We start from the raw sequence: 56,282 nt of genomic DNA on the forward strand, positions 1-56,282 counted from the left end.
GGGCCTTTACCCCGCCAACTAGCTAATGGCACGCAACCTCATCCTGAACCAATAAATCTTTACCAATTAAACGATGCCGTTCTGTTGGTTTATGCGGTATTAATCCGCCTTTCGGCGGGCTATCCCCCAGTTCAGGGCAGATTGGTTACGCGTTACGCACCCGTGCGCCACTAGTAGTACGAAGAACACCCGTTCGACTTGCATGTATTAGGCCTGCCGCTAGCGTTCATCCTGAGCCAGGATCAAACTCTCCATTGTAAGATTTCTCTACACTATGCCGAAGCACAGCTGATGTCAAGTGCTGATCCGACCCTTATGTTGCTCCTTCCCGAAAGAAAGAACTGATTCGCGTCACTCATTTTGCCTGTTGCGTTACCGCCGCAGGTCTTACCTATATTGTCTTTTCCAGTCATTCAAAGAACGTATGCATCACTCCCAATCGGAGTCTGCCGTGGGCCTCAGTAAGCGAGGCGGTGTTACTCTCATCCCCTTCCGATCGAAGCGGGCTGCAAAGGTACAACCGTTTCTGGTTGTGGCAAGCAAAAGAAGAAAACTTTTTTTCGAAGCGTTTCTTTTCCCGGTTGCCTTGTCCCCTTCCGGTTGAAGCGGGCTGCAAAGGTAAGCAGCTTTTCGCTTTCTGCAAGACCCAGGCAAGAAAAAGTTTTTCTCTTTTCGGCCTTCCTGCTAGCCTGTGCTGCCTTTTCAGGTGGCTTGGTTAGCAAGAGTGAAAGCGCTTCCGGTTGAAGCGGGGTGCAAAGGTAACTAAACCTTTTCGACTTCCGCAACTGTTCAAGGTAACTTTTTTTTCAAGCGGCTTTCCCGAGGGAGAACCTTACCCCGCCGCGTTCCGGTTGGGGATGCAAAAGTGGGGGTTTGGGGCGGAGGATGCAAACCTAGCGGGTAAAATACCCGTACAAGGCCCGCTTCAGCCCACACAATCAGCTACTTTCTTTTTGCGGGGCAAACGAAAAACGGCCTTCTTCCGCTTCTGTGCAGAACCAGGAAGAAGGCCGGCTAGCTTAGGAACCCGCTTTTCAACGCACCGAATCCACGTATTCCTGCACTTCGCGGATGCTGGAGGGGAATACCAAGGCGTCGTACACTAGGTAGAAGTTGTGTCGGTCGGCAATGTGGCTGTAGAGATACTTGGCGGTTTCGATGCGATTTTCGTCGAAAGATAGGGACTTGATCAGGCGCCGGGCATCCTGCGACTCGATAACCGTTTCGTGCAGGGCATCGCGCATAAGGGCCATCCGTGCATCATCAAAAGGCCGTTGCCTGACTGCCTGGAGCAGACTTTCCACCTCGGCAGGAGCCAACCGATGAAACGGCGCCGGGTAGCCGGGCGCTGGATACCCCGGGTTTTGGTAGCCCGGCGCGGGATAACCGTTATTTGGGTACGGGCCTTGGTTGGGGTACGATACTACCGGCGGGGCCAACGGCACGGTGCTTACCGTGCGCAATGCCGGCGGAAAGCCGTGCCGGGCAACCAGCACGAAGTTGGTTTCGAAGCCTTCGGCCAGAAAAATCTGGGTGCGGTAGGTATAACCCCGGCCCCGACCGGCGGGGATGTAGAAGTCGGCCCAGTGGTAGCCGGGGCGCAACTGCTCGAGGTAGACCTGGGGGCGGGCGCCGTGGGTAACGGGCTGCCCATCCAAAGACAGCCGGAAGGCCAGCCCCCGTTCGCCGGCAATGCTGGCCGTAACGGGGGCGGCTTGCACGGCGCCAATGGCCAGTAACAGGCAACCAAGCAGCAGGGGTAGGATTCGTTTCACGGAACAGAGGCATTAGGAGTACGTTTGGCTCTAAGCCAAGGACTGTGCCAAATGAGTGGCCCCTCTCCTACTGGTATCCACCCTAAGCACAACCGCCCGACCTGCTGAACGCAAGCCGGGCGGCTAACCTATATAGAGGAGCAACTCTACTGAGCGATTTTGGTTACTTTGAACTCGGTGCGGCGGTTGCGCTGGTACTGCTCTTCGGTTTTGGCATTGGGCACTACCGGGCGCGACTCGCCGTAGCCTTTGGCCGTAATGCGGCTGGGGTCTATGCCCTTGGAGATGATGTAATCGACGGCCGACTGGGCCCGGCGCTGCGAGAGGGCCTGGTTGTAAGCGTCTTTACCCCGCGAGTCGGTGTGCGAGCTGAGCTCGATGGTGATGCGCGGGTTGTCGTTGAGCGTCTCGACCAGCTTATCCAACTCCAGCGCCGCATCGGGCCGGATATTGGACTTATCGTAATCGTAGAAGATGTTATCCACCACAATGGCCTTGTTCTTCACGATTTTGGTGAGCGTGAGCGTCACGGGGATGCGCACTTCGTTCACGGGGTCGGGCAACAAATCCTGGGCGGGTTTGCGGCCGATGGTGGTGAGGGAATTGCGGGCCGTGAAGTAGCCGTCGCGGTTGGCCGTGAGGGAATAGGTTGCGGCGGCCGAATCGAGCTTGAACAGGAATTTGCCGTCGGGGCCGCTGGTGGTGCTTTGAAGCTGCTGGCCGTTGGTACCGAACAGGGTTACGGGCTGGTTGGAAACGGGCGTGGTGGTGCCGGTTTGGTTGTTGCGCTCCACTACAGTACCGTCGGCCACGAAGAAGACCAGCTTAATGGTGTTCTCGCGGAAGCGGTAGAGGTCGTCGGAGCCTTTGCCGCCGGCCCGGTTCGAGGAGAAAACGCCGCCCTCCCTGTCGAGGAAAAAGGGTGCGAAGTCGTCGCCGGGGCTGTTGATGGGGCTGCCCAGGTTCTGCACCTGGCCTTTATCGAGCTTGAAGATGTCGAGCTTGCCCAGGCCGGGGTGGCCATCGGAGGAAAAGTACAGCACACCTTCGGGCGAAATGGCCGGGAAGCTCTCGTTGCCCACCGTATTCACCTTATCACCCAGGTTTTCGGGGGCGGCGAAGCGGCCGGGGCCTTCCATGGTGGCCTTGTACAGGTCGCTGCCGCCGAAGCCGCCCTTGCGGGTGGAAGCGAAGTAGAGCGTCTGGCCATCGGCCGAGAAAACGGGCGAGAACTCGTCAGCGGTGCTACTGTTTACGCCCCGGATGATTTCGGGCTCGGTCCAGGCGTTTTCGCGGAAGTAGGAAATCCATAAATCCACGCTCAGCAGGCCTTTCTTGGAGCCGTCGTTGGAGCGGGCGAACACCAGCATCTTGCCATCGGGCGAGTACGTGGCACTGGCCTCGTGGCGGTTGGCCGAGTTGATGGCGGGTTCCAGCTTGCGCACGGTGCCGCCGGTCAGCTGCCGGTCGTCGGCAAAGCGCACGGCGTAGAGGTCATTGAAGCCTTCACCGTTGCCCGGGAACGGCTTGCCCTCGCGCCCAGAGGCAAACACCAGCTCTTTGGTATCGGGAATGCGGGTGGTGCCGAATTCCGAAGCGGGCGTGTTCAGCTCATCGAGCGGCATTACCGTGCTGTTGGTACGCATGGCCAGCAGGTCTTTTGAGGCCCGGGCGTTTTTGGCCTCGGCTTCGGCCTGGGCCGTGAGCGTGCGGTTGCTGCCCACATCGGCGTACTTGCTGAACTGCTCGGCGGCCTCCTCAAACTTGCCATTGGCCCGTAGCGCCAGGCCGTAGTAGTAGCCGGCATCGGCCTTGCGGGCGCCGCCGTCGATGGCCGCCTTATAATAGGGTTCCGCCTGCTCGACGCGGTTGGACAGGCGGTACGACTCGGCGATGCGGTAGTTGCCCTGGGCCACGTTTTTGCCCTTGGCTACCTCGGCCTTATATAAGGTGAGGGCCGACTCATATTCGCCGCGCTCGAACCGCTTATCGGCCTTGCTCAGCCCCCCGGTGGTAGCGCAGCCCGCCAGCAGGGTGGCCGAACCCACGGCAGTCCACATCAGAATAGCATTTCTCATAATAGCAGGCGAGGAAGAGAAGTCAGGTAGCAGGCGGCGGGGTTGGGCCCGCGCACGAATAATGCGGCTAAGATGCAAGTTTTCCGGCGGAAAAGTCGGTTTCAGCGCCCTAGCCGTTTGCTAAACGAAGTAGCGGGTCAGCCAGGTATCAGCGGCCGGCGCGGGCCAGCGCTCCAGCAGCTGCTGGCGCTGGCCGATGGTGTTGTCGAAATAGGGCGTTTCGGCCGAAAGCGTGCCCGCGGCAATGGCCGGGCCGAGCTGCTTGCGGTCGAGCAGCGTTACGTGGCCATCCACCCAAAAGGCCAGCTTGGCCTTTTCGAGCAGCTCCACACCAAGCTGCTGCTCCACGCGCTGCACGAAGCGCACCGAGGCATCAATGGAGCAGCCGCTGGCATCGGCCACGCCCTCATCGAGCCCGATTACCAGAAACTGGTTGTGCAGAATGACGGCCGAAGCGGCCAGCGTGCGGCCGTGACTGGTCCACTCGTCGGCAAATCGGTGCAGGGTGGGCTGCACTTCGGTTTGCTCCTCGGCGGTAAGCGGGCGGTTGGCCTGGTAAATCCAGATGCGGGCGTTGGGCGGCAGTTGCTCGAAGGGAACGTACATAATGCGGGATGTAACGCGAAGCTCCCGCTTCGCGGCCGTTGCTGATGTTGCGACGATATTGTTCAACGATACGCGAAGCAAAGGCTTCGCGCTACTTACAAAGAAACAGCCCCGGCCGGAAGTTCCGGGCGGGGCTGTTTTTGGGGCCAGCTTCCTGCATCAAAAGCTTGCGGCTTGAAGCTGGCAGCTTACGGCTCAGATTACGCGTTCAGGCCTTCGGCGGAGGCAATCAGCTCGGCTAGGTCGAACACCTGCACGTCCTGCTCGCGCTCCTTGTTTTTCACGCCGTCAGCCATCATGGTCATGCAGAACGGGCAGGCCACGGCAATAACGCTGCCGCCGGCGGCTTTGGCCGGCGCGGGGTCGGCGGGGGCATTGCTTTGCACGCCGCGCAGGTTGTCGAGCACGGCGGCATTACCATCGAGGGTGGCCAGGGCTTCCTCAGTGCGCTCGATGTTGACTTCTTTGTTGCCGGGCTCGGCGTCTTTCCACATCTGGGCTCCGCCGGCACCGCAGCACAGGCCGTTGGTTTTGCAGCGCTTCATCTCCACCAAATCGGCGTCGAGCACCTCCAGCACGGCCCGCGGAGCCTCGTAGATGTTGTTGGCGCGGCCCAGGTAGCAGGAGTCGTGAAACGTGATGCGGCGGCCCTTGAACGACTCGCCGCCCTCGGCCTTCACCTTGCCCTCGTTGATGAGCTGCTGCAAGAAGCTGCTGTGGTGCATCACCTCATACTCGCCGCCCAAAGCCGGGTACTCGTTCTTGATGGTGTTGAAGCAGTGCGGGCAGGCCGTCACCACTTTCTTGATGCCGTAGCCGTTGAGCGTGGCAATGTTGGTCATGGCCTGCATCTGAAACAGGAACTCGTTGCCGGCGCGTTTGGCCGGGTCGCCGGTGCAGCTTTCCTCCATGCCCAGCACGGCGTAATTCACGCCCACGTGGTCGAGGATGCGCACGAAGGCGCGGGTCACGCGCTTGTACCGGTCGTCGAAGGCGCCGGCGCAGCCCACCCAGAACAGGATTTCAGGACTTTCGCCCCGGGCCGCCAAATCGGCCATTACGGGTACAGAAACAGGACGTTTGGCAGTCAGTTCGGCCATTATGTTGGAGGTGCTAGAAGCTAATAGTTAGGAGAATTCTTGTCATCCTGAGCATGTTGCGCTTAGAGCAAGGACGAAGGACCTATACAGAAGCTAACATCTGAGATTAGTATTGCTGTCCAGGTCCTTCGTCCTTGCTCTAAGCGCAACATGCTAAGGATGACAGGGTTTAGGCTTGCACCGTACCCTTTTCAGCCACGAACAGGTCGTCGGCCCAGTTGAAGCGGTCGGAGGGCGAGAAGGCCCACGGCGCGCCGTTGTTTTCGATGTTGCTGAACATGGCGTTCAGCGCGTTCGGCGCGGCCGACTCTTCGAGCACCAGGAAGCGGCGCATCTCTACAATGCTTTCCAGCGGGTTGATGTTCACGGGGCAGGCCTCGACGCAGGCGTTGCAGGTGGTGCAGGCCCACAGCTCCTCGGGCGTTACGTAGCCGCGCAGCAGCGTATGGTTTTCCTTGTCGAGCTGCTCCTGGGGGTCGTGCTTGGCGGCGGCGCCGTATAGGGCCGGGCTGAAAATGAGCGGCGCGTTGTACTTCTCCTCCATCCGGTCGCGCGTGTCCATGATGATTTTGCGGGGCGACAGGAGCTTGCCGGTGATGTTGGCCGGGCACACCGAGGTGCAGCGGCCGCACTCGGTGCAGGAGTAAGCGTTGAGCAGGTTGGTCCAGGCCAAATCGTTCACGTCTTTGGCGCCGAAGGGGGCGGGCGCTACCGCCGAGCCGTCGGGGTTGGTGGCCGGGGCCGGCACCGGGTAGCTCGGGTCCATCATCGACTTCACCTCGTGCATGATGCTCTCCACGTTCGAAAACTGCCCCTGCGGAATCAGCCGCGAGAAGAATACGTTCGGGAAAGCCAGGATGATGTGGAAGTGCTTGCTGCTGGGCAAATAGTTCAGAAACAGCAGAATACCCACAATGTGTGCCCACCAGCCCACGCGCTCCAGCATGTGCAGCGCCGGCACGCTGTCGGGCAGCAGGCCGGTCAGGAACTGGCTGACGGGAAAGGCGCCCGGCATGGTCAGGTTCTGGAGTTGGTGTGCCTTCAGGTCGGCGGTGTTCATCAGGAACAGCGCCACCATCAGCACCACCTCCACATACAGAATGATGTTGCCATCCATTTTGGGCCAGGCCCGCATTTCGGGCCCCGTGAAGCGCTTTACCACGTTCACGTTGCGGCGCCACCAGAAGGCCGTAACGGCCACAATCACCAGCGCGCCCAGAATTTCGTTGATGCCGGTGAGGGCCGAGTAGGCCGGGCCGGCGAACTGCAGGAAGCGGTGGGTACCGAACAGGCCGTCCACCATAATCTCAATCACCTCAATGTTGATGACGATGAAGCCCACGTACACAATCAGGTGCAGGAAGGCCGGCGTCAGGCGCTTGAACATTTTCTGCTGACCGAAGGCCACGAGCAGCGTTTTCCAGAGCCGCTCCTGCACGTGGCCGCTCATGTCCCGGTCGCGTCCCTGCAGCACGTTGGCCCGGATGCGGCTGGCCTGCCAGGCAAACAGGCCGAAACCTGCCAGCGCCACCAGCAGAAAGATGATGTTTTGAATGGAGAAATGCACAGGAAAGGGTAAGTTTGGTGGTTGGAGCCGAAATATACTCGGTATGCATAACAAGTTACCTATTTCAGACCGGATAGTTTAGGCGGAACAACATTTTTTTCGCCTTGGGCTTGCAGGTTGAAAATGCTTTACTACTTTTGTGCTCCCCAACGGCCAGAACGGCCTACCGGGAACCACGAGCTGGTAATGTAGCTCAGTTGGTAGAGCACAGCACTGAAAATGCTGGTGTCGTTGGTTCGATTCCAATCATTACCACAAAAAAGCCCGATTCTGCCTCAGAATCGGGCTTTTTTATTTAACGGCCGCGGTACTGGTGACCCCGCCCCCGCTATTACCGGCCGGAGAAGCAACCCGGGCCGCGCCTACGCAGGTTGTATCGCGGGCGGCGCGGGCAAAGCTGTAGCCTTGCAACACGGCGCGTTGCAGCAGGTCGCAGGCGCGGGGCGCGTCGTGCTGCTGCTGGGCCACGCGCGCCAGCAGGAAGTATAGCTGCCCGCTGCGGGGCGTGATGTCGAGCACGGCCCAGTAGTCGTTCTGGGCCTGCTCGTAGCGCTTCAGCTTGTAGTAGGCCAGCCCCCGGAACGTGAGCAGCTGCCCCCGCAGCCGCGAGGCCGCCGGGGCATGGCGCAGGCCGGCCGACAGCGTGCGGGCTGCCTGCCCGAACTCTTCCCGCTGAAACAGCTCCACCTCGCCCTGCCGCAGCCAGGCCCGCGCCAGGGTGCTGTCGAGGGCCAGGGCCTGCTGGTAGGCCTGCGCGGCGGGTACCGGGCGGCCAAGCGCGGCTTCGCACTGGCCCAGGCGCTGCCACAGTTGGCCCCGCAGCGCGGCGGGGGCGTCGGGCAGGGCGGCGCGCAGGTCGGCGCGGGCGGCGGCGTAGTCGTGCAGGCCGAGCTGGGCCGCCTCGGCACGGCGCCGCAGGGCCGGGTTGTAATCGGGCCGGAAGTGCAGCGCATCGGTGAAGTAGCTGTGCGCCCCGGCCCAGTTACCGGCCACGTAGGCCTGCAGCCCCCGCGTGTAGTTGCGCGTGCCCGACACATAATCCATCGTAATCTTCACCGAAGCCAGAAACAGCGCCAGCCCCAGCCCCAGCAGGGCCGTAAGCCAGTAGTCGCGCCGCGTGAACCTGGCCTTGCGGCGCGGAATGGAGCGGTAGTGCCGCTCGTGGGCGCCGGCGGGCCGGCGGGTGCGCAGCGGCGGGGCCGGCGCGGGCATGGGCGCCCCATAAATGTGCTGGCCCTGCTGCCGGAAGTGCTGCTGCCGCCGGGCTTCATCGAGGCGGCGGGCTTCGGTGCGCAGCTGCTGGTCGTAGTGGGCGCGGCGGGCCGTGTGGCCCAGCACCCGGTAGGCGGCAGCCACGGCCTTGAACAGCTCTTCGTAGAGCGTGTTACCGCCGTGCTTATCGGGGTGATAGAGCACCGCCAAACGCCTGTAGGCCAGCCGGATGTCGCGCGGCGTGGCCGTTGCCGGAACGCCCAGTACTTGGTAATGATTCTGGCTCAAAGCAGGACAGTGGAGCGTAAAAATAAACCAATTTCAGACACGCCGCCGCCTTTTCCGTATGCAACGACTACCCTATAACCGGTAGCGGCGCCAACTGCCGCCGTCGGACTCTGTAACATTGTTCCCCCGCAAAAGTCTCCCCTATGGGCCTGTTCTCCACTGAAGAAGACGCTTCCAAAACGCCCCAGAACGATAGTCTGGTGGGTAATCTGAAGGGCTACCTCGATACCCGCCTCGATTTGGTGCGGCTGGAGGTGCAGGAAAAAGCCAAGCATATTTTTGTGAGTGCCGCCCACGGCATTACGCTGGCCTTTATCGGTCTGTTCTTTTTCCTGTTTCTGAACCTGTTTATAGCCTTCCTGCTGAATGATGCGCTCGACAGCCCGTTCTGGGGGTTTGGCATCGTGGCCGGCTTCTACCTAGTTTTGCTGATTATTTTCATCGTGGGGGTCGATAAAAAGGCCTTCCAGGCGCTGGCGGATAAGACGCTGGACAACACGATTTATAATTCCGACAAACGCCAAGCCTAATCCGACCGATGACTGAATTGCATAACCCCCTGTTTGAGGACGAAAAAGAGTTTCTGGAGCGCCAGAAGCTGGAATACGAGCGGGCCCTGATGGGCGACGTGCAGGAAATCAAGGAGAAAACCCTGCAGGTTGGCAAGTACGCCGCCATCGGGGCCGGTGTATTGGGCGGTATCTGGCTGGTATCGAAAGCTTTTGGCGGTTCGAAATCGGGCAAGAAAGAACAGAAGCAGCTCAAGGCCGCCGATAAGAAAGGCACGCGCCAGCTGAAAGCCGATTCGCGCCGCCCGCTGGCTTCCACTACCGTCGATACGGCTGTGGCCGACGATTTGGGCTTCGGGGGCCGGCGGCTGCGGCCCAGCATGCCAGCCAGCCAGGGCGCTACTGCAGAGGCCGACCCCTTCCAGCCCGCCACCGACTACAACGCCATGGGCAGCGCCAACAGCCTCGTGCCCCGGCAGCAGCCGCCGCACCGCGATGAGCCGCAGACTGACCACGCTACGCATCAGCCAAACGCCTCGTCGATAGTGGCCGCCACGTTCCATGCCTTTATGCAGTCGGATACGGGCAAGATGCTGGTAGCCCAGGCTACGGCCGTGGCCCTGGCCTTCGTGGCCAAGAAGGCCGGCGACTACTTGCCAATCCTTAAAAATGCCGATCTTGCGCATTCGGATGAGCCGCGCCGCGAGCCGGAAACCCGGGATATCGAGTTTACCCTTCACCACGACGACGCGGATGCGCCCAGCCAGCCTGCATGATACGCTTAGCCAATACCGCCAATTAGGGCGCAAGTCGCTGGCCGTTCTGCTGGACCCCGACAACATTGATGAGCCCGGCTGTCAGCGCCTGCTGGAACTGGGTCAGCAACACCGAATAGATTACTTTTTTGTGGGTGGCAGTCTGGTGCTGAGTTCGCACCAGGCTGCCCTCATTCGCTTTATCAAGAGCCGCACCAGCACGCCGGTGCTGCTTTTCCCCAGCCACAGCCTGCACCTCGACCCGCAGGCCGACGGCATTCTGCTTTTGTCGCTGATTTCGGGTCGTAACCCCGAGTTTCTGATTGGCCAGCACGTAATTGCGGCCCCACGGCTGCGCGAAAGCGGCCTCCAGATTCTGCCCACCGGCTATCTGCTGGTGGATAGCGGCCGCCAGACCACGGCCAGCTACATGAGCGGCACCACGCCCCTGCCCCACGATAAGCCCGGTATTGCCGCCTGCACCGCCATGGCCGGCGAGCAGTTGGGCCTGCGCCTTATTTACCTTGATGGCGGCAGCGGCGCCCTGTACCCCGTCAGCCCGGCCATGATCCGGGCCGTGCGCGCGGCCGTCGACCTGCCCATCATCGTAGGTGGCGGCCTCAACAGCGCCGAAAAAGCCCGCGCTGCCCTGCAGGCCGGTGCCGATGTTATTGTAGTGGGCAACCACATCGAGCAGAACCCGGAGTTTCTGGCGGAGGTAGCCGCCGTCATCACAGACCACGGATTAGCCCGGATTTAAACGGATTGCACGGATTTTGTGGACGGGCCCTTTACGCGTTCTTCAGGCACTTACTTCGTCATTGGACCTTTTGTAAAAGCAAAAAGCCACCTCGTTGGAGGTGGCTTTTTTAATCGGCTACAAAATCCGTGCAATCTGTTTAAATCCCTGCTAATCCGTGGTCAGATGTTCATGGCCGACTCGCGGCGGCGCATTTTGCCGGCTGGGATGCCGAACATCATCTTGAAGCGGCGGCAGAAATAGGCGGTGTCCTTGTAGCCAACCTCCTTACCGATGTCGCGGATGCTCTTTTTGGTGGTGCGGAGCAGGAACACGGCGCGCTCCATACGCTGATACTCGATATAGTCCTGGGGGTTGATGCCGGTGAGCATCTTGAAGTACTGGCCCACATAGTCCTCGCTCACGTTGGCCACGCCCGAGAGCACCTTGTTCGACAGGTCGCCGCCGATGTTCTCCTTGATGTAGTTGAACAGGTCGATGAGGCGCGGGTCCTTGAAATAGGTGCTGTTGGTGGCCAGCTGCTCCACAAACATCTTGTTCTTGAGGATGTATCGCACGATTTCCACCACAATGTTCTCGGTGTAAATCGTGATGAGCCGCTCGCGACCGGGCAGCTCCTGCAGGCTTTCTTCCACCACCTTAATGATGAGGTTGGCCAGCTTGGAGTTGCCGGTGATGAGGAAGGCCGGCACATCGAGCGAGGCGAAGAAGTTCACCGAGTCGAACACCTTGGCCTCGAAGCTCACGAACGAGTGGCTTTCCTCGGCGTCGCCAATCAGGTCGAGGTCGGAGTTGGAGTGGAAAAACTTATCCTTATTGGTGATAAGGTCGTCGTTGGTGATGCTCTTGCTGGATTCGGGGCCGTAGGTGACTTTGGTGGCGCGGCCGCCGGGGATAAAGAGCATTTCGCCTTCTTCCACCGCATGGCTCTCGTCGCCGAAGGAAATGTGGCCTTTATGGAGCAGAATCAGGTTGTTGCCAACGTCGTAGGAGTTGCGCACCGTAAAGGGCTGCTGCAGCACCAGATTCTTTGCTTTGATGTACCGGACACCCAAAGACTCTATTACTTTATTATAATCTTCCATCGGTAAGCAGGACAGGAAAGTGGGTAGAGGTCAACCGGGAAATGGTACCCGATGTTTAGCTAATGCAAAATAACATATAAAAATTCACAAAAACACAAAACCCAGTCAATTACTGACTGGGTTTTGTGCAATCGTTCTGAATAATAGGCAATTCTGAGCCTATTTGAGAATTTCCCTAGAGATTACAATTTTCTGAATCTCGGAAGTACCCTCATAAATCTGGGTGATTTTGGCGTCGCGCATCATGCGCTCCACGTGGTATTCCTTCACGAAACCATAGCCGCCGTGAATTTGCACAGCCTCCACGGCCGTGTCCATGGCCACCTTCGAGGCGAAGAGCTTGGCCATTGCGCCAGACTTGGCGTAGTCCTGGTGGGCATCCTTATCGTGGGCCGACTGCAGGCACAGCAGACGGGCCGCGTCGATGTTGGTAGCCATGTCGGCCAGCTTGAACTGAATGGCTTGGTGCTGGGAAATCGGCACGCCGAAAGCCTTGCGCTCCTGGGCGTACTTGAGCGACAATTCGTAGGCGCCCGAGGCAATGCCCAAGGCCTGCGAGGCAATACCGATACGGCCGCCGGCCAGCACCTGCATGGCGAACTTGAAGCCGAAGCCGTCGTCGCCGATGCGGTTTTCCTTGGGCACTTTCACATCGGTGAACATCAGCGAGCAGGTGTCGGAGCCACGGATGCCGAGCTTGTTTTCCTTGGGGCCGGTTACGAAACCGTCCATGCCCTTCTCCACGATGAGCACGTTGATGCCGCGGTGCTTGGCCTCAGGGTTGGTTTGGGCTACCACAAGGTACACCGAGGCAGTGGTGCCGTTGGTAATCCAGTTTTTGGTGCCGTTGAGCAGGTAATGGTCGCCTTTGTCCTCGGCAGTGGTGCGCTGCATGGTGGCATCGGAGCCGGCTTCGGGCTCAGAAAGGGCAAAGGCGCCGATGATTTCGCCGGAGGTGAGGCCGGGCAGGTACTTGCGCTTCTGCTCCTCGGTGCCGTACTTCTCCAAGCCCCAGCACACCAGCGAGTTGTTCACGCTCATGATAACCGAGCACGAGGCATCCACCTTGCTGATTTCCTCCATGGCCAGCACGTAGCTCACGGTGTCCATGCCACCGCCGCCGTACTCAGGGCTCACCATCATGCCCATGAAGCCCAGCTCGCCCATCTTCTTGATTTGCTCAGTCGGGAATTTTTGGTGCTCGTCGCGCTCAATTACGCCGGCCCACAGCTCGTTCTGGGCAAATTCGCGGGCGGCAGCCTGTACGGCCAGTTGTTCTTCAGTAAGCTGGAAATCCATGCAATAAGTGGGTGGGGTGGGAAAAATCAGATAACTAAGCCGGCGCGAACAGGCCGCGGGCGGACAAAATTACGCAATCGGGCGTTGGGCAGTGGCGTACTAACACAAAACCGGGCTAAAGAGTTGGCCGCGACCCAAAAGCGCCCGGAATTTGCACTAAAAAAGCCGCTTCCGGCAAGGCAGAAGCGGCTTTCTTTGGTGATGAGCTGCGCCGGATTAGTTGTTGCGGCGGCCGCCCAGAAACAGACTCACATAGTAGAGCAGCGTAGCCAGCGAGCTGAGCGCCGCAACCACGTAGGTCATAGCGGCCCACCACAGCGCGTCTTTGGCCATAGCGTGCTCCTGCGGGGTTACAATACCCCGGCGGTCAATCCAGGCCAGCGCCCGCTTCGAGGCGTCGAACTCGACGGGCAGCGTTACGAAGGAGAAGAGCGTGGTGAGCGAAAACAGCACGATACCGATGCCCAGCGGCACCTTGGTCGTCTGCATCATCAGAATACCGGCCAGCAGAATCCAGGGCATAAAGCGCGACACCGAGCCTAGCGCCGGCACCATGGCCGAGCGGAATTTGAGCATACTATAGGCCGTGGCGTGCTGCACGGCGTGGCCGCACTCGTGGGCGGCTACGGCGGCGGCAGCGGCGCTCCGCTCCGAGTACACGGCCTCGCTCAGGTTCACGGTTTTGTCGGCCGGGTTGTAGTGGTCGGTCAGGCGGCCTTCGGTGCTGATGACACGCACATCGGTAATGCCGTTGTCGGCCAGCATCAACTCGGCAATCTGCTTGCCCGAAAGGCCATTCTGGAGGCCGACCTGGGAATACTTTTCGAATTTGCTTTTGAGGCGGTGCTGAATGATCCAGCTAGCCACCATGGCCAGCAACACAATGATGTAGGCGGGAGAGAGAATCATAAGGCAGGGAAATCGGGTATGCTGGTTGAACAAGGCGCGGCCGGATTTCGTGCCGGCCGGCGCTAAGGTGTCTGGCTGATGCGCTCGACGATGCGGGTGGTGCTGTAGCCCGGCACCAGCGGCACCGTGAGCACCCGGCCGCCGCGGGCCAGCACCGTTTCGTGGCCCACAATCTGACTGATGGCGTAATCGTCGCCTTTCACCAGAATATCGGGCTGCACGGCTTCAATGAGGGCCAGCGGGGTTTGCTCGTCGAAGAGCGTCACGGCATCCACAAACAAAAGGGAGGCCAGAATGCGGGCACGTGACACTTCGTCCTGCAAGGGCCGGCCGGGCTTGAGGCGGCTGACGGAGGCGTCGGTGTTCAGGCCCACCACCAGCCGCTGGCCCAGGTGCCGGGCCTTTTCGAGGTAATCGACGTGGCCCAGGTGCAGCAAATCGAAGCAGCCGTTAGTGAACACCACCTGCTCGCCGGCCGCCTGCCAGCCCGCCACGGCAGCCACTAAGGCTTCGCGGCTCAGGATTTTATCTTTCGACCACATGAGTTCGTACATCTTATAATTGGAAGAGCCCTTAGGCTCCCACAGCCTGAGGTCCTGCTTTAAGCTTACCGCCGCTATACGGCTTCGGCTTCCACAGCGGCCTCGGCCAAGCCCCGCCGCTTGGCGCTCCGGCCCGATTTCACCATGCTGGCCGCAAAGCTAATGCCGCCCATGAGCACCACCAGCAGCGTCTGGGAGCCGTGCACCACCAGCGCGTAGGCAATGCCGGCTTCCTTGCTGATGCCGTAAGCCAGCAGCACGCTCTGCACCATAATATGGAAAGGCCCGATGCCGCCGGCCACCGGCGCGGCCATGCCCAGCGCCCCGAATGTGAGGACCGCTAGGCCGGCGCGCATGCCTAGATCGTAGGTTTCGGGGAAGGCGAAGAAGGCCAAGTAATCCATCAGGTAGTACACGGCCCAGGTGAAAAACGTGTGAAACAGGAACAGCCCCTTGTTTTCCAGCTTCAGCACGCTAAATGCGCCGGCCAGTACCCCTTTTACAAAGGCTACGGCTTTACTGAACAGCGCATTGCGGCGCAGGCGCTCCAGGTTGCGAAACAGGGCGTAGCCCAGGCCCAGCAGCAGCAGCAGGGCAATGCCCAGGGCAATTAGCAACGGGGTGCGGTTGCGGGCCAACGCATCGTAGCGGCCGCCAAGCACCTTGTCGGTTACGAAACTCCAAAAGGTGTTGAAATCGAGCAGCAGTGTGGTGCCCAGCAGCCCCAGCAGCACCAGCACATCAATCACTCGCTCGGTAACCACCGTGCCCAGCGCCACCTGCACCGGCACACCACTGGTACGTCGCAGCACCGAGCAACGGATAACCTCACCCATGCGCGGCAGCACCAGGTTGGCCAGATAGCCCACCATCATGGCGTGGTACACATCCCAGTAACGGGGGCGGTAGCCGGTGGGGTCAATCTGCATTTTCCAGCGGTACGCCCGGCTGAAGTAGCCCAGCGTTGACAATCCCAGCGTCAGCACAAGCCACCAGTAGTTGGCCTCACGCACGTACTGCCCGATGCGGCTCAGGTCCTGCCCCTGCAGCGCGTACCACATTAGCAGGCCCGATACGGCCAGTAGTAAGGTGTATTTTACAACGTTGAGAACTTGCTTCATTCAGTTAGCCATTGGCTGTTAGCTGACAGCTTTTCCGTTTAAATTTAAGAGAAGCTAACGGCTAATAGCTATCAGCTAACAGCTCAAAAGAAATCAGGCCACGCGGTTGTGCTGGTCGGGGAAAATGACGGTGGGCTGGTGGGCCTTGGCCTCAGCAAAGTCAATCAGGGCGTACGAGATTATGATGACAATGTCGCCCACGGCCACGCGGCGGGCCGCCGGGCCGTTGAGGCAAATCATGCCCGAACCCCGCTCGCCCTTGATGGTGTAGGTTTCGAACCGCTCGCCGTTGTTGATATTGACGATGGTTACCTTTTCGTTTTCCACCATGTTGGCCGCGTCGAGCAGGTCCTCATCAATGGTGATGCTGCCCACGTAGTGCAGCTCGGCCTGGGTGACCTTAACGCGGTGAATCTTTGACTTCAGAACCTCGATATGCATGTGCGAAAGCAACAGTAGCTATGTAGGCCCCAAAGATACGGAAGGTGATTTGGTGATTGGGTGGTTTGGTGAGGAGGTAGAGTAACTGTCATCCTGAGCGCAGCGAAGGACCTATATAGAGGCTAACACAAATAATAGCTTCTGGCTAGGTCCTTCGCTGCGCTCAGGATGACAGTTACTCTACCTCCTCACCAAACCACCCAATCACCACGTTGTCAATCAGCCGGACGCCGCCGAGGTGGGCGGCCAGGCACAGCACCACGGCGCGGCCGGAATGCCACTCCGTGAGGGGCTGCAGGGTGTCGGCGTCGGCTACGGCTATGTATTCCAGTTCCAGGCCGGGCACGGCGGCCAGCTGCGCGCGCGCGGCGGCCTGCACGGCGGCCGGCGCCGCCTGCCCGGCCCGGACGAGTTCGGCGGCGGCCTGCAGGCTCTGATAAAGGCGCGGAGCCAGCGCCCGGGCCTCGGCGCTCAGCCGCCGGTTACGCGACGACATGGCCAGCCCATCGGCCTCGCGCACCGTTGGGAAGGCCACCAGCTCCAGGTCGAAGGCCAGGTCGCTGACGAGCTGGCGCACGATGGCTACCTGCTGAAAATCTTTCTGGCCGAAATACGCGCGATGGGGCCGGCTTAGGTGAAACAGCTTGCTGACCACCGTGGCCACGCCGTTGAAATGGCCGGGCCGGTGCTCGCCCTCCATCACCCGTTCCAGCGGCCCGAAATCGAACTGCACGATGGCTGGATGGGGGTACATTTCGGCTACTGAGGGCAGAAACAAGGCCGTGCAGCCGGCCGGGGCCAGCAGGGCCGCATCGGCGTCGGGCAGGCGCGGGTAGAGGCGGAAATCGTCGGGGTTGTTGAACTGGGTTGGGTTGACGAACACACTCGCTACCACTGCGTCGCACTCGGCGGCGGCGGCCCGCACCAGCTGCAGATGGCCTTCGTGGAGCGCACCCATAGTGGGCACCAAGCCAATGCGTTGGCCGGCCCGGCGCCAGTTTTCGGTGTGGGCTTGCAACGCGGCAGCGGTCGTGAGTATCTGCATAAAGTAAAGGCGGCCAGGCAAGGGGCCGGAAGGCGGACTAGAATGAAATTTCCCTCAAAAATGCTTAATTTTGTGCATCCCAAAGTGTTGCCCTCCTTCAATAACCCCAACTGACCATTTATGTCGAAGTTGAAAATACTCTATGCTGCCACGGAAATTGACCCGTTTTTGCAGACCACCAAGGTAGCGGAGTTTTTGCGGCGCCTGCCGCAGGGAATGCAGGAAATGGGGATGGAAATCCGCATTTTTGTGCCCCGTTTTGGCATTATCAACGAGCGCAAAAACCGGCTGCACGAGGTGGTGCGCCTCTCGGGCATCAACATTGCCGTGGGCGAAGACGAAAAGCCGCTCATCATTAAGGTAGCCTCTATTCCCAACGCCAAGCTGCAGGTGTACTTCATTGATAATGAAGATTATTTCCACCGCAAATCGGTATTGGTTGACAAGAACGATAAGTTTCACTCGGATAACGACGAGCGGGCCATCTTTTTCTGCAAAGGCGTGCTCGAAACCGTAAAAAAACTCGGTTGGGCTCCCGATATCGTGCATTGCAACGACTGGATGACGGGCCTGATTCCGATGTACCTGAAAACGACTTACAAGAAGGACCCGATTTTCAAGGACGCCAAATCGGTATTCACGATTTACAGCAACGAGTTTGACTTCAAATTTGACGCTGACATCGTGGAAAAAGCCAAGATGCTCGACATCAACGATGACATGCTGGCCTCGCTGAAAACGGCCGATTTCGGCGGCTTCATCAAGATGGGCATGGAGTACGCCGATACCGTAGTTAAATCCGATGAGGGTTTCAGCGAGAAGATGGAAGCGTTGTTCTCCGAGTACTCGACCAAAAAGCAAATCGAACAGGTAGCCGCCGACGACGACCTGCTGACCTCTTACTACGCGCTCTATAATGAACTGGCCAACTAGCGCCGGCCGACTTGCGTCGGTTTCTCTGCTCGGTATTTCGTTGCTGGGCCTGACCAGCGGCTGCGAAAAAGCCAATGACCTGGGCCTGGATCTGCCCGGCACCTCGCCTATTTCGGCCGAATACCTCGATTTGCCCTTGAAGGCTTCCACGGTGCGCCAGCCGGTGGTACAAACCGTGAAATCCAACAGTGCGCTGGTGGGCCGCGTGCGCGACTCGTTCGTGGGTACCACTACGGCCGCTGCCGCGCTGAACCTGCTGGTAGTCCCGTCTCTTTCGCCGCTCAAGGATCTGCCAGCCAAGTATGAGAACCCCCGCCTCGATTCGGCGGTGTTCACGCTGGCCTTCGATCAGGTGTACGGTTCGGCCGTGCTGCCGCTGGCGCTTGATGTACTGCCGCTACAGCAGCCGCTTGATGAGCGGACAGTGTACAACTCGACTACTACGGTGGCCACGGGTGAGCCGCTGGTGAGCAACTTCAAGGCTGTGCTGAATAGGGACAACGCTGTGCGGCTGCCAACCAACTCTCCCTCCGATAGCGTCAGCGCATCTTCGCCGCAACGCACTATCCGGATTCCGCTGCTCAAGTCGAGCGGGGCCGCACCGCTGGTGAAATCGGTCTTTGCGGCCATGACGGCTAACCCCGGCTTCAACCAAAGCACCCTCGACGGGCTCTGGAAGGGCGTGTTACTGCGGCCTTCTGAGAACCACACGGGCAACATCATCAGCATTCCGCGGGCGGCCACCAAAACGATTAACGTCGTTACGTTCTACTTCCGGGCGGGCACCAACGATACGGTGCGTACCTATTCGCTGTATCTGGCCAACATTTCGCCGCCTTCCCAGGCTGGCTCGTTCACCGATGGGCGCTACTTCACCCAACTCACCACCGACCTAGCCGGCGGTGCGCTGGCCGGCCTGACGCCCCAAAACCCGCTGTCCTCCACCGCCACCAACGGCCTGACCTACGTGCAGGAAGGCGTGGGGCTGAACACCCGGCTGGAATTTGAAGGCTTGGAGGCGCTACGCGACAAGCCTACCCAGGCCATCAACCGGGCCGAGTTGCTTATTCCCGTTCGGCAGCTCAGCAACGGACTGTTTCCGTATCCGTCGGCGCTTTACCTGTATGAAGTAGACGACGCCAACCGGATTCTGACCCGCCAGAATGGTGCCTCCACCGTCGACCGGCTGGTGCAGCAGGAAGAAGCGGTCCAGACGGCCAATGGTGGGGGGTTTCTGCCTTCTTCTGTTGGTGTAGGCTATCCGGCCTCGGCGCTCGTACCATTTGGACAAAATCCAACGCAGTATTACAGAGTTGGTATCACCCAATACCTCGAGAATTACCTGCAGAACCGTTTTAACGCGGGTGAGGAGCGGCCTTCGGGGTTGCTACTCTCGCCAACTCTGCGCAACGAACAAGGTCTGCCACTTGGGTCACCGCTGAAAACTGTGGTGACTAGCCTTAACCTGAACCGTGCCCAGTTGGATGCCAACAACATCCGGCTGCGCGTATACTACTCCAAGCTCCAGTAGGAGCGCTGGTTGCTAACCGGCCTCAGGGCGGCACGGCCTTTGCCTGTGTCGCCCTACTTTTGTCTTATACTTTTTTCTTTGAGCTCCGGCTCTGAACCCCGTCGACTACTATGTGCGGAATTGTTGCTTACATCGGGCACCGTGAGGCCTGCCCCATCATTCTCAAAGGCTTGCACCGGCTCGAATACCGGGGCTATGATTCGGCCGGCGTGGCGCTGCTCGATGGCGAAACGCTCAGTGTATACAAAAAGAAGGGCAAGGTAGCCGAGCTGGAAAACTTCATTGCCGAGAAGAATACGCACGCCAACATCGGGATGGGCCACACCCGCTGGGCCACCCACGGCGAGCCGAACGATGTGAATGCCCACCCGCACTACTCGACCTCGGAGCGCATTGCCATCATCCACAACGGCATCATCGAAAACTACGCGGCCCTTAAGGAGCACTTGCAACTGCAGGGCCACGTATTCCACTCCGATACTGATACGGAGGTATTCGTGAACCTGATTGAGGAGATTCAGAAGCAGAACAGCTGCTCGCTGGAGCAGGCCGTGCGCCTGGCCCTGCACGAGGTGGTGGGTGCCTACGCCATCGTGGTGCTGAGCAAGGACAACCCCGGCCAGTTGATTGCGGCCCGCAAAGGCTCGCCGCTGGTAGTGGGCATCGGTGAGAACGAGTTCTTCCTGGCCTCCGACGCCACGCCCATCATCGAGTATACGAGCGACGTGGTGTATGTGAACGACTACGAGTTGGTGGTTATCAAGGATGGCGAGATGGACCTGCGCAGCCGCGAGGATGTGAAGCAGACGCCTTACATCCAGAAGCTGGCGCTGGAGCTGGACCGCATTGAGAAAGGCGGCTACGAGCACTTCATGCTGAAGGAGATTTTCGAGCAGCCCCGTTCCATCCTCGACTCGATGCGCGGCCGCTTGGAATTGGAAGCCGGCCACCTGAACATGGGCGGCGTGCGGGCCTACGAGCGCAAGTTTGTGAATGCCGAACGCATCCTGATTGTAGCCTGCGGTACTTCCTGGCACGCCGGCCTGGTGGCCGAGTACCTGCTCGAGGACCTGGCGCGGGTGCCGGTGGAAGTGGAGTACGCCTCCGAATTCCGTTACCGTAACCCCGTTATCACCGAGCGTGATATCGTAATTGCTATTTCGCAGAGCGGCGAAACGGCCGATACGCTGGCCGCCCTGGAACTGGCCAAGAGCCGCGGCGCCACCATTTTCGGTATCTGCAACGTGGTGGGCTCCAGCATCGCCCGTGCCACCGACGCCGGTGCCTACACCCACGCCGGCCCCGAAATCGGGGTGGCTTCGACCAAAGCCTTTACGGCCCAGGTAACGGTGCTCACGCTGCTGGCCATGATTGTGGGTCACAAGCGCGGCACGCTCACCGATACCCGTCTGCGCGAGCTGATGGTGGAGCTGGAAACCATTCCGGCCAAAGTGGAGAAGGCACTGGAGCTGAACACCGAAATCATGCAGATTTCGGAAATCTTCAAGGATGCCAGCAACTTCCTGTACCTGGGGCGGGGCTACAACTTCCCCGTAGCCCTCGAAGGCGCGCTTAAGCTCAAGGAAATCAGCTACATCCATGCCGAGGGCTACCCTGCGGCCGAGATGAAGCACGGCCCCATTGCCCTCATCGACGAGAACATGCCGGTGGTGGTTATTGCCACCAAAGACAGCTCGTACGAGAAAGTGGTCAGCAATATCCAGGAAGTGAAGGCCCGCAAAGGCCGCATCATTGCCGTGGTAACCGAGGGCGACACCGTAATTCCGGCCATGGCCGAGTTCACGATTGAGGTGCCCGCTACCAGTGAAGTGCTGATGCCGCTCGTGTCGGTAATTCCGCTGCAGCTGCTGAGCTACCACATTGCCGTAATGCGCGGCTGCAACGTTGACCAGCCCCGCAACTTGGCTAAGTCGGTAACGGTGGAGTAGCCTTTTGAGCCGTTAGCTTTTGTTCTGAATACAAACTGCCGCCCCGGAAGCCTCCGGGGCGGCAGTTTGCGTTTGGGGCGGAGCGTTGCGTGGGCTTACAGTTCGAAAGATTCGCCGCGCAGATACATGGTTTTCAGCAGCGGACAGACTTTGTAGCGTTCCTCGTGGGTGTCATGATAGAGGCACTCCAGCGTTTCGTACACCCGCGCCACCCCGATGGCATTGGCCCACTCGAAGGGCCCGCGGGGGTAGTTGGTGCCCAGCTTCATGCCCAGGTCAATATCCTGCACCGAAGCCGTGCCCTCCTGCAACGTGTAGCAGGCTTCGTTGATGATCATGCACACAATGCGCGGCGTTACCAGGCCTACCCGGTCGGCCACGAGGCGGTACTCGGTGCCCAGCTTGGCGCAGAGGGCCGCTAGTGCATCGGCATCTTCGGCCTGATAAAGCGCAACTTCCAACAGCGGCCGGTCGAGGAGCGTGGGCAGGGCGCAGAGGCCAAATATGGGGCCGAGCGAAGCTCTTTCGCCTTGCAGCAGCTCGGCCAGACTGCGGGCGGTGGTGTCGTAGAACAGGGGCTGACGGGGCTGCTCGTAGTGCAGCTCGGGCCAGTCGCGCAGGTCGAAGAGCACGTCGGCGGCGGCGAGGCGAGCCGTCAGGTCGAGTGCGTCGGCGGGGCAGAAGTCGTAGTTGTGCGCCTCACCAAACTTGCGACGCAGCTCAGTTTCGACGGTTTCGCCGCCCACGATAAACAGATGCATAGATTTTCGGCTTACTTTAGCCCAAAGATAGTTCTTTCGTTTACCCACCCCGTTTTCTGCTCCCGCTATGGCCCATACCGTCGTTTTTTCGCCCCAGGCCCCCGCTCCCATCGGCCCCTACAGCCAGGCCATCCGGGCCGGCAACACCGTATACGTTTCGGGCCAGATTGCGCTGGATGGCAACGGCCAGCTGCTGGGCAACGGCGACGTGGCGGCCGAAACGCACCAGGTTATGCACAACCTGCAGGCCGTGCTGGCGGCGGCCGGCCTCACGCTGCGCCACATTGTGAAGTGCAGCATTTTCGTGCAGGACCTCGGCAACTTCGGGCTCATCAACGACATCTACGGCAGCTACTTCGATGCCGACTACGCCCCCGCCCGCGAAACCGTCGAGGTCAGCCGCCTGCCCAAAGATGTGCAGGTAGAAATTTCGTGCGTGGCGGTGGAAGGGTGAAACGGTGAGGTAGTGAAAGGGTGAGTTTGACGTGCGAGAGGCCTAATAGGTCGCGCGGCTTCCGTTTCGTTGCAACTACTTCTCTTACCTCACCCGACCTATCACTGGCCGTCAGGCCCTCCGAACGTCAGCTTACTATTTCACCACCTCACTATCTCACCTCATGCGCGAGCTGGGCATTTTTCTATTCTGCGCGGGGCTGGTAGCCATGCTGGCCCCCTACCTGCTGCCGGCCAACTTCCGGTTTCCGCTGCTCGACTGGATTTACACCTGGGGGCCACAGGCAGCCTGGGCCATTAAAGGCGGTGCGGTGCTGCTGGGGCTGCTGTTGTGGCTGCGCTTCCGAAACCGCGAATAATGCGCCGACCCAGCCCCCGCAAGCCGGCCAAAGCCCTGGCCCGTCCCGACTACTTTCCGCCCGAAAACGTGCTTACCCGGGCCCTGCCCCCGGCCCTGGTGGGTCAGCGCGAATTCGAGCAGTTTCACTTTATCGGCTTCGATTTAAGCCAGGCCGATCTGGCCGGCCGACGATTCACCGACTGCCGGTTCGAGAACTGTAATCTGGCCGGGGCCTCGCTGGCCAACACCGGCCTGCAGAACGTGGCCTTCGACGGCTGCAAGCTGCTGGGCCTGCAGTTCACCGCCTGCCGCGACCTGCTGTTCGGCGTCCACTTCGACCGTTGCCAGCTGGATTACGCCGTTTTCGGGGGCAAGCTACTAGCCAACACCCGCTTCGAGGGCTGCTCGCTGCGGGAAGCCGATTTCGCCGATACCGACCTCACCAACGCCATATTTGCCGACTGCGACCTGGCGGGCACCTCATTCGAGAACACCACCCTGACCGGCGCCGACCTGCGCACCGCCCGCCACCTGCAGCTCGATCCGGCCCTCAACGAAGTAAAAGGCGCCCGCTTCGCCCTCGAAAGCCTGCCGGGCCTACTCACCAAGTTCGGGCTGGTGGTGGAATGAGGTGAGTTGGCGAGATGGTGAACTGGTGAGTTAACGTTCAGGCGGACCTTATAACGCGCCCGTGTTAAACCGCGCAAACCGCGCCGCCAAGGCCCTCAGAACATCAGCTCACTATTTCACCAGCTCACCATTTCACCTTTCGTACCTTTGCAGCGCGGTTTCTCAACCTGAATAAAGCCGCACAACCAACGTATGGAAAGAGAAGTACGGGTGCGTTTTGCGCCCAGCCCCACCGGCCCGCTGCATATCGGCGGCGTGCGCACCGCGCTCTACAATTACCTGCTGGCCCGCAAGCTGGGCGGTAAGATGCTGCTGCGCATCGAGGATACCGACCAGAACCGCTTCGTGCCCGGCGCCGAGCAGTACATTATGGACTCGCTGCGCTGGTGCGGCATCGAAATTGATGAAGGCATCGAGCAGGGCGGCCCCCACGCCCCCTACCGCCAGAGCGAGCGGAAGCCCATGTACCGCCAGTACGCCGACCAGCTCATCAAGGATGGGTACGCTTACTACGCCTTCGATACGCCCGAGGAGCTGGACGCTATGCGCGCCCGCCTGACGGCCGCCAAAGTGCCCAACCCGCAGTATAACAGCATCACGCGGGCCCAGATGCGCAACTCGCTCACGCTGCCCGCCGAGGAAGTGGAGCAGCTGCTGGCCGCCGGCACGCCCTACGTTATCCGCCTGAAAGTGCCCCGCAAGGAGGAAGTACGCTTCCAGGACCTGATCCGGGGCTGGGTGGTCGTGCACTCGTCGGCCATCGACGACAAGGTGCTGATGAAGTCCGACGGCATGCCGACCTACCATTTGGCCAACATCGTGGACGACCATCTGATGGAAATCACGCACGTGATTCGGGGCGAGGAGTGGCTGCCTTCGGCGCCGCTGCACGTGCTGTTGTACCGTTATCTGGGCTGGGAAAGCACCATGCCGCAGTTTGCCCACCTGCCGCTGCTGCTCAAGCCCGACGGCACCGGCAAGCTCAGCAAGCGCGACGGCGACAAGCTCGGCTTCCCGGTGTTCCCGCTCGAATTCCACGGCACCGACGCCGACGGCCAGCCCACCGTGAGCAGCGGCTACCGCGAGGCGGGCTACCTGCCCGAGGCGTTCATCAACTTCCTGGCCTTTTTGGGCTGGAACCCCGGCACGGCTCAGGAGCTGTTTACCATGGACGAGCTGATTGAGAACTTCTCGATTGAGCGCGTGAGCAAGTCGCCGGCCCGCTTCGACCAGAACAAGGTGCGCTGGTACAACGAGCAGTACCTGCGCGCCAAGCCCGATGCCGAGCTGGCCCAATACCTCATCGACGACCTGCAAAAGCAGGGCCTGACGGTTGACACCGACAAAGCCACCCAGATTGCCGGCCTGGTAAAGGAGCGCGCCACTTTCCCGGCCGATCTGGCCCGGGAGGCCCAGCTGTTTTTCGAGCGCCCGACCAGCTACGACGAGCAGGTGATCAGCAAGAAGTGGAACGCGCCGGTAGCCGCCGCCCTGACCGCGTTTGCCGCCCAGCTGCCCGCCGCTACCGACGCTTCGCCCGACGACATCAAAGCGCTGCTGACCCAGGTGGTGGAAAGCCAGGGCCTGAAAATTGGGCAGGTGCTCCAGAGCCTGCGCGTGGCCGTAACGGGCGCCGCCGCCGGCCCCGACCTGATGCACATCATGCACATCCTGGGCCCGCAGGAAACCGCCGAGCGGATTCAGGCGGCTGTTGTAGCCTTGCCCGCAGCCTAGCACTTCCCGGCTTACCGAATAGTAAAAGCCCGCCCGACGAACTGTCGGGCGGGCTTTTGCGTGGTGGGCGGCGGCATATCCTTCGCGCCGGGGGCTGCGTACCTACAGGGCGCGGGCGTTGGGCCGGCGCGCTTCCGTTTACTTCCACTGCCCCGCAACTATTATGGCTAAGAAACCCGCTAAGTCGAAAAGCAAAAAAGAGGAGCCCGAAAAGAAAGCCCGGGTACATAAGGAGCTCGAAGGCTTCGAAATCAAGGTGAACCCGCTGGGCGAAATCACCTCCAACTACTCCATCGAGGAAATCAACAAGTTCCTCAACCGCCACGTGCGCGATAAAAAGCTGGTGAACCGCGACGGCGCTTTCGGCGAGAAGGAGGAGGAAGACGACCTGCCCATTGAAGAAGTGGAGGAGTCGGAGGAGGATTTTGTGCGCCGTAGCAGCACCGAGGCCAAGAATAAAAAGCCCAAAGCCAACGCCAAAGGCAAGGAAGTGGATGAGGACGAGGTAGCCGACGACGAGGACGAATAGCGCCGCTGTTTATTCATCTTTGGCTATACTTGAACTTCCTTCCATCAATCTGGCCCACCCCGCGCTATGCAGTCCCACGAAATCGACTACAAGATTATTGGCAACGACATTCAGGTGCTCGAAGTAGAGCTCGACCCCAACGAAACGGTGATTGCCGAGGCCGGGGCCATGGTGTACATGAGTGAGGCCATTGCCTTCGAAACCAAGATGGGCGACGGCTCGGAAGTCAATCAGGGCCTGATGGGCAAGCTGTTTTCGGCCGGCACGCGGCTGCTCACGGGCGAGTCGCTGTTCATGACGCACTTCACGCACCGCGGCGGCTCGGGCAAAGCCCACGTGGCCTTCTCGGCCCCCTACCCCGGCACCATCATCGCGCTCAACCTGCGCGATTTGCCGCAGGGCCTGATTGTGCAGAAGGACGGCTTTCTGGCCGCCGCCCGGGGCACCAAAATCAGCCTGCACCTCAACTCGAAGCTGGGTGCAGGCTTTTTCGGGGGTGAAGGCTTCATTCTGCAGAAAATAACCGGCGACGGCAACGCCTTCGTGCACGCCGGCGGCACCATCATCGAAAAGCGTCTCAACAACGAGCTGCTGCGCGTGGATACCGGCTGCGTAGTAGCCTTCGAGCCGGGCATCGACTTCAGCATCGCCCGCGCCGGCGGCCTAAAGTCTATGATTTTTGGGGGTGAGGGGCTGATGCTGGCTACGTTGCGCGGCACCGGCCGGGTTTGGCTGCAATCTATGCCCGTCAAAAAGCTTATTCAGGCTCTGGCTCCGGCCGGCGGCAACGCCGGCAAGGAAAGCGGCGGCCTGCTCGGCAATCTGTTCCAGGAATAGCAGTAGTAGTAGCAGCCCAACGCCCCCACCGAACCAATGCGGGTACGGTGGGAACGTCGGGCGGTTAAGTTGCGTGCTAGCCGGCCAGCCCGAAGGCGATGAAGCCTAGGCTCACCAGCAGCGCCGTAACGATAAGGCCCATGACGCCCGCTGTAATATAGTTAGCGCGGTCTTCTGCCTTTTTAGTCGCTTCCAGCCGCACATAGCTGCTGGAGCGTCGCCGGCGCCGGCTGGAAGATGGAGCAAGAACAGTAGTAGCAGTGGGCATGAGGAGCAGTTTGGTTTACATCCTGAGCTAAAACAAAGCGGAATATAGGAGATTGTCCGCTTATAATCCAACGGACTCGTCCGGAAAACAACCGGGCCGAACGAGCTGCGACGCGCCTTAACGTACGTATCTCAGCGCACTAGCGGATTTAGCGCGGTTGCAAAGCCGCCTTCTTTCGAACCGAATTATCCTACTTCGCAGCTGTCCAACTGCATCTTTATTGCACCGGTGATACCAGCGGAGTAGCGACCCGGATGCCATTGCGGTAGTATTCCGACGGCAGCGGCCGGCCCGTGGCGTCGTAGCAGCGCCATTCGCCAAACCAGAAAAAATGGTCACTCTGCTCCCCCAACTGCAGCCGCGCCTGTCCCTGCTTGGCCACCTGGCCGTTAGGATGATACAAGGTCAGGGTGATGAGGTCGGCGGGGTGGCGGTGAAACCGCTCGGTGCGCTCGGGCTGGCCGGTGGGGCTGAAATACTGCCAGCGGCCCACCTCGCGGCCGTGGCGGTAGCGCCCTTTGCTGAGTAAATGCCGCTCATGGGCATCGAGGTAGCCGCGCCAGGGGCCGTGGCGCTGGTCTTGCCGGTCGAAACGGTTGCGCGACCAGAAGCAGATGGGCGCGTGGGCGCAACCGACCATACCGTGCAGCGCCGTGGCTAGTACCAAGACTTGAACAGAAGTAAAGCGGCAACGCATCGGCAGAGAGAATTAGCTGCCGATAGTTACAACTAATTATTTAGTTGTGAAAGGATTTCGTCCAGCAACTCGCGCGAATTGCTGAGCCGGGGCACTTTGTGCTGGCCGCCGAGTTTGCCCCGGCTGGCCAGCCAGCGCCCAAACGTACCGGCCGGAGCCACGGTAAGCCTGGGCGGCGTGAGGGCTAGGTCACGGTGGCGCTTGGCGTCGTAGTCGGAGTTGAGCTGGCGCAATGTGTCGTCGAGCACGGCCGTGAAATGGGCCGGGTCGGCGGGTGGGCGGGTGAACTCGATGAGCCACTGGTGGCTGCCGCGGGAGTTGCCTGCGCCTTCGGCAAAGTAGATGGGCGCTGCCGTGTAGTCGCCGACGGTGGTGTTGGTGGCCTGGCAGGCGGCGGCTACGGCGGCATCGGCGTGCTCGATTACCACTTCTTCGCCGAAGGCATTGAGGAAGTGCTTGGTGCGCCCGCAGATGCGGATGCGGTAGGGCGCCAGGCTGGTAAAGCGCACCGTGTCGCCGATTTTGTAGCGCCACAGACCGGCGTTGGTGCTGATGAGTAGCGCGTAGGTGCGGCCCAGCTCCACCTCATCCAACCCGATGGCCTGCGGCTCGGCCTCGTCCCACTGGTCCTGGGGCAGAAACTCGTAGTAAATGCCGTGGTCGAGCAGCAGCAACAGGTCCTCGGAGCCCGGCTCATCCTGCACGGCCAGGTAGCCTTCGGAGGCGTTGTACACTTCGAGGTAGTGCATACTGGGGCTCGGGATAAGCTGGCGGAACAGCTCGCGGTAGGGCCCGAAAGCCACCGCGCCGTGCAGAAATAAGCCCAGCTGGGGCCAGATGGCGTGCAAATCGTCGGTGCCGGCCAGTTGCTGCACCCGGCGCAGCAACACAATCATCCAGGTGGGCACGCCGGCCAGCACCCGCACATCGGCCCGCAAAATGTGGCGGGCGATGCGCTCAATCTTCTCCTCCCACTCGTCGAGCAAGGCCAGTTCCAGCGGCGGGGTGCGCACGAACTCGGCCCAGGCGGGCAGGTTCTGCATAATCAGGGCCGACACGTCGCCGGCCCGGGTACCGGGGGCTTCGGGCCGTAGTGGGTTGGGGCCGTGGGTGCCGCCCAGCGACAGGGTTTTACCGCTCAGGATGCCGATTCCGGGGTAGTGCAGGGTGGCCAGGGCCGTCATGTCGCGGCCGGCGCGGTAGTGGCCCTCGTGCAACGAGGCGCGGGTGACGGGAATGTACTTGCTGCGGGCGTTGGTGGTGCCGCTGCTCTTGGCAAACCACTGCACCCGGCCGGGCCACAGCACGTCGGCCTCGCCCCGCAGCACCCGCTCAATTTCGGGATACAGCTCCTCGTAGCTGCTCACGGGCACGCGCTGGGCAAACTCGCGAGCTGAAAGTGCGTCGGCGTAGCCGTAGCGGCGCCCCCAGTCGGTGCCGCGGGCGGTGCGCAGCAGCGCCCGAAACTGCTGCTGCTGCACCTCGTGCGGGTGGCGGCGGAAGTGCTCGATGCTGGCCAGCCGGCGCTGCACGGCCCAGGTCAGTACGGTGCCAATCATTATTTAGAGATTAGAACTTAGATGTTAGAGCTTAGAGCCTCAATGAACTGACAGATTAACTGGTATTCGCTCGTTCATTTGATTGAGAATTCGCGCAGAGGGCGCAAATTTATGCCGAGAGAAAAAACCATATTACCAGTATTTTCTCAGTTTTAGGCTTTAATTTCTAAGCTCTTGATTCTCACTTCTAAGCTCTAAAATTACACCTTCCGCTTCAGCTCGAAATGCTTGCCCAGGTACACGCGGCGCACCATTTCGTCGGCGGCCAGCTCTTCGGCGGTGCCGGCTTTGAGCAGCTTGCCTTCGAAGAGCAGGTAGGCCCTATCCACGATGCTGAGCGTTTCGTTCACGTTGTGGTCGGTGATGAGGATGCCGATGTTCTTGTGCTTGAGCTTGGCCACGATACCCTGGATTTCCTCTACGGCAATCGGGTCGACGCCGGCGAAAGGCTCGTCGAGCAGCACGAATTTGGGGTCGACGGCCAGGGCGCGGGCAATTTCGGTGCGCCGCCGCTCGCCGCCGCTCAGCACCCGGCCCAGGTTTTTGCGCACGTGCGTCAGGCTGAACTCGTTGAGCAATTCCTCCACCTTGTCGCGCTGGGCCTGCTTGCTCATATCGGTCATCTGGAGCACCGATAGCACGTTTTCCTCCACCGTCAGGTCGCGGAACACGGAGGCCTCCTGAGCAAGGTAGCCAATGCCGAGGCGGGCGCGCTGGTAGATGGGCAGCTTGGTGATGTCGCGGTCATCCAGGAAAACCTTGCCCTCGTTGGGCTTCACCATGCCCACCGTCATGTAGAACGAGGTGGTTTTGCCCGCCCCGTTCGGCCCCAGCAGCCCCACGATTTCGCCCTGCTCCACGTGCAGGCTCATGTCGTTGACGACCGTGCGGGCCTTGTACTTCTTTACCAGGTGTTCAGCGCGAAGAACCATTTATTGGGAAGTCAAAAAGGGGGAAGCTCCATGTCATCCTGAGCGGAGCGAAGGACCTAGACAGAAGCTATTTTCTTTCAAGGTTACCCTCTGTATAGGTCCTTCGCTCCGCTCAGGATGACAAAATTACTATTATCCCCCGCCCCTACCCTTTCAGCAGCGCGTGCTGGAGCTGCTGCTGGGCGGGCGTGGCGGTGGGCAGGGTTTCGACCAGGTTTTTCACTTCCACCTCGAACTCGCGAGGCACCGCCTCGCGCTCCTGCACCGGGCCGCTGCCGTGCCGGAACCTGAGGCGCACCGCGGCGGCCGTGGCGGGCTCTACCACGGGGCGCAGCAGCTGCTCGGCGTTCTGCATAGTCAGCGGCTGGCCGTCCACGGCCACGATTACGTCGCCTTCGGCCAAACCGAAAGCGTTCTGGTCGGCCTGGGTTTGGGCGGCGCGGAACTGGTCGAGGTTCTGGTCGTAGGCGAAACCGAGCTTACCGAACGCCTTGATGCGCGCCGGGGCCGTGGGCTGATAGCGCCAGCCCATCTTGCCAAAGTACTCGGCCAGCGGCAGCGGCTCGGCACCCTGCACGTAGCGGCGGAAGAAGGTGCCGATTTCGGGGCTGGTGAGGGCCACGATTTCGGGGATGAGCGCGTCGTCGTCGAAAGAGCGGGTGGGGCCGTACTTCTCGCGCAGGGCCAGCAGCACGTCGCGCAGGGTCTGGCGGCCCTGGCTCAGCTCGCGCAGCCGAATATCGAGCAGCAAACCCAGCAGCGCGCCCTTGTTGTACACGTTTTCGTACATGTCCTTATAGGGCGGCTCCAGGATGCGGCGGCTCATCTCAGTAAACGAAACCGGCGGGCCGTAGGTGTCGGCCTTGTCGATTTTGGCCTTCATGCGCTCCTGAAATTCGGCGGGCGAAATCAGGCCGGCCTGCACCTGCACCTGCTGGGCCACGTACTCGGTTACGCCCTCATACAGCCACAGGTGCTGCGACATTTTGGGGCTCCGGAAGTCGAAGTCGCCGATTTCGCGCGAGTGGATGTTGAGCGGGGCCAGCATGTGCAGAAACTCGTGCGAGGCCACCTCCAGCACCATGCTTTGCAGCCGGGCCGGGTCGGGTATTTCGGGCAGGAAGTAGAGCGAGGAGTAGCTGTGCTCCATGGCCCCGTAGCCGCCCTTCTCGCTGCTGAGCGGCGAATCGAGGCTGGGGAAGTAGAACAGGAACTGGTAGCGCGGCACCGGCATCTTCCCAAAGTATTTGGTCAAAGCCTCCGACATGGGCCGCAGCATCCGGCTGATTTCGGCCGCCTTCACGGCGCCGGTTTCCGACACCACCGCCACCGAAATCCGGGCCCCGCCGGTGCTGAAGCTGACCGTATCGGGCCGGGCGTAGAGCACCGGGCCGTCGGCCAGCGTTACGTAGTCGGGGGCCGTGAGCACGTCGCGGGTGGCCGATTCGCGGCGCACGAGCAGCGCGGTGGCCCCATAGAGGTCGGCGGGCTTGGCGATGCTCACCTCGTAGGGCTGCAGCTTGTAGCCCTCGAAGTAGCCGTAGAACCCGTAGTGATTGAGAGTGAAGCTGCGACCGGCGTCGATGTTGGTGCCGCCCGGCTGGAAGATGAACTGGTCGTCCTGCTTGGCGTCCCAGGTATCGTCGACGAGGTATTCGAGGCGGGCCAGCTGCCGGGCGTTGCTGATGACGAACAGGTTGGGCCCGTCGTTGCGCACTTTCAGGGCCTTGCCGTTCTTATCGAAAGCCTTGAAACTGGTGATAAAACGGCCGTAATCCTTCTTGGAGTACGAGCCGGGCACCACCGCGGGCATCACGTACGTGGCCTGCTCCTCCAGAATGACGGGCGTATTCACCACCACTTTCACCCGGTCGTTGGCTACGCGGGCAAAATCGAGGTTGATGCGGTAGCCGGCGGGCTGCTGGGCCAGGGCCGCAGTGGTAGCAGTGAGCGTCAGGCCAAGGGCCAGGGGCAGGAATTTCATATACACAGTAGCATAGCAGGCTAACGACCCCACGAAGGTACGTAGTGTATGAACGTCATTCAGAGCGCAGCGAAGAATCTCGCGTGCTGACGTTGGATTACTGTTGTAACGTCAGCACGCGAGATTCTTCGCTGCGCTCTGAATGACGTTCCTTTGCATCTTGCTTCGGACTCAATGAACCTCAAAGAACCTGCCCGCCTCGTGCTGGCCCTGTTTTTCCTCACGGCGGGCATCCTGCACTTCCTGCGGCCCGATGGGTTCGTGCGCATCGTGCCGCCCTACCTGCCCAACCCGCTGCTGCTGGTGCAGCTCAGCGGCGCGGCCGAAATTGCCGGGGCGCTGGGTTTGCTGGTGCCCGCCACCCGGCTTTGGGCCGCCTGGAGCCTGCTGGCGCTGCTGGTGGCCGTGTTTCCGGCCAACGTGTACATGCTGCAAAGCCACGGCGCGGGTATGGCCGTGCCCGACTGGGCCCTCTGGCTGCGCCTGCCGCTGCAACTGGTGCTCATGGCCTGGGTATGGTGGGTGCGAAGGTGAGATGGAGTGAAGTGGCTGGGTGAATGCGTAAGATTGCCCGGCAGCCCCAGCGGGGCAATATATCGGTAGACATTTGGCTTACCTACCAGCAAAGCCCCAGCGGGGCGACATAATCCATCCAACCGATTATATCGCCCCGCTGGGGCTTTAAAACCTACTGAGTTGGCCCGTCCTGCTACCGATATGCTGCCCCGCTGGGGCTGCCGGGCAATCTTACGCATTCACCCAGCTATTTATTTACTCTTATTCCCAGCGGATATCCTTCAGCCTAAGCTGCAACGATTTTACGCCGCGAAATTCGTTGATTTCCACGTTGTAGCAGACACTAAACGGCTCGCCGCCCTGAATGCGCTCCAGGTGGTCGCTCATGTTGAAGCCGATGGCTTCGAGGCGGTGGCGGCCCCCGTCCTGGGTGAGGGCGAGTTTGAGGTGGCCGTTGCCCACGATGCGCGCCGAATCGGGGGCGGCGGTTACGTTTTCGGAGGCGAAAACCGGGTTGGCGTTGCCGGGGCCGAAGGGTTCCATCTGATTCAGCAGCCGCTGGAAGGAGGGCGTGATGTCGTGCAGCGCAATCGTGCCATCCACCTCAACGGGCGGGATGAGCTGCTCGGGTGTGATGCGGCCGGCCACGATGCGCTCGAATTTCTGCTGAAAAGCGGCTACGTTTTCGAGCGGCATGGTGAGGCCGGCAGCGTACTTGTGGCCCCCAAACTGGTCGAGCAACTCGGCGCACTCCTCAATGGCCTGATGCACATCGAAGCCGATTACCGAGCGGGCCGAGCCGGTGGCTTTGCCGTTACTTTCGGTGAGGATAATGGTGGGCCGGTAGTATTTATCGATGCAGCGCGAGGCCACGATGCCCACCACGCCCTTGTGCCAGTCGGGCTTGAAAAGCACGGTGCTGCGGGCGGCTTGCAGGGCGGCGTCGTCCTCAATCATGGCCAGCGCCTCCTTGGCGGTACTGGTGTCGACGTTGCGGCGCTCCTGGTTGGTTTTGTCGACGACCCCGGCCTTTTCCTTGGCGGCTTCGGCGCTGTCGGCCAGCAGCATGGCCACGGCCCGCTTGGCGTCGCCCATGCGGCCGGCGGCGTTGATGCGGGGCGAAAAGCCAAACACTAAATGGGTGATGCTCAACTCGGTTTCGCGCAGGCCGGCCAGCTCGCGCAACGCCGCAAAACCAGCGCGCTGGGCGCGGACGCGGTCATTCAGCAGGCGCAGGCCGTGGAAAGCCAGGGTGCGGTTTTCACCATAAATAGGCACGATGTCGGCGGCAATGGCCACGGCTACCAGGTCCAGCAGCTCGTAGAGGTCGGTTTCGGGCAGGCCCTGGTGCTCAGCGAAGGCCTGCATCAGCTTGAAGCCCACGCCGCAGCCGCACAGCTCCTTGAATGGGTAGTCGCAGTCGGCGCGCTTGGGGTCGAGCACGGCCACGGCGGCCGGCAGCTCGGCGCCCGGCAAGTGGTGGTCGCAGATGATGAAGTCGACGCCCCGCTTGTTGGCGTAGGCCACCTTATCCACCGATTTCACCCCGCAGTCGAGGGCAATGATGAGTTGGAAGCCCTCAGCCTGGGCGAAGTCAATACCGGCCTCCGATACCCCGTAGCCTTCCTTGTAGCGGTCGGGAATGTAGTAATCGATGCGCGCGGGGCCGAAAAACCGGAGCAGGTAGCTGTACACCAGCGCTACGGAGGTCGTGCCGTCTACGTCGTAGTCGCCGTACACCAGCACCCGCTCGCCACCGTGCAGGGCCTGCACCAGCCGGGCCACGGCGCGGTCCATGTCGCGCATCAGCAGTGGGTCGTGGAGCTGGCTCAGGTCGGGCCGGAAGTAGCTGCGGGCCAGCTCAAATGTGCCGATTTCGCGCTGGCACAGCAGCCGCACAATGGCCTCGTTCACGCCCAACGCCTGAGTTAGCTGCGCCACCTGCGCCGCGTCGGGGGCGGGCTTGCGAATCCATCGTTTTTCTAGCATCTCTGAAGCAGGTATCAAACAGACCGCAAAAGCCGGCCTTCTTCAAAAGTACCCAAACGACCACAGAATAGCACGATTTCCGGATAATTCCTGACCCTACACCCCGTCGCCCCGCAGCTGGCGGAAGCGTTTGCGGGCTTCGGCCACGTAGATGCTGCCGGGGTATTTGGTGATGAGCTGCTGGTAAAGCTGCTGGGCCTTGTCGCGGTCCTGCAGGTTTTCCTGCTGAATGCTGGCGGCCATAAACAGGGCGTCGTCGCTGAGCACATCGTACTTGGGGTTGGCCGTGATGCGCTCCAGCGTGGCCAGGGCCCCGGCGTAGTCGCTGGTGCGGCGCTGCAGCTGGGCCTTCAGGTACCAGGCTTCGTCCTGCAGGGCGTGGCCGGGGTATTTCACCAGCAGCGCATCGAGGCCGCGCAGGGCTTCGGGCAGCTTGTTCTGGAACACGAGTTGCTCGACGGCGGCGTAGTCGCGCAGGGCCACGCCCGAGGTGTCCTGGGCGGTGTTGTCGGTGATGAGCAGGCTGAGCTGCATGGCATCGTTGGCAATTTCGCGGGTGGTGGCCTGCTTAAGGATGTCGAGGTGCGACTTGGCCAGCTTGAAGTCGCCGGCGAAGTAGCTCAGGCGGGCGTTGCGCAGCTTGGCGTCGTAGCCCAGCGGGGTGTCCTTGTGCGACTTCTCGACCTGCGAATACAGCAGCGTAGCCTCCCAGGGCTCAGCCCGCAGCAGGTAAATATCGGCCAGGTCGATTTTGGCCTGGTCCACCACGTCGAGGCCGGCGCGGGGCATCGTAATTACCTCGTTCAGCAGCTTCATGGCCGGCTCCTGCTCGCCGAGCTGGAAGGCTAGTAGCGCGGCCATGCTGCGGAGCACGGGCGCCGTTTCGGGGGTGCGGCCCAGGTCGGTGAGTACCTGCTCGTACTCCTTTAACAGCCCGCGCAGCTGGGTTTGGTTTACGGGGTAGGTGTTGCGTACCTGGTCTTCGCGGGTTTGCACTAGGCGCTGGCGAGCCAGGGAATAAAATGGCTGGCCCGCGTACTCGCGGGTGATGTATTCGAAGCCGGCAATGGCGTTTTCGTAATCCTGGTTGCGGCTGGCAATATCGGCCACCTGCAGCACCCGGCGGCCCCCGGTGCGGGCCCGGCGGTCGAGGGCCTTGGCCTGCACCAGGGCCCCGGTAAAGTCGCGGCGCTGTACCTGCAGCCACAGCAGCAGCTCGCTGTACACGGCGCGGTCGGGGTTGCGCTGCACCAGCGTCAGCAGCTCCTTTTCGAGGGTGGCGAAGGCGGCTTCATCCTGCAGGCTGTTCTGGAGCATGTTGCGCACAAAGGGCAGTTGCTGCTCATCATCCTGCACCAGGCGCAGGGTTTCCACCAGCACTTTGTCGGTCTGGCCCTGCTGGGTATACAGACCGATAAGCTGGGGCGCATACTCGGTTTCGTTGCCCGCCAGCTGCCGGCCGCGCAGGTAGGTGCGGACCGTCCAGGCGGGCAGATTGGCCTGCTGAAAGCTGGTCGCCACGGGCACTACCTGATCGGGGTTGAGCAGCTGCACGACCCGTTCCCACTGCTTGGTAGCCGCCGACGAGTCGCCGGCCGCGGCCGAAATCAGGCCCAGCGTTACACCCAGCGTCTGGTCCTGGGCGCGCTGCTTGATGGCGCGCTTCACCAGCTTCTCGGCGTCTTTGGTCCGCTTGAGGGCCTGCAGGGCGGCCAGGTAATCGGGCAGCACATTGGGGGCCGTCTGCTCGTCGGTGCGCAGGCGGCCAAACAGGTAGGCGGCCTTCTCGTGCTCGCCCTTGCGCTCGTACTCGCGGGCCAGCTGAATGTTGCTGTCTTCGCGCACCTGAGCCCGGGCAGCTGGCACGGCCACCGTCAGCAAAGCCAGCAAGCCGGCGCCGCCTATCATTCCACGCACTCCAGACAATGGCTTTTTCATGCAGAGCTAACGAGTTGAAGCGGCCGGAAAGTGCCGGGATGGTGAGGCGCTGATTCACGCACAAAAAAAGGGCCGCCCCCGAAGGTACGGCCCTTTCTTCTCACTAAACCAGCTTTGGCAGGCTAGAAGAATCTGGCGCGGTTGTCTTTTACGTCGGCGTGCTGCTTGAGGGCCTCGAAGATGAGGCCGTCGGTGCGGGCCGTGCGCTGGGCCGTGAGCTGCTGGCGGGCGGCGGCTACATCGGTGGTAGCGGGGGCGGGCTGAATGCTGGTGGGCTCCACCACAAACACGCCCTGCTCGCCGGCCAGCGGGGCCGACTTCTGGCCCACTTTCAGCCCAAAGGCGCGACCCACGGCGGTTGGTTCGCTGCCCACGCCGGCAATCATGCTCTGGCCCAGCACCACGTTGTCGGCGGTTTTTACCTGGGCGGCGGGGCCGTAGGCCTGGGCCATCTGCTCCAGCGTGCTGCCTTTGGCGGCGCTCAGCTTCTGCTTGATTTGCTCGGCCTTCAGCTCGTTGCGCACCAGGGCGGTAATTTCGGGCTTGATGCTGGCCAGATCGGCCGTGCCCTTCTCCCGCTCGCCGGTCAGCACGGCTACCACGTAGGCGTCGCCGATTTCAAACACGCGCGACACGTCGCCCACGTTTTTGGCGCCGGGGCCATCCGAGTCGTCGGCCCCGTAGGCCCAGCGCACCAGGGCGCGGGCATCCTGCAGGTTGTTCACGGCCTGGTCGCCGCGGCCCAGGTTCTTGGCTTCGGTTTTCTGCAGGCTCTTATCAGCCGCTACGGCTTTGCGGAACGACTCGAAGTCGGTGGCCTGGCCTTTCAGCTCCTGGGCCTTGTTGTAGGCTGCGTCGCGGGTGCCCTCGGTGGGCTGAATGCTTTTCTGCACGGTGGCCACGCGGTAGGTCTGCTTGGTGGGCGCGGCCGTTACCTTGATGATGTGGTAGCCAAACGAGGTTTTCACGAGGTTGGGCAGCAGGCCGGGCGAAGTAGCGCCGAACACGGCCTTCTCGAACTCGGGCACCATGCGGCCCTGCTGGAACCAGCCCAGGTCGCCGCCGGTGGCGGTGGTGCCGTCCGAGCCGTACTGACGGGCCATGGCAGCGAAATCGGCGCCGCCCTTGATTTTGTTGAGCACCTCGGTGGCCTTGGCCTTGGCGGCGGCATCGGCTTCGGGCGTGGCGCCTTCGGCCTTGATGAGGATGTGGCTGGCGCGGGCCGCGGCCTGGTCGCCGGTTTTCTGGCCCGTTACCTTGTAAAGCGAGTAGGTGCCGTTTTCGGCGTAAGGGCCGTACACTTTATCCACCTGTAGGGGCAGCTGCTCGCGCAGCTTCTCGGGCATGTCGGCGGCCGTGAGGTAGGCCGGAGGCGTGGGGTTGTCGGAGTTGAGCTTCACGAACAGCGAGTCGGCGGGAGCGGCGGCGAACTGGGTGGCCAGCTCGTTTACCGTTTTGCCGATTTCGGTGCTGTCGTCGGCCGAGGCCGCTACCGGAATGGTTACGTACTCGATGCTGCGGCCGTCCTCTACTTTGTAGCGGCCCTGGTTTTTATCGATGTAGGCCTGCAGCTGCTCGTCGGTTACTTTCACGCTCGAATCCGAGAGGGCGAAGTAGGGCACGAACAGGTAGCGCAGACTCACCTGGGCCTGCTGGCTCTCGTTGAAGCGCTTAGCCTCAGCCGAGGTTACGTAGGTGCTCATCTTGAGCAGGTTGGTGTACTTCTGGCCCAGGCGCTCGGGGCGCAGGTTCTGCTCGAAGTTGGCAAAGGCGGCCTGCGCCTGCGGGTCCATCTTATCGAGGTTGCGCAGGTACTCCTTCACGCGCAGCACGTCGAACTGGCCGGTCGAGTCGGTGAAGGCCTGGCGGATGCTGGGGTGCACGTTGTTGCCCTGCACCATGTCGGTCAGCTCGTCGTCGGTTACCGTAAGGCCCAGCTTATCGAACTGCTTCTGGAAGGCAATGCGGTAGAGCAGCTGGTTCCAGGCCTGCTCGCGCAGGTAGCCCATGGCCTGCTCGTCGGGCTGGCGGCCCTGCTGCTGCACGAAGGCCTGCTTGGCCTGCTCCAGGGTGGCGTTGAATTCGTCGTAGTCAATTTTCTGGCCCGCAATTTCCCCCACCGAGCGGTCGGAGCGGCCAAAGAAGCTGTTCTGACCCGTAAACAGGTCGCCGCCCACCATAAAAAAGAGCAGGCCGATGACGATAGCGCCAACTGCCCAACCCGATTTTTCGCGGATTGTATTAATTAATGCCATGAACTTGAAAAAAAGCGCGGGTAGAAAATGGTGAATGAGGCGCAAAATAACCAAAAATGCCGGTCATTTGGTACATTCTCTGTCAGATAGGCGCTGCCGGCCGCCCAGGGCTCGTTGGGCCGGCCCCAGGGCGTACTACTTGCGCTTCTTGGGCTTGCGGGCGCCTTTGCCGGCCGGCCGCTTTTGCCGGCGCAGCTCAGCCTCCCGCTCATCGGCGGCCCGCAGGTCGTCCTCCTTCTGGCGCTGGCGCAGGTAGCGCAGCCCAATCACGCAGCCAAACGACACCATAAACAGCCAGTAGTTTTCGTAGAGACCGGTCATACCGCCGACTACCAGCGTGCGAAACGCGGCCACGACGAACGTGAACACGCCAAACACGAACAGTAGCGTCTGGCTGATGCCGGGGTCCCAGAATCGTTTCATTGTTGCGGGGCTTTAGCAGAATCGGGGGCGGGCGCAGCGCGGGCCGCGCCCGATTCCTGCATGCTGAACACGCCAGTGGGCGTAAGAATGCGGTAGCGCGAAAAATCCTGGTTGGCCGTCAGGCCCCGGCCGGTGAGCACCTCGGTGGGCGTCGTCACCTTGATTTCGGTTTCGGGCTTGGTGTAGATGCTGGCTTTGTTCTGGTCGTAGAAGGCTTCTTCGGTGTTCATACGCTGCTGCTTGGGCACGTTGGTCACCCGCACGTCGCCGCGCATGGTGTACAGGCCCTTGTTGCGCTCGAAACGGCCGTATTTGCCAGTAATGGTGTTCACCACCATCTGGCCTTCCTTGTCCATAAACGTCAGTTCCAGGCCCTCCGGGTAAAGCTGGTCGCCCGACTCAAAATCCTGCTTCAACGGCGTTTTCAGGCGCACGCGCAGCCGGGCCGAGTCGCTGACGAGCATCAACACGTTGCGGGTTTCGATGGTCGGGCCCTGGTAGTCGATGGGCTTGGCCGCCACCTCGTCGGCCTTCTGGCAGCTGGCGCTCAGCAACGCCGCGCTCAGCAGCAGCCCGGCCCATACGTTTCTTCCTGCCATCATTCGTTGGAGGGAATCGTGAATTATGAATCTTGAATTATACATTTTGAATCAGGAATTGAGAACGAGGGCCCCCGTAATTCAAAATGTATAATTCAAAATTCTTCCTCTATTCAATCCGGCGCTTGATAAACCAGCGGTTGTTGAGCGTCACGCCCAGCTGCATCCGGATGTAGCTTTCCTTCACGTTGCGCTCGGTGCCGTTATTGTCCAGCTGCAGCACATCGGTGTTGCCGCGCTGCCCATAGGTGAAGCCCAAGCTAATGGTCGTGGCATCGAGGGCCGAAGCCGAGGGTAGCGGCAGGCCGAAGCCCCAACTCACCGAGCGGTCGAGCAGCACGTTGCCGCCGGGGCGGTAGGGCAGCTGGGCCACGCTCAGGCCGGCGCGGTACGTTACGCGCTTGAAATAGTGGTCAACCGACGTCGGGTCGGGCGTCAGCTCGCCGCCAATAGCGCCGCGGTAGGTGTTGCTCAGCGGCACGCCCGACAGGCCGCCTTCCTCGCCGAACGACTTGAACTGCGACCATTGCTGCAGGCCGCCATCGAGGCTCACGCTCCAGTTACGGTTGTTGTCGAGGCTCAGGCCCACCTGCGTGAGGGCGGGCACCGTGGCTTTGCCCTTTTCGTCCTTGCTGAGCGGCGTGGCGTTGATGAGTGCGCCATCAGCATCTTCGCGCAGAATGTTGCGGCTCCGGTCGCCGTTGAGCTTGCTGCGGAAGCTGTACACGCCGCCCAGGTTGTAGTTGAGCTTGTCGGTTAGTTTGCCGCGGTAGTGTATGCCCGAGCGGAAGGCGAAGTCGGAATAGTGCACCTGCTGCTCGTAGATCGAGCGGCCATTGAGCACCAGCGGCAGCGTTTCGGTGCCCACGCGGGTGCTGGCTTCCTGGTTGATGCTGCCGAACACGTAGGCCGCCGACACGCCCACCACCAGGTTTTTGCGCAGCCGCACGGCGTGGCTCATGTAGGCTTCGGCCAGGCCACCGTTGCCCTTGTACTGGCGCTCCAGCTGGGCCATCGGGTCGCCCGCCACGCTGTTGTCCAGCGTCCGCGACTCGTAATCGACGGTGGTGTAGGGCTTGAGGCCGATGGCGCCGGCCCAGCTGCGGCTGATGGGCACGGCCAGCGCCACGTAGCCCAGCGTGCCGGTGCCGGTGCGCTGGCTGGTGGCGTCGTTGCGCAGGGTTTTAAACTGGCCGGTGTAGCCTGCCTCAAACGTGGTGCGGTTGGTGTAGTAGAGCAGCGCCGGGTTCAGCTCGTTGACGTTGGTGCCGTTGGGAGCGGCCACGCCCGTGCCACCCATACCCATCTGCCGCACGCCGCCCAGGTTCAGGCTGGCGTCGCCCAGCCCCAGGCGCGAATAAGGCGAGTTGCCCAGGCCCTGACTCTGGCCCAGCGCCCCCGGCGTGGCAGCCAGCAGGCCCAGCAGCGAAAAACCGCCGGCCAGACCAGCAAAATTAAGTTGCGACATGGTGTGCTAAAATTCGGTGGAGCCCTAGTAAAACCAGCTCCGGAACAACAAAGATAGGTCCTTTCAGATGGGCGCGAAAAAATGGCGCGTCGCCCCCGGCCAGCACCACCGCCAGCCCCGGATACCGGGCCGAGTAATCGGCCAGCAGGCCGGCCACTTCGGCCACGGCGCCGTTCAGCACGCCGCTGCGGATGGCCCCGGCCGTATCGGTGCCGGTCAGGGCAACGGCGGCGGTTGGGTCGGGCAGCGGCGCCAGCAGCGGCAGGCGACCGGTAAACTCGTGCAGCGCCCGAAACCGCAGCGCCAGCCCCGGCGCAATACTACCGCCCCGAAACACCCGGCCGCTTTCCACCAAGTCAAACTTGATGGCCGTGCCGGCATCTACCACCACCACGTGGCGGCCGGGCAGCAGCCAGGCCGCCCCCACGGCCGCCGCCAGCCGGTCGGCGCCCAGGGTGTGGGGCGTGGCGTAGGCGTTTTCGATGGGCAGCGGCGTAGTGGCGGGCACAAACTCCAGCACCCGGCCCGGCACCAGCTCCCGCAGGTCGGCGGCCCAGCCGGCGGTGGGTTCGGCCACCGAAGCCAGCACCAGGTGCTCGGGCTGCAGCCGCGCCACAGCCGCGTGCACCTGCGCCCGGGTCTGCCCGCTGGCCGACTCCAGCAGCACATCGTGCTCGAAGCAGCCGTACTTCACGGCCGTGTTGCCAATGTCGAGAGCGAGGGTACGCAAGTTGTCAGTTGCTAGTAATGGGTTGTCAGTTAAAGAACGTCATTCAGAGCGCAGCGAAGAATCTCGCGTGAAGCCGTTGGCGCGCTGTAGCACCGTCAGCACGCGAGATTCTTCGCTGCGCTCTGAATGACGTTCTTCCTAACCCCGGATACCCTGAAGGGCCCCCGGGGTTGCCAGCCTACATGAAATACTTGAGGCGGATAACTTCCTTTTCGTTGAGGAAGCGCCACTTGCCGCGGGGCAGGTCCTTCTTGGTCAGGCCCGCGTACTGCACCCGGTCAAGGGTTACCACATCGTAGCCCAGGTGCTCGAAGATGCGGCGCACAATGCGGTTGCGGCCAATGTGGATTTCCACGCCCACAAAGTGCGGGTTGCCGGCCACCACGGCCACGTCGTCCACCTCGGCTTTGCCATCTTCCAGCTCCACGCCGGCCGCAATCTGGCGCAGGTCGTCCTCGGTCAGGGGCTTGTCGAGCTCTACCTGGTAGATTTTCTTGTTGCGGTGCGAGGGGTGCGAGAGTTTCTGGGCCACTTCGCCGTCGTTGGTGAACAGCAGCAGGCCCGTGGTGTTGCGGTCGAGGCGGCCCACCGGGAACACGCGCTCCTTCGAGGCGTTCTGGATGAGCTCCATCACGGTGCGGCGGCCTTCGGGGTCGTCGGTGGTCGTCAGGAAATCCTTGGGCTTGTTGAGCAGCAGGTACACCTGCTTTTCGCGGTTGAGGATGGTCTTGCCATACTGCACCGTGTCGGAGGGCTGCACCTGGTAGCCCATTTCCGTCATCACTTCGCCGTTCACCTTTATTTCGCCGGCCGCAATCAGGGCGTCGGCGTCGCGGCGCGAGCAGATGCCGGCGTTGGCAATGTAGCGGTTGAGGCGCACCGTGCCGTCGGCCGGGTCCTGCTCGGGCTGCTCGCGGCGGCGCTTGTTGCCCCGGGTTTTGTCTTCCTCGTAGTGACGCAGGTTTTTGTAGTCGGGCGCTTCGCCGGCTACTTCGCCACGCTTGCGCTTGCCGGCCTGGTTCGAATCAGCCGCGGCATCCGGGCGGCCGGGCCGCTCGTCGTAGGCGCGGCGGGGCCGCTCCTCCCGGCGCTCGGCGTGCCCGAAGGCACCACGCGGCGCATCCGAATCGGGCCGGCGGGCGGGCCGGTCGGGGCGGCGCTCGGGGCGCTGCTCGGGCCGGTCGCGGCTGTCGCGGCCATCCCGGTTGTCGCGGCGCTCGAAGCTGCCGCGCCGCTCGCCGCTGGCGCCGCCGCCAAAGCCCGAAGGCTTCCGGTCGCCAAACTCGCGCCGCTCCTGGTCGTCGCCTTCACCAGCCGGACGGCGGGTGGCGCGGTAGGTGTTCTCGTCGGAAAAATCGGGGTGCTGGGGGGCGAGGTTCTCGGGCCGGCGGTCGGGGTCGAAAGCGCGGGCCGGCCGCACCGGGCGGTCGGGGCCGTACTCGCGCGAGCCCGCGAAATCTTCCTGGGCCCGGGGGCGCGGCGCTTCCGGTCGCGGCTCGTCGGCGGCGTTGGGGTTCTGCTTGATGAATTTGCGGTTGCGCTCCCCGGGCATCCCGCGGGGTACGGCCTGCTCCCCGTCCTGCCGACGGTAGGGCTGCCCGCCCCAGGTTTGCTTGGGCTCGAAGTTGCGCACCGGCCGCTCGTCCCGCTGCTCGTCGCGCGGTTCACCACCAAAGCCACCTTCCCGCCGTGGGTCGCGGCGGTTATCCCGCCGGTCGTCGTTGCGGCCGGCGTTGCGCGCATCGCCGCCGCCGAAGCGGCTGTCGCGGGCCGGGCGCTCGTCGCGGCCGAAACGGTTGTCACCACCGCGCCGCTCGTCGCGGCCGAAGCTACCTCCCTCGCCGAACTTGCGCGGGCCACCACCAAAATTGCCGCCGCCCCGGTTACCAAACGGGCGCGAGTTGCCGAAGCCTCCCTCGGCGGGCCGACCACCAAAGCCCGGCCGGTCGTTGCCGCGGCGGGCGTCGTAGTCGTTGCGGCGGCCTTCGCCCCCACGGCGGTTGTCGTCGGTGCTGCGGCCGGCGCCGAAGCGGTTCTGCTCGCGGTTGGCGCGCTCCTGGCCGGGCTGAATGAATTTGCGGTCCGAACCGGAGTTGTTGCGGTCGGAGCTGAAACGGCCGCGGCCTTTGGGCGCGTCGTCGGAGTGGTGTTTCTTACCCATAGTGGTAAAAGCGTGCGTGCCGTATCGCTACGGTACCGGTGAATAATTCGGAGAAGGCTTTGCAACGAAGCTCCGGGGAAAACAGTGCCCGGACCGGCCGCCCGGCTCCGCCGGGGGCGGAACGCAGGCAGCCCGTCCGGGCTGATTTAATCAGGTATTAGTAGAATACTTGTCATTCTGAGCGGATCGAAGAACCTCGCCAGCAATAAGCAACTCTGTCGTCAGGAATTACTATTGCTGGCGAGATTCTTCGCTCCGCTCAGAATGACAAGTATTCTACTAATTAGTCGCGACGGGCCATTTTGGCCTCGATGGAGTGCTGGGTGTGGGGCACGGCCCGCAGGCGCTCCTTCTGGATGAGCTTGCCGGTGCCGATGCACACGCCGTAGGTGCCGTTCTTGATGCGGACCAACGCGTTTTCGAGCTGCTGGATGAACTTCATCTGGCGCGACGCCAGCTGGTTCATGCTCTCTTTCTCGGCCGTGTCGGCGCCGTCTTCCAGCACCTTCGACGAAGAGGCCGTGTTGTCGGTGCCCGAGTCGTTTTTGCGGCTCAGGGTTTCTTTGATAAAGGAAACCTCCTTGCGGGCGGCGGTCAGCTTATCTTGGATGATTTGCTCGAACTCGGCCAGTTCTTCCCTGGAATAGCGTAGGGGTGCTTCACTCATGACGTTACAGGAAGATATAGTGAGAAGGTGGGATTGGAATGCGGGTGGAAAACGACACCGGTCAGTTGGCGTGCAATGGCGCCCGCTAAAGCAAGGCCAACAGCAGCCCAAACGAATTGGTTTGCCCAACTGCGCTTCGGAAGCCTGAAAACGCTGGCTACCTGATGCCCCTGATCGGTAATCGGCCGCAAAGCTACGGTTTTGTCGGCGGATGCGCACCAACCCTGCTTAACTGGCAACTCGTTCCCCAAAAGGGGCGCGCTGGCTACTGCTCAAGAGGCTACCGGGGCGGGTGGGCACTTTGTAAGGTTAGAAGCCCAGCATGTGGATGGCGGCCACGGCGCCCTCTACGCCCTTGTTGCCGTGCTTGCCGCCGGCCCGGTCCCAGGCCTGCTCCAGCGTGTTGGTGGTTACGAGGCCGAAGATGACGGGCTTGTTGAACTTGAGGCCCACGTTGGTGATACCGCTGGCCACGGCGTGGCAGATATAGTCGTCGTGCTTGGTTTCGCCCTGAATTACTACTCCCAGGCAGATAACGGCGTCAATCTCGTCGTGCTGGGCCAACAGTTGCGCCCCCAGCGTCAGCTCGAAGCTGCCGGGTACGGTGTTGCGGAAGATGTGCTCGGGCTTGGCGCCATGCTTGAGCAGCGTGTCGTAGGCGCCCTGGGCCAGCGTGTCGGTGATTTCGCGGTTCCACTCGGCCACCACCAGCCCGAAACGCTTCTCGGAGATGTCAACGAAGTGGTCGGACGTGTAGTCGCTCAGGTTCTTGAGAGAAGTAGCCATGTGTTTTGAGCTGTTGGCTAATAGCTGCTAGCTAGTAGCTTATGTTTTGTAGGACAATTATTTACAGAAAGCAACCACCCAAATCTGGCGGTGCTAGCGGGCATTTTTCACCCAGAAAAGTTGCCGATGGCAAAGATAGACCCGCCGGCCGGCTACTCATCTAAAGCAAAAAGGCAGCCCGAAGGCTACCTTTTTGCTCGTATACTTTTGAAAATCAAGCCTATAACTGAAATCAGCTAACAGCTCTGGCAAAGCTACTTGCCGCTCAGGCCTTCGGCGCGGGCCTTGTACTGCTTGGCTTCGTTGGCTTCGGCGGCGGCGGGGTAAGCGGTCAGGATTTTGTCGTAGGCCGTAATGGCGCCGGCGTAATCCTTGGCTACCTCACGGGCGGTGCCTTCCTTGAGCAGGTAGGCGGGCGAGAAGTACTCGTTGGCGTTGTAGTTGGCGGCCTTGTTGTAGAAGTCGGCGGCTTCCTTGGGCTGGTTGAGTTCCAGGTGCGCGTCGCCGATAAGCGAGTAGGCGCGGGCCTGCACCAGGTAGTCGTCGGCGCTGAAGTCTTCGAGGTAGTCGATGGCTGCTTTGTACTGGCCTTCCTTGAGGGCGGCCACGCCGGCGTAGAAGCTGGCGAGGTTGCCGGCATCGGAGCCGCCGTACTCGGAGGCCACGCGCTCCAGGCCCAAGTTACGGCCGTCGCCCTTCAGCGCCTTCTGCAGCGAGTCGGCTTCCCAGTAGCTCACGGCCTGAAACATGGCGGCCTGGCCCTTCTCGTTTTGCGAGTTGCGCCACAGGTAGTACCCGAAGCCGCCGGCCACGGCCAGCACCACTACGGCCAGCAGGCCCAGCAGCACGTTCTTGTTGCGGCGCACAAAATCCTCCGACTCAACCAGCCGCATAGCCAGCGCGTCGGGGTCTTCCATGAGCGGGTGCTCGGGGTTGTAGGCCTGGGCGGGGGCAAGCGGGTCGGTGCTCACCACGCGCTGCTGGCGGGCCTGCTGGCTTTTACCCGTAAAAGGAATCTTGGACATGGGAAAATTTAGCTGATAGCTAGTAGCTGTTGGCTTTTAGCTCTGTTCTGGTTAGCCGATGAAAACCGTTTACTTAAGAACGAAAGCTTTCAGCTGGCCGCTCTAAGCTAACAGCTTAAAAAGCTAGTCGCGGATGTAGGGGTAATCCTGCTGCACGTACACGTCGTGGTAGAGCTCGTCGGCGGTCGGGTAGTCCGACTTCTCGGCAAACTCCACCGACTCCTGCACCTGGGCCTTGATCTTCTCGTCGATGGCTTCCAGTTCGGCTTCGGTAGCCAGGTTGTGGGTAAGGATGGTGTGGCGTACGGCCTCAATGGAGTCGCGCGAACGGTAGTCCTCCAACTCGTCCTTGGTGCGGTACTTGGCCGGGTCGCTCATCGAGTGGCCCTTGTAGCGGTAGGTTTTGAACTCGAGCAGCGTGGGGCCTTCGCCGGCGCGGGCGCGCTCGGCAGCGCGGGCCACGGCCTCGTGCACATCCTCCACGTTCATGGCATTTACCGGCTCGGAGGGCATATCGTACGACTCGCCGAGCGTGTAGAGCTCCGTTACGTTGGACGTGCGCTGCACCGAGGTGCCCATAGCGTAGCCGTTGTTCTCAATCACGAAGATGACCGGCAGCTTCCAGAGCATGGCCATGTTGAAGGCCTCGTGCAGGGCGCCCTGGCGCACGGCGCCGTCGCCCATCGAGCAGACGCACAGGTTGCCGGTCTTGTTGTATTTCTCGGCGAAGGCAATGCCGGCGCCCATCGGCACCTGTGCCCCCACGATGCCGTGGCCGCCGATGAAGTTTACTTCCTTGTCGAAGATGTGCATCGAGCCACCCTTGCCTTTAGAGCAGCCGGTGGCTTTGGCAAACAGCTCGGCCATCACGGCATTGGGCGAGGTGCCCAGCGCCAGCGGGTGGGCATGGTCGCGGTAGGCGGTGATGTGCTTGTCATCCTTGGTCAGGGCCGAGACGGTGCCGGCGACGCAGGCCTCCTGGCCGATGTAGAGGTGGCAGAAGCCTTTAATCTTCTGCTGACCGTACAGCTGGCCAGCCTTCTCCTCGAACTTGCGCATGAGCACCATCTGCTCGTACCAGGTCAGGTAGGTTTCCTTTGAATACTCGGCTTTGGCCGGCGACGAGGCCTTGGGCGCGTCGGTAGCCTCCTTGGCCGCTTTATTGGCGGCCGGTTTCACGTTCTGGGGCTGTTCGGCCGTTTCCACAGCTTTGCCTTTGGCGGCAGCCTTGGGTGCGGGCGTTTTCTTCGCCGAATTGGAAGCCTTGGCCGTAGCCTGTACTTTCGTCTCCGCCATCTTAGTTTCGATTATTCGCGTTTGGGAGGCGAAAGTACGTAAAAGGATGGCAATGTCCGAACCCCGCGCATGAATCTGGAGAACCTCCACCTGCTCTTCTTCAAGAATTACGAAGAAGCCCAGCTCGCCTTTTCCCCGCACATCAACTGCTTTATCGGCGACAACGGCAGCGGCAAGACCAACCTGCTCGATGCCATCCACTACCTGTCGCTGACCAAGAGCGCCTTCACCACGGCCGATGCCCAGAGCATCCGGCAGGGCGAGGAGTTTTTCGTGGTGCGCGGCCGGTTCGGCGACCGGCCCGCCGGGGCCCCGGCCGAAACCATTCAGTGTAGCCTGCGGGTGGGCCAGAAGAAAACCGTGCTCCACGACAAGCAGCCCTACGAGCGGGTGTCCGACCACATTGGCCGCTACCCGGTGGTGCTCATCTCGCCCTACGATACCGACCTGATCCGGCAGGGCAGCGAGGAACGGCGCAAGTATTTCGACAGCCTCATGTCGCAGCTCGACCACGAGTACCTGGAGCTGCTCATCCGCTACAGCCAGTTGCTCAAGCAGCGCAACGCCCTGCTCAAGCTGGCCGCCGACCGCCAGGCCGGCTACGACCGCGACTACCTGCTGACGATTGACGAGCAGCTGGCGCCGCTGGGCGAGCAGCTGGTGCAGCGCCGCCAGGAGTTTCTGGTGGGGTTCGAGCCGCTCTTCCAGCACCACTATGCCCAGCTCGCCGATGGCCAGGAGCAGGTCACGCTCACGTATAAGAGCGAGCTGCCCGGCGCCGACTTCGGCAAGCTGCTGCGCCTGCAGGAGCGCCGCGACCTGACGCTGCAGCGCACCACCACCGGCCCCCACCGCGACGACTTTACCTTCCTGATGGACGATAAGCCAGTGAAGAGCTACGGCTCGCAGGGCCAGCAGAAGTCGTTCGTCATAGCCCTCAAGCTGGCGCAGTTCGAGCTGCTGGCCGAGCGCCAGGGCCAAAAGCCGCTACTGCTCCTCGACGACATCTTCGACCGCCTCGACGAGAAGCGCATCACCCGCCTGATGCAGCTGGTGGCCAACCACACCTTCGGCCAGATTTTCCTGACCGACACGCATCTCGAACGCACCGACCGGGTGCTATTGGAGCTGTCGGAGGATATCCGCCGTTTTCGGGTGCAGGCCGGTACCGTGGTGCGGTTGTAGGCAGCGGGCGGGGTATCTTTGTTGAGTTAGCCAGCGGGGCGTTTTCCTCGCGCGTTAACTTACTGAAATGGCCTACAAAAAACCGTATTCACCCGAAAATTCCCGCAAGGCTGATATTGTCTCGCTCAAAGACAGCATCACGTCTATGCTCCGCGCCTACCGCCTCCAGGGCAAGCTGAATGAGGTGACGGTGGTAGCCAGCTGGGAAAAGGTGATGGGCAAGGCCGTAGCTCTGAAAACCCAGCAGCTCTACGTGAGCAACAATAAGCTGTTCGTGCGGTTGTCGTCGGCGCCCCTCAAGCACGAGCTGGTGATGGCCAAAACCAAAGTACTGGCTAACCTGAACGCCGAAGTCGGCGAGGATGTCATCAAGGAAGTGGTGTTCCTATAGGAGCTGTTTAGCTGGTAGCTGACAGCTGGAATCAATTAGGGCGTTATGCGGAGTGCAGCTGTTTCGGCTGCACTCCGCATAACGCCCTTTCAGCTTTTTGAACCGTCTCGCCGTGAAGAGCACTTCTTGAGTAATGCTACTCTTGGTTATGCTGGCTGCCTGCTGTTGTACTAGTGAGTAATGGAAACTGCGCTTTTTACCGCTGGTCATTCACGTTCCACAAACAAATCCGTTCGACAGCTTGAACCTGGGTGGGTGCAGTTCTCGCCCCTAGCCCCTACCCTGGGCAGTTCTGCTTAAAGGGTGTGCCAGTATTAGTGCACAATCCGGCAACGCTCGTTGTCCAGCAGCCCCATCTGGTCATCTATTGCCAGCGTACTACGGGCATTATCGAACTGCTCGCGGTACTGCTGCTGGAACTGCCGGCGCTTGATGGCTTCCTGAAAGCGGCGGATGTCGTCGCGCGTTTCCAGCTCCAGGCCGGGCACCTGCGTGGGCTGGCCGGCCTCGTTTTTGGCCACCATGGTGAAGTAGCTGGTGTTGGTGTGTTTCACCAGTCCGGTGCGCACATCCTCGGCCGTTACCTTGATGCCCACCAGCAGCGAGGTGCGCCCCACGTAGTTCACTGAAGCCAGCAGCGACACCAGCTCGCCTACCTCCACCGGCTGCATAAAATTCACCCCATCCACGCTCACGGTTACGCAGTAGTTACCGGCGTGGCGGGACGCGGCGGCATAGGCCACTTTGTCCATCAGCGAGAGCAGAATTCCGCCGTGGATCTTGCCCCCGAAGTTGGCATACGATGGTATCATCAGCTCGGTAAGCGTGACGCGTGAATAGGAAACCGAACGGTATTCGGGGAGCACAAATGGGGGCATAAACTGGTAGCTGGATCAGGGATTGGTTGCGCAAAGCTACGGCTTCCCCCGGGCCACCTCGCCCCTCCCCTACCGTGTTTACCTTGGGTTACACGCTCGTTCCTTATCGGCCTTTAATACCGACGCAACCACCGCTTGTTTCGCTACACTTAGCCAATCAAGCGGACACTAATATCACGCGCTATAAGCCTCGATAAGGTCTTATTCCACCTATTGTTTCATCCGTCGTTTAACCGTTGCCAGGAACAGATATGTTTCACGTGGAACATATCTGTTCTATTTAGGGCCGTACACTTTCAGCAGAAGCTCATTATACGCTTCCAGCAGGGCAATATACTTCTGCTGCAGCACCATCAGCTGTTTTATACTATCACCGTCGGCTGAAACTGTAACAGTGGAACGGGAGGCACTCTGATTATCGGACACATTAGTTACGCTTCGTAACACTGGTGTAACAGTAAAAGGCAAAGCAGACTGTTGCAATGATGTAAACTCATTGGAGAAATCGTGTCCGATAATATCGCCCACTTGCTTTACAAAGGTGTAATCAAGCTCCTTCTCTTTGAACCGGCGATACATAGTCGGACGTGTAATACCAAGATCGTCCACAATCCGCGTAATCGAAATTCCGCTATTTTTGATGGCTTCCTGCAGTATTTCGCCCTGGTGCGACATATAGAACGGTTGTAACAGTGATGATGCTGTAAATATGATCAATACATTTTACGTAACCAAAGGCAACAAATACGTTCATGCAACAAATTAACTTTACGAACATTTATGATACACAATGGAACACATTACACAGTACAGCGTTGTTACAATTGACAGTTACAGGCGTTACGTTACAGTAAACAAGCAACGAGTGATACAGACACCGCATTAGCTTAAAGAGAATAAAGCTCCTGGCGCATAGCCAGCAAACGGTCGGGGTAGTCGGTGGTGATCCCCCAGGGATGCAGCGCCAGTACTGCCCGCAGGTCAGCCGGCTCGTTCACGGTCCAGGGTACTAGCCGGATATGTTGCGCGGCCAGCTGGGCCGCTAGGGCGGACGTTAATAGCCGGAAGTCGGGGCCGACTACGGCCGGCGTGAAACCCAGCGCCGCCAGGTGGTCCGCCAGTGGTAAAGCGTCCTCGATGAGCAGGCATAGCGGCAGCGTGGGCACCGCACGTCGGGCCAGTTGCAGGACGCGCTTATCGAAGCAGAGCAGCATGGTGCGGGGCATGATTTGCAGGGCCTGCAGCTCGGCCAGCACCAGTGCCAGCAGCGCGACGGGCGGGGGCTGAAACAGGCTGTCGTGAGCCGGCTCGCTCTTGATTTCGACGCTGTAATTCACCGGGCGGCGGCCCAGCTGCCGGGTCAGGTTTTCGAGGTCGGCTACTACTTCGCGCAGTAGCGGCTTATAGGCCGGCGCGGGCAGTTGCTCCGGGAAATTGGGGTGGCGCGTGCGGCCGCAGTCGTATTCCCGGATGCGGGCGTAGGGCAGCTGGTAGAGGTTGTGCTGGCGAGCCTCGGTAGGCGCGATGGGCTCGCCGGAAGGCAGCCGGCAGATAGCCGCCGACATCCAGGGCTCGTGCGAAACGACTACCTGGCGGTCGGCCGAAACGACCACGTCCAGCTCTATGGCATCAACGCCCAAGCGCAGGGCTTCGCGGAAAGCGGGCAGCGTGTTCTCGGGCCGCAACCCGCGGCAGCCGCGGTGGCCATGCACCTCGGGCAAGTGGCCGGAAAAGGGCAACAACATAAACGTATAGGCAGCACCGGGCACAGCGGTGTAGCCGGCGCAGTTGCTTACGCAGCCAGCGCATCGGCGTAAGCAAATCGGGCTACTTTTACTTTCTCAATCCCGGTTTCTTACGCTTTAACTCTCCACCACATGAAAAAACTCCTCCTCCTCATCATACTCGCGGCCGTGGGCGTTGGGGCCTACCTCTACTACTACAAGGTGCGCACCGCCCCCGAATACTCGCTCATGCAGGCCTACAAAGCCATCGACGACCACGACCCGGCGGCCTTCGAGCGGTATGTGGATGTGAACAGCGTAACGGGCAGCCTCGTGGACGACGTGGCCAAAAACGGCTCGGCGCTGGGCGTGCTCAACCCCGGCGGGATGGCCATGACCGGTGCCCTGCGCCTGCTCAAGCCGCAGCTGGCCCAGGCGGCCCGCAAAGAAGTGCAGCGCTACGTGGAAACCGGCTCGGTAGAGGCCGCCACCGCCGCCGCGCCCAAGCGGTTGGTCAACGTGTCGATGATGGGGCTGGCCAGCAAGGTGGTCGGCGAGAACAGCAAGTTCCGGGGCATTGCCTACTCGCGCGAAGAAGGCGAGCAGGCCCTCGTTGGCCTGGAGTTCACCCAGCCCCGCTACGATACCACGATGGTGCTGGAAGTGAAAATGCGCAAGCGCGGCGACTACTGGCAGGCCACTGAAATCACGAATACCGGCGATATTCTAAAGCACGTTGCCCGCATGGAAAAGCTCCGGCTGGTGGGCGGCAAGTAAGCCTCGCCAAACGCATATAGCACCAACAGAAAGCCCCGCCGTACCGAGGTACAGCGGGGCTTTCTGTTGCTAGCCAACTGACTATTTGGTGGGCTTAGGTGCTGGATTTACCGCGGCCGGCAAACAGGAAGTACAGGATCAGGCCACCCAGCGGGAAAAAGAACACAATGGCGGCCCACAGGATTTTCTTGCCGATGCCCCAGTCCTGACGGAAAATGTCGAAGAGCACGAATACGTCGAGGGCCAGGATAACGTAGCCCCAGGTAGCCAGGCTGCCGTCGTTGTTGAAACGGCTGCACGAACTGAGCAGTGAAACTGTGAGCAGCGAAAGCAGCAGGCCGGCACCGGGCAGGCGTTTGGTAAGCGTGTTGATGGCGTTCATGGCAGGGAAAATTAAGGAATGGAGAGATATGGGACCCTTTACGCAATGAACCGAAAATAGATATCAATAATTCAAGATAAACTATATTATATCATTGATTTACAAGTAGTTACCGATAAATCCCTGAATCTGCTCCCAGAAAATGAGGGCCGCCCGCGGAATCAGCAGCAGCGTGAGCACTACGCCGTAGAGGGCGCCGTAGAAGTGGGCGTCGTGGTTGATGTTGTCGCCCTGGCGCTGGCTCATGTAGTAGGAATAGCCCAGGTAGAGGAAGCCGAAGATGAAACCAGGAATTTCGAAGGGCAGCGGAAAGATGTAGAGGCCGGCCACCGGGTTGAACAGGATGGCCGAGAAGATAACCGCCGACACGCCCCCCGAGGCCCCCAGCGAGCGGTAGCCGGGGTCGTTGCGGTGGCGCAGATACGTGGGAATATCGGACACGATGATGCCGCCCAGGTACAGCAGCAGGTACCACAGCAGCCCCATCGTAGGCCCGAAAGCATAGGCGAAAATGGTTTCCACTACCCGACTGAACGAGTAGAAGGCAATCATATTAAACAGCAGGTGCGTGAAGTCGGCGTGCAGAAAGCCCGAGGTGATGAAGCGGTACCACTCGCCGCGGCGGCGCACCGTGTAGGGCTCCAGAATCCAGGATTCCAGAAAAGCCGGGTTCGACCAGGCGTAGAGCGAAATGCCAACCGTGAGCACGGCCAGCACCAGGGTGGCGGAAAATTCCATTCAGGGGGATTAGTGGTGATGGGGTGATGGGGTGAGGAGGTGAGGAGGTGATGGGGTGAGCAGGTGACGGTGAGCAGGTGACGGATAAAAGAACGGTGTCATGCTGAGCGCAGCGGAGCGGAGCCGAAGCATCTCGCGTGCAGTGGTAATCCTGACGTTAGAGTTAGCATGGCAACATCAGCACGCGAGATGCTTCGACTCCGCTCCGCTTCGCTCAGCATGACAGTCCTTTACCCAACCGTTCTTTTAGCCGCTCCTACTGCTCGCGCTCCAGCAGCTGCAGGGCCAGCTGGTGCAGGGGCTTTTTGCGCGTTTCGGGGGCCGCCACGCGCTCCAGGTGCTGCAGGGCGTCCACGAAGTAGTCGTTGATAAGGGCTTCGGTCTGGGGGCGGATTTCGAGTTCGTCGTAGATGGCGCGCACGGCGGCAATCTTGGCTTCCTTATCCGCCACCGGCTGGCCGATGTGTTGGGCCAGCACAGCCTGCTGGGCGGGGCTGGCCTGGGCCTGGGCCGTGAGCAGCAGGAAGGTCTTTTTGTCGGAGAGAATATCGCCGCCCACGCGCTTGCCGAAGGTAGCCGCGTCGCCGTACACGTCCAGCAGGTCGTCGCGCAGCTGAAAGGCCAGGCCAATGTCCACCCCGAACTGGCGCAAGTGGTCGGCATCGGCCTCCGAAGCCCCGCCGAGCCGGGCGCCCAGCTCCAGCGCGAAACCCAGCAGCACGGCCGTTTTCAGCCGAATCATATCCAGGTACTGGGCGATGCTGATATCGGTGCGGGTTTCGAACTCCATGTCCCACTGCTGGCCCTCGCAGACTTCGGCGGCGGTTTGGGAGAAGCGGCGCAGCAGCGGGGCCAGCAGGGGCGCGGGCACATCAAACAGCAGCTCGTAGGCGCGCACCAGCATCACGTCGCCGCTCAGGATGGCCACGTTGGGATTCCATTTTTCGTGCACCGTGGGCTGGCCGCGGCGCAACGGGGCCTGGTCCATCAGGTCGTCGTGGAGCAGGGTGAAGTTGTGGAAGACCTCGGTGGCCAGCGCGGGCTTCACCACGGCCTCCAGCTCGTCGGTGAACAGGTGAGCGCCCATGAGCGTGAGCACCGGCCGGATGCGCTTGCCGCCCAGGCCCATGATGTAGCGGATGGGCTCGTAGAGGCTCGTCGGCTCCTGCCCGTAGCGCAAATCGGCGAGGCCGGCGGTGAGTTTAGCGGTGAAGAAAGAAAGGTCCATGCAAGGATTCAGGTTGAGCAGGGAAAGGTACGGCGGGTTGCGATAGGTTGAGGAAGCCAGAACCCGTCGGTCATTCAGAGCGAAGCGAAGAATCTCGCGTGCTGACGTCGTTGCCATAGCAGTCCTACGTTAAGACTACTATGGCAACGACGTCAGCACACGAGATTCTTCGCTTCGCTCTGAATGACCGTTTTTGGTTGTTATGCTAACCCAACAGGGCGTTACCGGCGGCGCTTGCCCCCGCCGCCTTTGCTGCTCTTGCCGTCGCTGCGGCCGTTGGCGCTGTTGCTGCTGTTCTTGCCATCGGCGCGGCCGCCTTTGCCGTTGCTCCGCTCGGGGCGGTAGCCGCGGGGGCTGCCACCACCATTCTCGCGGCGCTCCTGCTGCTCGCGCTGCTTTACGGCGTCGGGACGGTCGTCGACCAGGGCGAAGTCGATGGTGCGGTCGAGCAGGTTCACGGCCTTCACCTCCACCTGCAGCTCGTCGCCGAACTGGATGATGCGCTTGCTGCGCTGGCCCACGAGGCGGTAGTTGTCCTTGTCAAGCTCGAAGTAGTCGCCGGGAATGTCGCTGATGCGAATCATGCCCTCGCACTTGTTCTCGGCAATTTCCACATACATGCCCCACTCGGTGAGGCCCGACACCACGCCGGTAAACTGCTCGCCGATGTGGTCCTGCAGGAACTCGACCTGCTTGAACTTGATGCTGGCCCGCTCGGCGCTGGCGGCCAGTTTCTCGCGCTCCGACGAGTGCTTGCACTCCTCCTCCACGGGCTCGGGGTCCACGTTTTTGCCGCCTTCGAGGTAGTGCTCGAGCAGGCGGTGGGCCATCATGTCGGGGTAGCGGCGGATGGGCGAGGTAAAGTGCGAGTAGTGCTCGAAGGCTAGGCCGAAGTGC

The 56,282-nt window shown here is 61.2% G+C and carries 54 protein-coding genes, 1 tRNA gene and 1 rRNA gene (1 of these 56 running past the window's edge); 17 read left to right on the forward strand and 39 right to left on the reverse strand.

Annotation, left to right across the window (positions count from 1 at the left end):
- The 6 genes from H145_RS0113555 to H145_RS0113580 all read right to left on the reverse strand — a co-directional run.
- A 16S ribosomal RNA gene (locus tag H145_RS0113555) occupies window positions 1-258 on the reverse strand; the annotation flags it as partial.
- Window positions 259-1,034: 776 nt separating this feature from the next.
- On the reverse strand, window positions 1,035-1,775 hold the full coding sequence (locus H145_RS0113560) for a DUF4476 domain-containing protein (protein WP_083937790.1): 741 nt from the start codon (window positions 1,773-1,775) through the stop codon (window positions 1,035-1,037).
- Window positions 1,776-1,921: 146 nt separating this feature from the next.
- A complete protein-coding gene (locus H145_RS0113565; protein WP_157541565.1) occupies window positions 1,922-3,853 on the reverse strand; it encodes an OmpA family protein in 1,932 nt (643 codons plus the stop codon).
- Between the two features lie 120 nt (window positions 3,854-3,973).
- Complete coding sequence (locus tag H145_RS0113570) at window positions 3,974-4,459, reverse strand: hypothetical protein (protein WP_019948703.1); 486 nt, start codon at window positions 4,457-4,459, stop codon at window positions 3,974-3,976.
- A gap of 200 nt (window positions 4,460-4,659) precedes the next feature.
- Window positions 4,660-5,517, reverse strand: coding sequence for a (Fe-S)-binding protein (locus H145_RS0113575; RefSeq protein WP_019948704.1), 858 nt, complete (start codon window positions 5,515-5,517; stop codon window positions 4,660-4,662).
- Window positions 5,518-5,728: 211 nt separating this feature from the next.
- Entirely contained in the window at window positions 5,729-7,126 is a 1,398-nt protein-coding gene (locus H145_RS0113580) for a (Fe-S)-binding protein (RefSeq protein WP_019948705.1), read from the reverse strand.
- A gap of 182 nt (window positions 7,127-7,308) precedes the next feature.
- Here H145_RS0113580 and H145_RS0113585 point away from each other — a divergent pair.
- Window positions 7,309-7,381: transfer RNA gene (locus tag H145_RS0113585), tRNA-Phe, on the forward strand.
- Window positions 7,382-7,417: 36 nt separating this feature from the next.
- Here H145_RS0113585 and H145_RS22870 read toward each other — a convergent pair.
- Entirely contained in the window at window positions 7,418-8,626 is a 1,209-nt protein-coding gene (locus tag H145_RS22870; RefSeq protein ID WP_019948706.1) for a J domain-containing protein, read from the reverse strand.
- Between the two features lie 143 nt (window positions 8,627-8,769).
- Here H145_RS22870 and H145_RS0113595 point away from each other — a divergent pair, with 143 nt between their 5' ends.
- Genes H145_RS0113595 through H145_RS0113605 form a run of 3 tightly spaced genes read left to right on the forward strand, consistent with a single transcriptional unit; the run spans window position 8,770 to window position 10,650 of the window.
- Window positions 8,770-9,156: a phage holin family protein gene (locus H145_RS0113595; RefSeq protein WP_019948707.1), complete on the forward strand. Its 387-nt coding sequence runs from the start codon at window positions 8,770-8,772 to the stop codon at window positions 9,154-9,156.
- A gap of 8 nt (window positions 9,157-9,164) precedes the next feature.
- Window positions 9,165-9,911: a hypothetical protein gene (locus H145_RS0113600; protein WP_019948708.1), complete on the forward strand. Its 747-nt coding sequence runs from the start codon at window positions 9,165-9,167 to the stop codon at window positions 9,909-9,911.
- Window positions 9,889-10,650: a geranylgeranylglyceryl/heptaprenylglyceryl phosphate synthase gene (locus tag H145_RS0113605; protein WP_019948709.1), complete on the forward strand. Its 762-nt coding sequence runs from the start codon at window positions 9,889-9,891 to the stop codon at window positions 10,648-10,650. Before H145_RS0113600 ends, H145_RS0113605 begins: the two co-directional genes overlap by 23 nt.
- 161 nt (window positions 10,651-10,811) lie before the next feature.
- On the opposite strand, the gene H145_RS0113610 is transcribed toward H145_RS0113605, so the two are convergent.
- From H145_RS0113610 to panC, 7 genes are all read right to left on the reverse strand, one after another.
- Entirely contained in the window at window positions 10,812-11,735 is a 924-nt protein-coding gene (locus H145_RS0113610; RefSeq protein WP_026351513.1) for a helix-turn-helix domain-containing protein, read from the reverse strand.
- Window positions 11,736-11,894: 159 nt separating this feature from the next.
- Window positions 11,895-13,034, reverse strand: coding sequence for an acyl-CoA dehydrogenase family protein (locus H145_RS0113615; protein ID WP_019948711.1), 1,140 nt, complete (start codon window positions 13,032-13,034; stop codon window positions 11,895-11,897).
- Between the two features lie 216 nt (window positions 13,035-13,250).
- Complete coding sequence (locus tag H145_RS0113620) at window positions 13,251-13,943, reverse strand: zinc metallopeptidase (protein WP_019948712.1); 693 nt, start codon at window positions 13,941-13,943, stop codon at window positions 13,251-13,253.
- A 62-nt stretch (window positions 13,944-14,005) separates the two neighbouring features.
- Entirely contained in the window at window positions 14,006-14,497 is a 492-nt protein-coding gene (gene rfaE2, locus H145_RS0113625; RefSeq protein WP_019948713.1) for a D-glycero-beta-D-manno-heptose 1-phosphate adenylyltransferase, read from the reverse strand.
- A 62-nt stretch (window positions 14,498-14,559) separates the two neighbouring features.
- On the reverse strand, window positions 14,560-15,606 hold the full coding sequence (locus H145_RS0113630; protein ID WP_019948714.1) for a lysylphosphatidylglycerol synthase transmembrane domain-containing protein: 1,047 nt from the start codon (window positions 15,604-15,606) through the stop codon (window positions 14,560-14,562).
- A 93-nt stretch (window positions 15,607-15,699) separates the two neighbouring features.
- Window positions 15,700-16,047, reverse strand: a complete 348-nt coding sequence (gene panD / locus H145_RS0113635; protein ID WP_019948715.1) for an aspartate 1-decarboxylase — start codon at window positions 16,045-16,047, stop codon at window positions 15,700-15,702.
- Window positions 16,048-16,222: 175 nt separating this feature from the next.
- The gene (gene panC / locus H145_RS0113640; RefSeq protein ID WP_033426252.1) at window positions 16,223-17,092 is read right to left on the reverse strand and encodes a pantoate--beta-alanine ligase; all 870 of its coding nucleotides are present in this window, start codon (window positions 17,090-17,092) and stop codon (window positions 16,223-16,225) included.
- A gap of 120 nt (window positions 17,093-17,212) precedes the next feature.
- Here panC and H145_RS0113645 point away from each other — a divergent pair, with 120 nt between their 5' ends.
- From H145_RS0113645 to glmS, 3 genes are all read left to right on the forward strand, one after another.
- Complete coding sequence (locus H145_RS0113645; RefSeq protein WP_019948717.1) at window positions 17,213-18,025, forward strand: glycogen/starch synthase; 813 nt, start codon at window positions 17,213-17,215, stop codon at window positions 18,023-18,025.
- The gene (locus tag H145_RS0113650; protein ID WP_083937791.1) at window positions 18,009-19,556 is read left to right on the forward strand and encodes a DUF4270 family protein; all 1,548 of its coding nucleotides are present in this window, start codon (window positions 18,009-18,011) and stop codon (window positions 19,554-19,556) included. The genes H145_RS0113645 and H145_RS0113650 overlap by 17 nt, the downstream gene beginning before the upstream one ends.
- A gap of 110 nt (window positions 19,557-19,666) precedes the next feature.
- Window positions 19,667-21,505, forward strand: coding sequence for a glutamine--fructose-6-phosphate transaminase (isomerizing) (glmS, locus tag H145_RS0113655; protein WP_019948719.1), 1,839 nt, complete (start codon window positions 19,667-19,669; stop codon window positions 21,503-21,505).
- 95 nt (window positions 21,506-21,600) lie between these two features.
- Here glmS and H145_RS0113660 read toward each other — a convergent pair whose 3' ends face one another.
- Window positions 21,601-22,266 carry a 3-hydroxyacyl-CoA dehydrogenase family protein gene (locus H145_RS0113660; protein WP_019948720.1) on the reverse strand — a complete coding sequence of 222 codons (666 nt, stop codon included), beginning with the start codon at window positions 22,264-22,266 and terminating at the stop codon, window positions 21,601-21,603.
- A 67-nt stretch (window positions 22,267-22,333) separates the two neighbouring features.
- Between H145_RS0113660 and H145_RS0113665 the strand changes: the two genes are divergently transcribed.
- From H145_RS0113665 to H145_RS0113690, 6 genes are all read left to right on the forward strand, one after another.
- Complete coding sequence (locus H145_RS0113665) at window positions 22,334-22,720, forward strand: RidA family protein (RefSeq protein ID WP_019948721.1); 387 nt, start codon at window positions 22,334-22,336, stop codon at window positions 22,718-22,720.
- Window positions 22,721-22,883: 163 nt separating this feature from the next.
- The gene (locus H145_RS21325; RefSeq protein WP_019948722.1) at window positions 22,884-23,078 is read left to right on the forward strand and encodes a hypothetical protein; all 195 of its coding nucleotides are present in this window, start codon (window positions 22,884-22,886) and stop codon (window positions 23,076-23,078) included.
- A complete protein-coding gene (locus H145_RS21330) occupies window positions 23,078-23,689 on the forward strand; it encodes a pentapeptide repeat-containing protein (protein WP_019948723.1) in 612 nt (203 codons plus the stop codon). The genes H145_RS21325 and H145_RS21330 overlap by 1 nt, the downstream gene beginning before the upstream one ends.
- 192 nt (window positions 23,690-23,881) lie before the next feature.
- Complete coding sequence (gene gltX / locus H145_RS0113680; RefSeq protein WP_019948724.1) at window positions 23,882-25,423, forward strand: glutamate--tRNA ligase; 1,542 nt, start codon at window positions 23,882-23,884, stop codon at window positions 25,421-25,423.
- A 163-nt stretch (window positions 25,424-25,586) separates the two neighbouring features.
- A complete protein-coding gene (locus tag H145_RS21335) occupies window positions 25,587-25,952 on the forward strand; it encodes a hypothetical protein (RefSeq protein WP_019948725.1) in 366 nt (121 codons plus the stop codon).
- 66 nt (window positions 25,953-26,018) lie between these two features.
- Complete coding sequence (locus tag H145_RS0113690) at window positions 26,019-26,789, forward strand: TIGR00266 family protein (protein ID WP_019948726.1); 771 nt, start codon at window positions 26,019-26,021, stop codon at window positions 26,787-26,789.
- Window positions 26,790-26,865: 76 nt separating this feature from the next.
- On the opposite strand, the gene H145_RS24185 is transcribed toward H145_RS0113690, so the two are convergent.
- The 5 genes from H145_RS24185 to H145_RS0113715 form a co-directional block, all read right to left on the reverse strand.
- Window positions 26,866-27,057 (reverse strand): hypothetical protein, encoded by a 192-nt coding sequence (locus tag H145_RS24185; protein WP_157541566.1) that lies wholly within the window; start codon window positions 27,055-27,057, stop codon window positions 26,866-26,868.
- Window positions 27,058-27,274: 217 nt separating this feature from the next.
- Entirely contained in the window at window positions 27,275-27,724 is a 450-nt protein-coding gene (locus H145_RS21340) for a toxin-antitoxin system YwqK family antitoxin (RefSeq protein ID WP_019948728.1), read from the reverse strand.
- Between the two features lie 62 nt (window positions 27,725-27,786).
- Window positions 27,787-29,313, reverse strand: coding sequence for a GH3 auxin-responsive promoter family protein (locus H145_RS0113705; protein ID WP_019948729.1), 1,527 nt, complete (start codon window positions 29,311-29,313; stop codon window positions 27,787-27,789).
- 200 nt (window positions 29,314-29,513) lie between these two features.
- Window positions 29,514-30,245 (reverse strand): LPS export ABC transporter ATP-binding protein, encoded by a 732-nt coding sequence (lptB, locus tag H145_RS0113710; protein WP_019948730.1) that lies wholly within the window; start codon window positions 30,243-30,245, stop codon window positions 29,514-29,516.
- Window positions 30,246-30,390: 145 nt separating this feature from the next.
- On the reverse strand, window positions 30,391-32,229 hold the full coding sequence (locus H145_RS0113715) for a M61 family metallopeptidase (protein ID WP_019948731.1): 1,839 nt from the start codon (window positions 32,227-32,229) through the stop codon (window positions 30,391-30,393).
- Window positions 32,230-32,403: 174 nt separating this feature from the next.
- On the opposite strand from H145_RS0113715, the gene H145_RS0113720 reads away from it, so the two are divergent.
- Window positions 32,404-32,763 (forward strand): DoxX family protein, encoded by a 360-nt coding sequence (locus tag H145_RS0113720; protein ID WP_019948732.1) that lies wholly within the window; start codon window positions 32,404-32,406, stop codon window positions 32,761-32,763.
- A 243-nt stretch (window positions 32,764-33,006) separates the two neighbouring features.
- Here the strand turns inward: H145_RS0113720 and recJ are convergent, their stop codons facing one another.
- The 12 genes from recJ to pdhA form a co-directional block, all read right to left on the reverse strand.
- Window positions 33,007-34,734: a single-stranded-DNA-specific exonuclease RecJ gene (gene recJ, locus H145_RS0113725; RefSeq protein WP_026351515.1), complete on the reverse strand. Its 1,728-nt coding sequence runs from the start codon at window positions 34,732-34,734 to the stop codon at window positions 33,007-33,009.
- 96 nt (window positions 34,735-34,830) lie between these two features.
- Window positions 34,831-36,642, reverse strand: coding sequence for a tetratricopeptide repeat protein (locus H145_RS0113730; protein WP_019948734.1), 1,812 nt, complete (start codon window positions 36,640-36,642; stop codon window positions 34,831-34,833).
- A gap of 152 nt (window positions 36,643-36,794) precedes the next feature.
- A complete protein-coding gene (locus tag H145_RS0113735) occupies window positions 36,795-38,927 on the reverse strand; it encodes a peptidylprolyl isomerase (RefSeq protein ID WP_026351516.1) in 2,133 nt (710 codons plus the stop codon).
- A gap of 135 nt (window positions 38,928-39,062) precedes the next feature.
- Window positions 39,063-39,350, reverse strand: coding sequence for a hypothetical protein (locus H145_RS0113740; protein WP_019948736.1), 288 nt, complete (start codon window positions 39,348-39,350; stop codon window positions 39,063-39,065).
- On the reverse strand, window positions 39,347-39,952 hold the full coding sequence (gene lptC / locus H145_RS21345; protein WP_083937792.1) for an LPS export ABC transporter periplasmic protein LptC: 606 nt from the start codon (window positions 39,950-39,952) through the stop codon (window positions 39,347-39,349). Before lptC ends, H145_RS0113740 begins: the two co-directional genes overlap by 4 nt.
- A 106-nt stretch (window positions 39,953-40,058) precedes the next feature.
- Window positions 40,059-41,417: an OmpP1/FadL family transporter gene (locus H145_RS0113750; protein WP_019948738.1), complete on the reverse strand. Its 1,359-nt coding sequence runs from the start codon at window positions 41,415-41,417 to the stop codon at window positions 40,059-40,061.
- Window positions 41,404-42,147, reverse strand: coding sequence for a type III pantothenate kinase (locus H145_RS0113755; RefSeq protein ID WP_019948739.1), 744 nt, complete (start codon window positions 42,145-42,147; stop codon window positions 41,404-41,406). Before H145_RS0113755 ends, H145_RS0113750 begins: the two co-directional genes overlap by 14 nt.
- Window positions 42,148-42,325: 178 nt before the next feature.
- Window positions 42,326-44,308, reverse strand: a complete 1,983-nt coding sequence (locus tag H145_RS0113760; protein WP_019948740.1) for a pseudouridine synthase — start codon at window positions 44,306-44,308, stop codon at window positions 42,326-42,328.
- A 283-nt stretch (window positions 44,309-44,591) separates the two neighbouring features.
- Window positions 44,592-44,975 carry a TraR/DksA family transcriptional regulator gene (locus tag H145_RS0113765; RefSeq protein WP_019948741.1) on the reverse strand — a complete coding sequence of 128 codons (384 nt, stop codon included), beginning with the start codon at window positions 44,973-44,975 and terminating at the stop codon, window positions 44,592-44,594.
- 309 nt (window positions 44,976-45,284) lie between these two features.
- Window positions 45,285-45,761 (reverse strand): 6,7-dimethyl-8-ribityllumazine synthase, encoded by a 477-nt coding sequence (gene ribH / locus H145_RS0113770; protein WP_019948742.1) that lies wholly within the window; start codon window positions 45,759-45,761, stop codon window positions 45,285-45,287.
- Window positions 45,762-46,015: 254 nt separating this feature from the next.
- Complete coding sequence (locus H145_RS0113775; RefSeq protein ID WP_019948743.1) at window positions 46,016-46,786, reverse strand: tetratricopeptide repeat protein; 771 nt, start codon at window positions 46,784-46,786, stop codon at window positions 46,016-46,018.
- Between the two features lie 123 nt (window positions 46,787-46,909).
- A complete protein-coding gene (pdhA, locus tag H145_RS0113780) occupies window positions 46,910-48,082 on the reverse strand; it encodes a pyruvate dehydrogenase (acetyl-transferring) E1 component subunit alpha (protein ID WP_019948744.1) in 1,173 nt (390 codons plus the stop codon).
- Window positions 48,083-48,151: 69 nt separating this feature from the next.
- Between pdhA and recF the strand changes: the two genes are divergently transcribed.
- Both recF and H145_RS0113790 read left to right on the forward strand, forming a co-directional pair.
- Window positions 48,152-49,267: a DNA replication/repair protein RecF gene (gene recF / locus H145_RS0113785; RefSeq protein WP_019948745.1), complete on the forward strand. Its 1,116-nt coding sequence runs from the start codon at window positions 48,152-48,154 to the stop codon at window positions 49,265-49,267.
- A gap of 67 nt (window positions 49,268-49,334) precedes the next feature.
- Complete coding sequence (locus H145_RS0113790) at window positions 49,335-49,658, forward strand: DUF721 domain-containing protein (RefSeq protein ID WP_019948746.1); 324 nt, start codon at window positions 49,335-49,337, stop codon at window positions 49,656-49,658.
- A gap of 314 nt (window positions 49,659-49,972) precedes the next feature.
- Here the strand turns inward: H145_RS0113790 and H145_RS0113795 are convergent, their stop codons facing one another.
- From H145_RS0113795 to H145_RS0113805, 3 genes are all read right to left on the reverse strand, one after another.
- On the reverse strand, window positions 49,973-50,536 hold the full coding sequence (locus H145_RS0113795; RefSeq protein ID WP_026351519.1) for an acyl-CoA thioesterase: 564 nt from the start codon (window positions 50,534-50,536) through the stop codon (window positions 49,973-49,975).
- A 276-nt stretch (window positions 50,537-50,812) separates the two neighbouring features.
- The gene (locus H145_RS0113800; protein WP_019948748.1) at window positions 50,813-51,211 is read right to left on the reverse strand and encodes a hypothetical protein; all 399 of its coding nucleotides are present in this window, start codon (window positions 51,209-51,211) and stop codon (window positions 50,813-50,815) included.
- Between the two features lie 212 nt (window positions 51,212-51,423).
- Complete coding sequence (locus H145_RS0113805) at window positions 51,424-52,281, reverse strand: glycerophosphodiester phosphodiesterase family protein (protein ID WP_019948749.1); 858 nt, start codon at window positions 52,279-52,281, stop codon at window positions 51,424-51,426.
- Window positions 52,282-52,413: 132 nt separating this feature from the next.
- Between H145_RS0113805 and H145_RS0113810 the strand changes: the two genes are divergently transcribed.
- Complete coding sequence (locus H145_RS0113810; protein WP_019948750.1) at window positions 52,414-53,037, forward strand: DUF2939 domain-containing protein; 624 nt, start codon at window positions 52,414-52,416, stop codon at window positions 53,035-53,037.
- A 94-nt stretch (window positions 53,038-53,131) separates the two neighbouring features.
- On the opposite strand, the gene H145_RS23760 is transcribed toward H145_RS0113810, so the two are convergent.
- The 4 genes from H145_RS23760 to rnr form a co-directional block, all read right to left on the reverse strand.
- Window positions 53,132-53,419 (reverse strand): PLD nuclease N-terminal domain-containing protein, encoded by a 288-nt coding sequence (locus tag H145_RS23760; protein WP_019948751.1) that lies wholly within the window; start codon window positions 53,417-53,419, stop codon window positions 53,132-53,134.
- A 99-nt stretch (window positions 53,420-53,518) separates the two neighbouring features.
- A complete protein-coding gene (locus tag H145_RS0113820) occupies window positions 53,519-54,157 on the reverse strand; it encodes a rhomboid family intramembrane serine protease (RefSeq protein ID WP_019948752.1) in 639 nt (212 codons plus the stop codon).
- Between the two features lie 256 nt (window positions 54,158-54,413).
- Window positions 54,414-55,385, reverse strand: a complete 972-nt coding sequence (locus H145_RS0113825; protein WP_019948753.1) for a polyprenyl synthetase family protein — start codon at window positions 55,383-55,385, stop codon at window positions 54,414-54,416.
- A gap of 221 nt (window positions 55,386-55,606) precedes the next feature.
- Window positions 55,607-56,282, reverse strand: partial view of a ribonuclease R gene (gene rnr / locus H145_RS21355; RefSeq protein WP_019948754.1) — the 3' portion only. The gene runs 1,955 nt beyond the window's last position; the window shows 676 of its 2,631 coding nt (coding positions 1,956-2,631); the start codon falls outside the window, past its right edge; the stop codon is at window positions 55,607-55,609.

The sequence above is a fragment of the Hymenobacter aerophilus DSM 13606 genome, assembly GCF_000382225.1.
In the GTDB taxonomy this organism is placed as follows: domain Bacteria; phylum Bacteroidota; class Bacteroidia; order Cytophagales; family Hymenobacteraceae; genus Hymenobacter; species Hymenobacter aerophilus.

Coding starts and splice junctions, on each gene's coding strand:
- H145_RS0113610 (WP_026351513.1), bottom strand. CDS start 11,735: ATGGAAGATTATAATAAAGTAATAGAGTCTTTGGGTGTCCGGTACATC.
- H145_RS0113805 (WP_019948749.1), bottom strand. CDS start 52,281: ATGTTGTTGCCCTTTTCCGGCCACTTGCCCGAGGTGCATGGCCACCGC.
- H145_RS0113775 (WP_019948743.1), bottom strand. CDS start 46,786: ATGTCCAAGATTCCTTTTACGGGTAAAAGCCAGCAGGCCCGCCAGCAG.
- H145_RS0113730 (WP_019948734.1), bottom strand. CDS start 36,642: ATGATAGGCGGCGCCGGCTTGCTGGCTTTGCTGACGGTGGCCGTGCCA.
- H145_RS0113575 (WP_019948704.1), bottom strand. CDS start 5,517: ATGGCCGATTTGGCGGCCCGGGGCGAAAGTCCTGAAATCCTGTTCTGG.
- lptC (WP_083937792.1), bottom strand. CDS start 39,952: ATGATGGCAGGAAGAAACGTATGGGCCGGGCTGCTGCTGAGCGCGGCG.
- H145_RS0113630 (WP_019948714.1), bottom strand. CDS start 15,606: ATGAAGCAAGTTCTCAACGTTGTAAAATACACCTTACTACTGGCCGTA.
- H145_RS0113620 (WP_019948712.1), bottom strand. CDS start 13,943: ATGATTCTCTCTCCCGCCTACATCATTGTGTTGCTGGCCATGGTGGCT.
- H145_RS0113615 (WP_019948711.1), bottom strand. CDS start 13,034: ATGGATTTCCAGCTTACTGAAGAACAACTGGCCGTACAGGCTGCCGCC.
- panC (WP_033426252.1), bottom strand. CDS start 17,092: ATGCAGATACTCACGACCGCTGCCGCGTTGCAAGCCCACACCGAAAAC.
- H145_RS0113570 (WP_019948703.1), bottom strand. CDS start 4,459: ATGTACGTTCCCTTCGAGCAACTGCCGCCCAACGCCCGCATCTGGATT.
- H145_RS0113735 (WP_026351516.1), bottom strand. CDS start 38,927: ATGGCATTAATTAATACAATCCGCGAAAAATCGGGTTGGGCAGTTGGC.
- H145_RS0113565 (WP_157541565.1), bottom strand. CDS start 3,853: ATGAGAAATGCTATTCTGATGTGGACTGCCGTGGGTTCGGCCACCCTG.
- H145_RS0113605 (WP_019948709.1), top strand. CDS start 9,889: ATGCGCCCAGCCAGCCTGCATGATACGCTTAGCCAATACCGCCAATTA.
- H145_RS0113595 (WP_019948707.1), top strand. CDS start 8,770: ATGGGCCTGTTCTCCACTGAAGAAGACGCTTCCAAAACGCCCCAGAAC.
- H145_RS21330 (WP_019948723.1), top strand. CDS start 23,078: ATGCGCCGACCCAGCCCCCGCAAGCCGGCCAAAGCCCTGGCCCGTCCC.
- H145_RS0113750 (WP_019948738.1), bottom strand. CDS start 41,417: ATGTCGCAACTTAATTTTGCTGGTCTGGCCGGCGGTTTTTCGCTGCTG.
- H145_RS0113600 (WP_019948708.1), top strand. CDS start 9,165: ATGACTGAATTGCATAACCCCCTGTTTGAGGACGAAAAAGAGTTTCTG.
- H145_RS0113760 (WP_019948740.1), bottom strand. CDS start 44,308: ATGGGTAAGAAACACCACTCCGACGACGCGCCCAAAGGCCGCGGCCGT.
- H145_RS0113810 (WP_019948750.1), top strand. CDS start 52,414: ATGAAAAAACTCCTCCTCCTCATCATACTCGCGGCCGTGGGCGTTGGG.
- H145_RS0113795 (WP_026351519.1), bottom strand. CDS start 50,536: ATGCCCCCATTTGTGCTCCCCGAATACCGTTCGGTTTCCTATTCACGC.
- H145_RS0113720 (WP_019948732.1), top strand. CDS start 32,404: ATGAACCTCAAAGAACCTGCCCGCCTCGTGCTGGCCCTGTTTTTCCTC.
- H145_RS0113715 (WP_019948731.1), bottom strand. CDS start 32,229: ATGAAATTCCTGCCCCTGGCCCTTGGCCTGACGCTCACTGCTACCACT.
- H145_RS0113740 (WP_019948736.1), bottom strand. CDS start 39,350: ATGAAACGATTCTGGGACCCCGGCATCAGCCAGACGCTACTGTTCGTG.
- H145_RS0113765 (WP_019948741.1), bottom strand. CDS start 44,975: ATGAGTGAAGCACCCCTACGCTATTCCAGGGAAGAACTGGCCGAGTTC.
- panD (WP_019948715.1), bottom strand. CDS start 16,047: ATGCATATCGAGGTTCTGAAGTCAAAGATTCACCGCGTTAAGGTCACC.
- H145_RS0113665 (WP_019948721.1), top strand. CDS start 22,334: ATGGCCCATACCGTCGTTTTTTCGCCCCAGGCCCCCGCTCCCATCGGC.
- H145_RS0113820 (WP_019948752.1), bottom strand. CDS start 54,157: ATGGAATTTTCCGCCACCCTGGTGCTGGCCGTGCTCACGGTTGGCATT.
- H145_RS23760 (WP_019948751.1), bottom strand. CDS start 53,419: ATGAACGCCATCAACACGCTTACCAAACGCCTGCCCGGTGCCGGCCTG.
- H145_RS0113705 (WP_019948729.1), bottom strand. CDS start 29,313: ATGATTGGCACCGTACTGACCTGGGCCGTGCAGCGCCGGCTGGCCAGC.
- H145_RS21335 (WP_019948725.1), top strand. CDS start 25,587: ATGGCTAAGAAACCCGCTAAGTCGAAAAGCAAAAAAGAGGAGCCCGAA.
- H145_RS0113690 (WP_019948726.1), top strand. CDS start 26,019: ATGCAGTCCCACGAAATCGACTACAAGATTATTGGCAACGACATTCAG.
- glmS (WP_019948719.1), top strand. CDS start 19,667: ATGTGCGGAATTGTTGCTTACATCGGGCACCGTGAGGCCTGCCCCATC.
- H145_RS21325 (WP_019948722.1), top strand. CDS start 22,884: ATGCGCGAGCTGGGCATTTTTCTATTCTGCGCGGGGCTGGTAGCCATG.
- recF (WP_019948745.1), top strand. CDS start 48,152: ATGAATCTGGAGAACCTCCACCTGCTCTTCTTCAAGAATTACGAAGAA.
- rfaE2 (WP_019948713.1), bottom strand. CDS start 14,497: ATGTACGAACTCATGTGGTCGAAAGATAAAATCCTGAGCCGCGAAGCC.
- ribH (WP_019948742.1), bottom strand. CDS start 45,761: ATGGCTACTTCTCTCAAGAACCTGAGCGACTACACGTCCGACCACTTC.
- H145_RS0113660 (WP_019948720.1), bottom strand. CDS start 22,266: ATGCATCTGTTTATCGTGGGCGGCGAAACCGTCGAAACTGAGCTGCGT.
- pdhA (WP_019948744.1), bottom strand. CDS start 48,082: ATGGCGGAGACGAAAGTACAGGCTACGGCCAAGGCTTCCAATTCGGCG.
- recJ (WP_026351515.1), bottom strand. CDS start 34,734: ATGCTAGAAAAACGATGGATTCGCAAGCCCGCCCCCGACGCGGCGCAG.
- H145_RS0113645 (WP_019948717.1), top strand. CDS start 17,213: ATGTCGAAGTTGAAAATACTCTATGCTGCCACGGAAATTGACCCGTTT.
- lptB (WP_019948730.1), bottom strand. CDS start 30,245: ATGGTTCTTCGCGCTGAACACCTGGTAAAGAAGTACAAGGCCCGCACG.
- H145_RS0113825 (WP_019948753.1), bottom strand. CDS start 55,385: ATGGACCTTTCTTTCTTCACCGCTAAACTCACCGCCGGCCTCGCCGAT.
- gltX (WP_019948724.1), top strand. CDS start 23,882: ATGGAAAGAGAAGTACGGGTGCGTTTTGCGCCCAGCCCCACCGGCCCG.
- H145_RS0113800 (WP_019948748.1), bottom strand. CDS start 51,211: ATGTCGCACCAGGGCGAAATACTGCAGGAAGCCATCAAAAATAGCGGA.
- H145_RS24185 (WP_157541566.1), bottom strand. CDS start 27,057: ATGCCCACTGCTACTACTGTTCTTGCTCCATCTTCCAGCCGGCGCCGG.
- H145_RS0113650 (WP_083937791.1), top strand. CDS start 18,009: ATGAACTGGCCAACTAGCGCCGGCCGACTTGCGTCGGTTTCTCTGCTC.
- H145_RS0113790 (WP_019948746.1), top strand. CDS start 49,335: ATGGCCTACAAAAAACCGTATTCACCCGAAAATTCCCGCAAGGCTGAT.